The following is a 56,473-nucleotide window of genomic DNA, read 5'->3' on the forward strand; positions in this document are numbered from 1 at the left end:
TAATTATTTCCACGTAACGGCTAATGCAATGAACATGGATATTAAGGAACGCTCCAAGGCAATTGCGTATGAGACGATTGTCGGTTTAAGTGCAACAATTGTTGCGACTGTTCTGTATGGCTTTATCCACTTAATGTAGTTTTCAGAAAGGAATCTGATTGTGAAAATTGTAATTGCACCAGACTCATTTAAAGGGAGCTTAACGGCTAAAGAAGCGGCTCTTGCAATTAAGCAGGGGATGCAGCCGATTTTACCGCAAGCTGAATATGCGATTGTACCAATGGCTGATGGCGGCGAAGGAACAGTTAGTGCCCTGACAGCTGCGACTAACGGCAAGTTCATTCAAGAAAAAGTTACTGGACCACTGGGACAAAAGGTAACGGCTACCTATGGTATTTTAGGTACATCTAACACCGCCGTGATTGAAATGGCGGCAGCCAGTGGGATGCAATATGTGACGCAGCAAACACATAATCCCCTGATTGCAACAACCTATGGCACGGGAGAATTAATTACTAGTGCCCTTAATCAAGGAGTTAGCCAGATTATTCTCGGTATTGGCGGCTCGGCAACTAATGATGGTGGTGCAGGGATGGCCCAAGCACTTGGCTACCAATTACTTGATAACGAGGGGCATGAGCTTGCTTTTGGTGGTGGTGAGCTCGCTAAGTTAGCTAAGATTGATACTAGCAAGGTTGATCCCAGACTCAAACAGGTGAAAATTTTGATTGCTTCTGATGTGACTAATCCGTTGGTTGGTCCAGATGGTGCCAGTTATATTTTTGGCCCGCAGAAGGGTGCAACTGCAGAAATGGTGGTTAAGTTAGACCACAATCTTGCTCACTACGCTGACGTAATTCGTCAGGAATTGAAGGTTGACGTTAAGAATCTAGCTGGTGCTGGTGCTGCTGGCGGATTAGGTGCTGGACTGATTGCTTTTACCAATTCAACAATGGCTAAGGGCAGCGACATTGTTATTCGCTTTAGCGGATTTAAGGAAAAGCTGAAGCAGGCAGATATCGTAATTACCGGTGAAGGTGGAATTGACTACCAAACACAGTTTGGTAAAACGCCGTATGGTGTCGCGCTTGCTGCTAAAGAGGTTGCACCTGATGCACTTGTGCTGGCACTTGCCGGTAATATTGGTCAAGATGTTAGTGCATTATATGAAAATGGCGTAATTGATGCGATTTTTGCCACTCCAGTTGGCGCTGAAGCATTGCCTGAGGCAATTGCCAATGCCGTACACGATGTGGCTGTGACAGCCGAAAATGTGGCACGTTTAATCAAAAATTTAAGTAAATAAAAAGCAGGTGTCCCTTGAGACACCTGCTTTTTTGATGAGGTAATTAGTCTTCGTAAGTACCAACTTGGTTTAACTTAGCCAAAACGCTCTTGCCGTGAGGTGATTGTGCAATCCCTTCGTCTAAAGCTTGACCAGCTGAAAAGCCGTGGTGTTCACCATCTGTCCAGTGTGAATTACCGGATACATCGTAAACCTTACCGTCAATAGCAACGTAAGCTGGGTTGCCGTTTTTACCATCGTATTTTGCCAAAGATTCTTTTGTGAACTTCTCCATTGAAGAACACTCCTTCCATAATCAACATTTATGTTTGTAACTACTATTAGAATAATCCCCTAAAATAAATAAGTCTATTTATATGCTTGCATATTTTTTCACTTGTTGCATTAACCAATAGTGTCTTAAGGGATAAAAGTACAATTTTTCCTATACTAATAAGCGCTTTCTTAAGTAGCAGAAGTTTGTCCGTAATTCAGTTTTAGTATGTGTTGTTGGTCGATAATGACTTCGAGACTGAAATTGAGATAAACATCTTCTGTTTGCCAGGGGAAAGGTTGGTTATTGTTCAACTTGAGTAGGATTTGAAGCGTAATAAAGGTTCAAAAAAGGTAATATTTACGTTGATCTGAATCAATTAAAAAAAGCCCAGGCTAACCTGGGCTTTTTACAGCTGAACTACTTACGCAGTTTGTCAATGATATCTTTGATATCGTCAAGCACATCTTGAGCTTTTGCAAACACAAGATACAGCAGAATCAGAACAACTATATGCTGCACGCTTTTCACCTCCTCACTGGAAGCTGGTCAACTTCCTCAGATGTGCACATTACGTGCTTTTTCATTTTACCAAACTTTATAGTTGTGGTACACTACGTATGAATCAGAATGATGTGTTTCTACACGTTCACATTATGTGCAACGCAAGTTTGGTCACTTGCAACGCGCGGTGACGACCTCAATTGGTCGTCTTTTTTTATGCAGAAAAGTTAGATATTTTTAAATTTAGGTCGTTGCTAATACACGATTCCGGTATTTTACTGGGTCGTGTATTTTAATTGATATACTCCTTGATTAGTGTACGAAATTAACAGCTGAGCCTGAGTTTATTAGGTAAATTATTCCAAATTTAAAGCATCAATTATATCTTTAATTCTGAGTAGAAGAAATGCTCCACAATTGTGGAGCACTTCTACGTTTTTAATAAATAATAATATCGCCATCAGTTGAAGCCAGCTGCAAAGTGTCATTTGAGGCAATTGTACTGGAAAACTTGTTGCCGATGCTGGACTTGTGATAAATAATTGTCCCGTGCTTGGAAGTAAGATGGTAATTCATATCATGAGCTAATTGCTTTAGGTACAAGTCGCCCGCAGTTGAACTAACAATATTGTCATTAGTCAATTGGCTGCGACTGATCCTGACATCGCCATTTTTGGAATTAAGTTTTAAAGTTAAATTACACTGGGCAATATCAGAATTACCATTTAATGTTTGCAGGATAAATTGTCCGCACGCGCTGCGCTTGACGGTAATGTTGCCGTTGCGTGATTGTAATGAAATAGTGGCAACTTTTGCCTGCGTCATTCTGACATCACCATTTTTGGAATTAAGGGTCAAGTCTTTAGCCAGAGTGACATTATTAAATAAAGTATCACCATTATCTTGTTGCAAGGTCATTGTCTGTAAATTAATGTCTTGCAGGATAACATTGCCGTTAGTGCTATATCCGCTGATGGTTGTAAGCACTAAGCTACTGGGAACAATAATTTCAACGTGGCTGGTAGCTGTCCGCCAATTAATAACAATTAAGCCCTTGTTTTTGAGTGGTTGCTGTTCATCGACGACCAAGGTTTGCCCCTCAGTTTTAACCTCAATTGGTCTACTATTATAATCTGTGATTAAAACTTTGAAGCTATTGCCGGAATGGATATATAAATCCGCATTATTAAGTGTTACTTTAATGCTGATAAAATTATCGGGAATAATTGTTCGTTTTCGCGAAGGATTTTTTTCCACGTGAAACCCCCGCACGTAATTGTCACTAGCAGACTTGGGTGATGTCAGATGAGCAACCTTAGTAATTTCTTGATAATCACTGCAGACATCGCGGGCTAATTCTGTTGGCTGACCAAGTTCCTTTTCAATTTCTTCTTTTGTTTGAAAGTCGCCACTTATTAAAAAGTCACGGTAAAACGCAAGAATAGCCTGTCGCTGTTTAGGAGATAGGTCCAGTAATTTACGCGCTAAAATTTTAATATAATCATCAATTATTCGAGCCATGACTATTCTTCCACATTAAGTAAGTTTAAATTATTTCTAAATCTATTATATGCTTTTAATTATTAAATAATTGCTTAAACGGCTTTAATTAAAATTTTTGCCGCCAAAAATCTTGCACTTAATTTTTAACGTGGTACTATTTAGATAAGCATCTAATTAGACATTTATCTAAATAGTTAGGAGAAAATGATCAATGAGTTTTGAAGGTAGCTTTAAGGCACTCTCTGATCCAGTTCGTCGTAAAATCTTGCAGTTGTTAAAGAATGGCCGGTTATCAGCCGGAGAAATTGCCCAGCATTTTAACATGACCAAGGCAACGATCTCATATCATCTCAATATTTTGAAAAAGGCGGATTTGGTTTTTGAAGAACGAGAGAAAAATTTTATTTATTATTCACTAAATACAACAATTTTAGAAGAAATTATGACGTGGTTAATTGATTTAAAAGGGGGTCATAATGATGAAAAATAATTTGCGTAGAACGTGGCTAATCACTAGTTTAGTAATCTTAGTTTCGCTATTGATCGGGCTACTACTTTGGTCTAAATTGCCTAATGTAATGGCAACACATTTTGGTAATAACAATGAACCTAATGGCTGGATGCCTAAGTGGGTTGCGGTTTTTGGTCTGCCATTAATAATGCTGGGGCTGCAGTGGTTTGTTTATTTTCGGACTGCTAAGCAAAATATTAATCCCAAACTCGCCAATGTGGGCCTATGGCTAGTGCCACTAATTTCAGTTATTGTTTGCCTTTGCATGTACACTTTTAATTTAGGCTATCACGTCAAGGTAGGGATGATTGTTACTCTGCTTGTAGGATTTGTTTTTGTGCTAATCGGCAACTTTTTACCTAAAGCGCAACCTAACAGGGCGATAGGTGTGCGGCTGCCACGGACGTTAACTAACAGTGAAAATTGGCGCAAAACTAACCGCTTTACTGGTTGGCTCCTTGTCTTGTGTGGCTTAGTCCTGATGGCTCTGTCATGTTATCAAATTTGGTGGTTGATTATCCCAGTTGCAGCTGCGGTAGTCATCTTGCCGGTAATTTACTCTTATTTATTGGCAAAATAAAAGAGTATTAGGGAAATATTCATGGAAAAACCGATTTTTATTTTAATTAGGGGCAATTCAGGCAGCGGAAAAACTGCATTAGCAGACAGCTTGCAAGAACGGCTTGGTTATCACAGGTGCCTAGTGCTGCATGAGGATGTGTTGCGCAGAGATATTTTACATGTGAAAGAAGGAAGCCCATTAACTGCAGAATTAATTAAACTATTAGTCGACTTTGGCAAACAAAAGTATGCCGTGGTAATTCTAGAAGGAATTTTACCGCGGAAGATTTATGGTGAGCTGCTTAAGAAAATTATTACTGAATTTGGCTCACAAGCATATAGCTATTACCTGGATGTTTCTTTTGCGGAAACATTGAAGCATAACCAATTAAAGCCGGAGCCGTTTGCACGAGAAACTTTGCAAAAATGGTGGCTAACAGATGATTATTTGGCTAAGGCAGAAACCCGCTTGGGTGAAGGCCCAACTGCCGTCTTAGCAGACAGAATTTTAGCAGAAGTCAATTTGTAAAAATATTCGATAAAACAAAACAAGTTCCTCAGATATTACTCCGAGGAACTTGTTTTTGGTATAAAAAAAGCACCGCCTACTTGCAGTGCCAATTCTATTATGGTGGGTGGCCAGGGGTTCGAACCCTGGACCCACGGATTAAGAGTCCGTTGCTCTGCCAGCTGAGCTAGCCACCCAAGTCATATTTATCTGTTGACAATTAAATATATTAGCAATTATTTTTGGTTTTGACAAGAGTTTTGAGCAAAAAAATTTCAAAAAAGATAAAAAAACAGCGATTAAGTTAATAATCGCTGTTTTATAGGTTATGGGTGGCCAGGGGTTCGAACCCTGGACCCACGGATTAAGAGTCCGTTGCTCTGCCAGCTGAGCTAGCCACCCAAATCGTTATTACATATAACCGACAAAAACTATTATGCTATTATTTTTAGTGAATTGCAAGTTTTTTTATTAAATTTCGGTGACTTTTTTGGCTAATAGGGTAAAAACCAGTATAATAAAAGAAAAGGGGGACTTTCGATGCCAAAGAAGATTCTCGTTGTCGATGACGAAAAACCGATTTCTGATATTATCAAGTTTAATTTAACTAAGGAAGGGTTCGATGTCGACACCGCTTATGATGGCGAAGAAGCCGTCAAGAAAGTTGATGAATACAATCCAGATTTAATGATTTTGGATCTGATGCTGCCTAAGAAGGATGGCTTGGAGGTTGCGCGTGAGGTCAGACAAACGCATGACATGCCAATTATCATGGTGACAGCTAAGGATACCGAGATTGACAAGGTGTTGGGCCTAGAAATGGGTGCTGATGACTATGTTACTAAGCCTTTTTCCAATCGAGAACTAGTTGCTCGGGTTAAGGCTAATTTGCGGCGCCGTGATATTGTCAAAAAGGTTGAGAGCGCAAATCAAGAGAGTGCGACTAAGAATATCACGATTGGCAACTTGGTAATCATGCCGGATGCCTACATCGTTGAAAAAGACGGTAAAAAGATCGAACTAACCCACCGCGAGTTTGAGCTGCTCTATTATTTAGCCCAGCACATGGGACAAGTGATGACTAGAGAGCATTTGCTACAAACCGTTTGGGGTTATGATTACTTCGGGGATGTGCGGACCGTCGACGTTACGGTTCACCGTTTGCGTGAAAAAATCGAGGATAACCCCGTACAAGCGCAAATTCTGCTGACACGGCGTGGTGTTGGCTATTACGTCAAACAAGCAAATGAAGATTAAACAAGAAAAAGCCTGCCGGACTATTTTTAGTGCGCGGCTTTTTTACTATCTAATAATGAAAAATAATGAAAAAAATCAAGAGTAAGTTAAAACATCTATTTATTTCGATTAATACGACTTTGGCAATTGTCTTTATGGCAATGATTATTGCCATGATTGAAGTTATTGGGGCGTATTTTACTAGGCAATTGGAACAAAACAGCATTGAGAGTTTCCAGTCGTCAATTCAGGTACCGCCGATTGTTACCAATCAGCTGTCATTGCAATTGCTGCGCGATAATAAACGACCAAGTACCAGCTTGAACCGCATCGTTAATGATTACAGCAATGGTACTAACACGATTAGTGAGATTATCGTGGTTGATAACAAGGATATTATTCGGGCGGTATCAAACCTAAATGACAAAAGCCGAATTGGCCAGCGGGTCAACAATCTGCTGGTTAAGCAAGTTACGTCGACGGGACGTCAGGCAACCAAAGTAATCACTGATAAAGATAATTATATGGTGCAGGTGACGCCGCTGAATGCGGGCAATGGGTCGACCAACACAGTTGGGGCGATTTATGTGCGAGCGTCAATGCAGGGGGTATTTAATAATTTGCGTAATATCTCCTTTATGTTCTTGGTGACATCGTTAATTGCCGCGGTGATGGGCGCGATCTTGTCATTAGTTGTTTCGCATGCGATTACCAAGCCAATTGAGGAAATGCAGGGGCAGGCGTTAAATATTGCCGATGGTGATTATTCCAGTCAGGTAAAGATTTATTCTAATGATGAATTGGGACAATTAGGCCAAGCCTTTAATACTCTGTCCGTGCGCATTGAGCGGTCGCAGGAAGAGTCTGAGAGTGAGCAGCGCCGGCTGGATAGCGTGTTGTCACACATGAGTGATGGGGTGCTAGCGACCGATCGGCACGGCAACGTTAGCGTTGTTAACCAGATGGCGCTCAATTTTTTAAATAAAACCAAGAAAGACATTATTAACAAGCCAATTGCGGAAGTTTTGGGACTAAAAGAAATCTCACAAGATTTAATGTCCAATCAAAAAGGAATTGTCATTACGCTTAACGAGGGCACGCGTGATGAAGTGATTTTGCATGCCAGCTTTTCACTGATTAAGCGGGTAACGGGCTTTGTGTCCGGGAGTGTTTGTGTGCTGCATGATATTACCGAGCAGCAGAAGAATGAAAACTCACAAAAGCAATTTGTATCTAACGTGTCGCATGAACTGCGGACGCCGCTGACAAGTCTGCACGCCTATATTGAAACTCTGAATGAGGGTGCGTGGAAGGATCCGAATGTGGCCCCGCAATTTTTGCAAGTAACGCAAGAAGAAACTGAACGCATGATCCGTATGATTAACGAGCTGCTCAGTCTGTCGCGGATGGACCGCGGGGTGTCCAAGGTTGACGTTGAGTGGGTCAACTTTAACGATTTTGTGGCACACATTTTGGACAGGTTTGACATAATTGTTAAAACTGATGCCAAAGAGGGCAAGAAGAAGTACACCATCAGGCGCAAATTGGGCACGCAGGCCTTGTGGGTTGAAATTGACACCGATAAGATGGCGCAAGTAATCGATAATATTATGAATAATGCGATTAAGTATTCGCCAGATGGTGGGACAATCACGGTTAAATTGCAGCAGGAACAAAATCGCTTGCTTTTAAGCATAGCTGACCAAGGACTCGGGATTCCGCGTGAAGACCTTAACAAAATTTTTGATCGGTTTTATCGGGTTGATAAGGCACGCTCGCGGGCGCAAGGTGGTACCGGCTTAGGTTTAGCAATTGCTAAGGAAATTGTGACAGCCCATCATGGTCAAATTTGGGCTAACAGCAGTGAGGGCAAGGGCTCCACCTTCTACATTGCCTTGCCGTACGAGCCGATGAGCGAGGAGGACGATTGGGATGAAATTTAAGTTTAAATTTGGCGATTTCTTCTTGCTGGTCGGCACACTGCTTGTCTTTAGCTTGTCGATTGTGTTGTGGATTTTTATCATGACCAACGACCAGTATTTTAGCCATATTAACCAGACTAGCAGCGTAACGCAGCAGTCGCGTAATCGGCTCAATAATTCGATTTATGACCTGTATATCCCGACTTGCTCTTATGGTTTTAAAAATGGGCAGCTCTACCGGTTGTACGATGCCAAGAAAAATTTACCGCTTGAGTTTACCAAGGAATTAAAAGGGATTAAGTTTAAAAATCTAAATGTTGTGAGCACCAGTCGTACTAAATACGAGCACATGCTCAACAATCCTGATTATATTCAGCTGACTTTTCCCGATGAGGTTAGCATCAAGCTGTTTACTAAGCAAAATACGCTCGAAAGTGGGAAAAAATTCCGCCGAGTTTTTATTTCTAATAATGATAATCGGCTTTATCTGGGCAATGATGAGACAACGACTGTGTACCGGATTGATTTGGCTCGGGCAAATTTTGCTAAACTGCGCAGCTATGCTAGTCATGCACACAGCAGAACGCCGGTTAAGTTAGTGCGACTGAAGAACTATTACGAGGTCTTTTATACTAATGCGGAACGCTGGCGGGTATATAGCTACCTAACTAATAATCAGACAGACTCGTACTTTGTCTCGCGGCTGCTGGGGACAACTAATGTGACGGCTCATTCAAGTAAAAAGGGCTGGATTACATATTCGCTTAATTATTACACTAAATTGCGAATTCCTAAGAGTGGCACGAAAAAGCATGACTTACTTTATACCAAATATGAAAAAAGTAAGAATCTAGCGGTGCACGAGCGATTACTAGACAGCGTTGATTATGTGCACAAGCTAGGGTTAAGTGAGCAAGATTTGCGTTTCTTTGATACCAATGGCATGTCGATCAGTTATACCAATTATATTGAAGGGCTGCCCGTTTTTGCGGAACAACATACACCGCAGATTAAGACGAGTTTTACACCAGAATCAATGCAGGTGGCGTTTAATAATATTGATTTGCAAATTCCAATCCCATTTGACGGGCAGACACGTAATCTGCCGAGCACAGACACGGTGCTGCAGGAGTTAATTAATCAGGGGCTTAAAAGAGACCAGATTCAGCGAATTATTGTTGGCTTTAGGATGGTTAAGGACAACAGCCACGACCACCTAGCTAATCTAATTCCAACTTATTACGTTAAGGCTTATAATCGTTGGCAAAGCTTAAGTGAATGGCAAAAGCAAGATTTGACGGCTTTAAACAAGGACAATAAGGAAGGAGCACAATAAGATGGACCGTAAGCGAATTGAATGGCTATTTTTTGTTGTTTTCTTATTGATTGACCTTTATCTTGGCATTGAAATCTGGCGCTCACCCATTAATTTAAGCAATACTGGCGGCACGCAGTCGACCAGTATTCGCGCTGAGATGCGCGCTGATGGCATTGACCTGCCGCTGCATATTTCACACAAACAGCGGTCTGGTTACTATCTTGCCGCAAAAAAGCGTAATTACTTGTCTGGTAAACTTTCTAGTTTAACGGAAGTTAATACTCATTTTTCAAAAAGTGACAACATCTTAACTGGAACACCCAAAACGCAGGTGACCTTAAGCGGCAATCATCGTCAAATCTTGACGCAGCTGAATAATTTTAAGAATGATTCGGAAAATGTCCCGTTTGGTGCCAAGTTTAAGTATGAGCCCAGCATGTCGGGGTCGAATACCTACTGCTACGTTCAGAGTACTGACTATGGTCAAGTTTATGCTAGTGATGCCCAATTGATGATTAATGTGCGTAATAATGCAATAACCAATTACACGATTTCTTATATGGGACCAATTAGCGCGGTTCGTGAGCCGCAACTGATTATCAGTGCTTGGCACGCAGTTAAGGCGATGTATACTGACCGCGAGATTGTTAATAATTCGCGTGTTATGCAGATTAAGCTGGGTTATTCCAAGTTGACAGAGGTTCGCGGCAGCACGATTTTATTGCCAACATGGTTAATCTGGGTCGAAAATAAAACAACTAAAAATATTACGGTTAAACGAGTAAATGCCTTTACTGCCCAAATTCTGCAGTCCGGCAACTCTTACAGTGTACAGAAGAATTAGAAAGGAAAAAGTTAGGTGCGGGTTTCGATTTTAGCTAGCGGGTCAACAGGCAATACCAGTCTGATTGAGACCGGGCAGCATAAGATTTTGATGGACGCGGGTTTATCGGGTGTCAAAATTAAGCAGCTGCTTAGTCAGGTTGGCGTTGATATTGCGGATATTGATATGGCCTTTTTAAGTCATGACCACTCTGATCACAGCAAAGGACTAGGGGTATTGATGCGGCGCTATCCTCGGATTGCGGCGTTTAGCAATAGCGGCACGTGGCAATATTTATGTGAAACAAATAAAATTGGCAAGCTGCCGGTGGAACAAATTAACACGATTGAGCCGGAACAAACGCAAACATTTGGCGATTTGGATGTGACCGCATTTGCGACTAGTCATGATGCTGCTGAGCCACAATATTATGTTTTTACAAGTGGCGGCAAGAGAATGGCCTTTTTGACAGATACAGGATATGTGTCGCAGAAAGTTGAGAGCGTGATTGCGGATGCCGATGCTTACTTGATGGAATTTAATTATGACGACATGATGTTGCGCAACGGTCCTTATTCTTGGGGACTAAAGCAGCGGATCTTATCAGATGAGGGTCATTTGTCTAATGAAGAAGCTGGTCAAGCCTTGCTGGATGTAGTGACGCCGCGGACGAAGCACATCTTTTTAGCTCACCGCAGTCAGCACAATAATACGGCTAAGTTAGCTTATGATACTGCCCAAAAAATGTTGCTTGCTGGGGATGCTAATCTCCCTAGTGATGTTAAAATTCAGTTGACTTCGCCAGAGCAGCCGACGAATTTAGTACAAATTTAATAATTTAGACGATAATTTTTCAAAAATTATTAGTATATTAGGCGATATATGTAAAGGAGATAATGATATGGAAAACCCAAATACTAACCATGGTAAAAATAAGTTTCTTGTTAAGACAGCTGTTGTTGGTGTCGTTGCGGGACTTATTGGGGGCGGTGCTTCTTATGTTGCCTTAGACCAAATTAATAATGCTAATGTGAACAATAATCAGGCACAAACAACAATTAGCTCTGATAGTGCTAAAACTTCTAAAAATAGTGCCAAAACTAGTGGGGCAATGACTCCTGCATATAATGATGTTAAAGGTGCTGTTGTATCCGTAATTAACATGAAGCGGCAGTCAAATAGCAGCAGTAATTCTTTGTTTGATATTTTTGGCGATAACGACGATGATAGCAGCAGTAAAAAGGGCAAGCTGCAAACTTACAGTGAGGGCTCCGGTGTTATTTACATGAAGTCCGGCAATAAGGGCTATATTGTGACGAATAATCACGTAGTTTCAGGTAGTGACAAGGTGCAGGTCATGTTGTCAAACGGTAAGACGGTTAATGCGCGGATTGTAGGAACAGATGCAACTACTGACTTGGCGGTTTTAGCAATTGACTCTGGATATGTTACCCAGACGGCTGAATTTGGCGATTCTAAGACCTTACAGGCTGGTCAGACAGTGATTGCTGTTGGTTCCCCACTGGGCAGTGAATACGCGTCAACGGTAACTCAGGGGATTATTTCAGCTCCTGCTAGAAGTATTACAACTTCTTCTGCTAACCAGCAAACAGTTATTCAGACTGATGCAGCGATTAATCCTGGTAACTCAGGTGGTGCCTTAGTCAATTCTGCCGGTCAAGTTATCGGGATTAACTCAATGAAGCTGGCTCAATCAAGTGATGGAACGTCAGTTGAAGGCATGGGCTTTGCTATTCCGTCTAATGAGGTTGTTACGATTGTTAACCAACTGGTAAAGAAGGGGAAAATTACCCGGCCGCAGCTTGGCGTGAAGGTTATCGCACTGCAAGGCATTCCAGCTAGTTATCGAAAGCATTTGAATATTAAATCCAACTTGAAGAGCGGGATTTATATTGCTTCAGTAACTAAGAACGGTTCGGCAGCTGCAGCGGGAATGAAGACGGGGGATGTTATCGTTAAAGTTGATGGTAAAACGGTAACAGATGTTGCTTCGTTACACAGCATTTTGTATGATCATAAAGTCGGTGATACCGTTAATTTAACCGTTGATCGCAATGGTAAAACACTCAATTTACGGGTTAAACTACAAGCTGATTAAGAAGGATAATATTCTGTAATTGAACAAGAAAAAGGCTATACTAAGCGGTTTGTGCCGGCAGTATAGCCTTTTTATTAATATTAATTGCGCGAAACATTTTTTTATTCGGTAATTGAGCTTGTCAAGAAAAAAATCAGTTGAGAATTCTTGTTGATAACTGTGGAAAAATCTGTGGATTGTGCATAAAAGATGTGAGAATGCTTTAAAAAGCCTGTGGATAATCTGTTAATTGTGTTTAAATATTAGTGAAAATAGATTTACACAAACAATTGTTCAGCCCGTTATCATAGTATTCTAGGCCGATTAGTTTGTGAAATTAGGCTGTTAAAAGTATGTGTGTGGGTAAAATTTAGTAAAATAGAGAAAAAAGTTTGCCGACCACAATTTAGCTGAAAATAAATGACAGCGACCACAAAATGTAGATTTCGATTTTGCACAGGTGTGGAAAAAGCAAGTGGAAAGATTGGGAGTTAGGGGATAAACTAGTAATTATGAATATCAAGATTGTCTGTGTGGGAAAACTAAAAGAAAAATATTTTAAGGATGCAATTGCTGAGTACCAGAAGCGCTTGAGCCGATTTGCCAAAGTCCAGCTGGTTCAAGTTGCCGATGAAAAGGCGCCGGAAAAGTTCAGTCAGGCGGAGCAGGAGCAGGTTAAGGAAATTGAGGGACAACGGATTTTAAGTAAAATCAAGGACAAGGAATACGTTTATGTGACGGCGATTAAGGGTAAGGAACGCACAAGTGAAGAGTTTGCCAGTGAATTGGAAAATTTGGCAACCTATGGTCATTCCGATATTACCTTTGTCATTGGTGGGAGTTTGGGCACCAGCCCTGCTGTCAACCGGCGCGCAGATGATTTGCTTAGCTTTGGTAAACTGACGATGCCGCACCAATTGATGCGCGTTGTCCTGATCGAGCAAATTTACCGTGGCTTTATGATTAATAGTGGTAGTCCATATCACAAGTAGAATGGGGATAAAAATGAAATTAGCTGTTTTCGATATTGGCGGGACCACTGTTAAGACCGGAATTTATGAGAATGAACACATTACTGAGCAGGCAAGCTTTAAGACGCCAAAGACGTTCACCGCTTTAAAAGAAAAAATGCACGAATTTATTGACCAGGGCCATTTCACCGGACTAGCAATCAGTGCGCCAGGCGATGTCAATGTTCAGGCTGGTACTATTGAGGGTATCAGTCAGGTACCGTACTTACATAAGCGGCCGATTTTTGCGGAATTGAAAGCAGAATTTGGCTTGCCACTAACAATTGAAAATGATGCTAATTGTGCAGGTATCTGTGAAACCAAAATTGGTAATGGCCGTCAGTTTAAGAACGTTGCGTTTATTGTTATCGGAACGGGAATTGGCGGCGCCGTTTTTATTAATCATGAGTTGCATCGTGGTTCGCATTTAGTTGGCGGCGAATTCGGCTTTATGAGAGGCAGAACGGACCGCATGTTGAGCATGGATGCGCCAATAGTCAAGGCTGCCAAAATTTATTCGAGAAAAACTAAAACGGAAGTTGACGGGAAAAAGTTATTTGCGTTGGCCAGTCAAGGCGATGAACTAGCTCAAAGTCTGGTTAATCGCTTTTATGACCTCTTGGCAAGCAGTATGTATGACCTGCAGGTTTCTTTTGACTTTGACGCGTTTCTTTTGGGTGGCGGTGTGTCCGCTCGTTCAGAAATCAGCGCCGAAATCGCTCAAAGGCTTAAGCAGAAATTGACGGAGTTTGGCATGGCGCGGATTATGCCGCAGGTGATGACATGTCAGTATCATAATTCGGCCAATCTTTATGGCGCTGCCTTGAATTTTATAGCTCAAATGTAAAAAAATGTAGTCGAATTACGACTACATTTTTTATTTTAAGATGAATAATGCTAGGTTAAGTGCAATTAGAATAATGACGCTCCAAATCCAATCTTGTGCTCGCACTGGGACAGCAACGATTACGGAACGTCGGGCATCTTCTTGATAGCCGTGGGATTCCATTCCTTGTGCCAAATTCTCAGCAGAATTGAGTGCGACCAAAATAGCTTTGAAATATAATACTGGCGACCAAAAGCTAAGATAAACGCCGCGCATCATGCCAGCCGTTCGGATTTGCTTAACGGCCTGCTTCATGCGAGGAACAATATTAAGCGCGGCTAGAACGCCATAAGCAAATTTACTCGGTAAATGGAAATTCTGCTCAAATGAACGCGCTAATTCTTCGGCACTGGTATTAATCGTGACGCAGCTGATAGTTAAGATATAAACGTAAATCCGGCTGGACAAGCCCAGGGCATTAAATAGATTGGAGGTTGGTGTGAACCATTCAAGTGTTGCAAAAATCGTAAATGCGGCAATGAATGGCACTAAAAGCAGGATTAGCAAATTCTTTAATTTGATTCGGTTAATTAGTAAATAGATAATTGCCAAGATGATGATTGCAAAATTAGTCGCCAAGCTAATTTTCAATGATATTTCAAGCGAAATAATTAGGGCTAAAATAAATTTAAAACTAGGATTCATGAAAATACCTCACTTAGTCACGTAATGCAGCTGCTTATCAGCAAAAACGAGGTGGTAGTCACACCAATCAGCTAGGCCGTCAAGTTCATGACTGATAATTAGCAAAGTTTGGCCGCGCTTTTTTTGACTTTGCCTAAGTAATTGCATGACTTTTTGGCTTGATACGTGGTCCAAGCCACTTAGTGGCTCGTCAATCAGCAATACATCTTGGTCCGCGATTAACATTAGTAAAATTTGCAGCTTCTTTTGTTGGCCGCCGGACAGAGAAAACACAACTTGGTCTAAATGTTGGTCTAAATCAAGGTCAATTAAAACTTCGTTGATTTTTTCGTCAGTAAAAAAGTTGTTAGTCCGTTGTTTTTTACTCAAGTTAATTTCGTCTTGAACGGTAACACTCAAAAATTGGTCGGTTGCATTCTGAAAAATCTGAGCAACATGTAATAAATACTTGCGCGTTGCCTGTTGGCGGACTTCACGATTGTGGTAAGTTAAACTGCCGCTATAAGGCAGCATTTTGGTCAATGCGTTAAATAGTGAGGTCTTACCAACGCCGTTAGCACCCGTAATTAACGTGGTCTTACCCGCAATAATCTTGAGCTGATCTTGGCTTAATAAAAGTCTATTTTGCGTTAGTTGCGTTTTATTTAAGGTAAAACAAGCAGCTTCATTTTGGGGTACGGCAAAGGAATAATTATTCTTGTGCGTGCTTGTTTGGAGTAGTTTGTCTTTAGCTAAATAGTCTAATTGTTGGACATGGTGGCCTGCAAACTGAAACAGGCAATCACAGACATTTTGGTAACCATTTAGAACGTGGTCACTCAAAATAATCGTTTTGCCTTGATCGCGCAAGTGCGCTAATTTGGTAATTAAAAACTGCCGTGCCTGCGGATCACAACTAGCAAAAGGCTCATCTAGCAAGAATAAATCAATGTCCATTGCAACGAGAACGGCAAGGGCCACGCGTTGTTGCTCACCGCCGGACAATGTATTAATTTTTTGGTCCAGCAAGTTTTCAATTTGCGCAAATTGGACACCGGCAGTTAGGCGCTTGAGATAATCTTCTTGGTTAACTTGTAAGTTCTCAAGCGCAAAAATGATTTCTTCTCGTGGGGTCGCCATTGTGAACTGTTCGCCAGCATTTTGAAACATGATGGCCGACTTTAGGCCGTTAAGATCAAGATCGCCGCTGACTTTACCGGCATATTTAGGATATAGACCAGCCAGTACTTTAAGTAAAGTTGACTTGCCACAACCAGTGGGCCCAATTAACAGTGAAAATTGCCCCGTGGGAATTTCAAGATTAAGGTTGTCAAGAATTTTAATATTTTGATCGTATGAAAAAGTTAAATTTTTGCTTGTAATCATTATTTTTACCAACTAAAAAAGTCGCTAGGACGAGATGCACTAACGACGTAAAAATTCATTCATTTTCCCTTCGCTGGCATTGTCCATAGCAGGTTCAACGGGTATTATCTCAGCCTTGCAGCACCCCAAAGTTATCAAACTGATTTTACATGAAAGCCGCTTTGCTGTCTAGTCATGACAGCTTGATGAAAATAAAGTACCAGTGAATATGATTTTTGCTATATAATAAAAGTATTAAATTAATAATAAGAAGGTGAAACTATGGCAGCAGTCAAATTGGCGCAATATTTAGCTAGTATTTTAAGTTCAACTAATAGCGATACAAATGAATTGCGCTTAAAAGCAGTGGGCAGCAACTTTGACCTGTTTACTGTTTATCTTGAAAATCACAACACTGGTGTCCATCGTTATCAAACAACAAATGCGATGATTTTTTATGAAGCTGGTGGCAAATCAAATATTAAAATTCACGGCCAAGACTTCGAGCTAGGAGTAGGGAACATTGTCTTTTTACCAGCTAAAAGTGATTATGAAGTCCAAAAGCAAACTAAAAATGATGTTTTGGTAAAGTTGGATTTAAATTCCAAGTATAATTTACAATATTTCCTGGGAAATATTACCAATAAGGAGTCACGCGAGGAGCAAGCAATTGAGCAGGTAATTAGCAATTTGCGGGTTAATCGTCTGTTATATTTAAAGTCAACGCCAATTTCTAAGTCCGCACAACTGATGAACAGGATAATTGATGAATATTTAAACCAGAATTTGTTTGCCGAGAGTGTAGTCAAAGCAGAACTAAATTTATTGCTAGTTGCGGCAGTACGTAATCAAAACTTCGCTTCGGTGCCAGCAGAAAAGCAAGGCTTTGCCAATGCAACACTTGAAAGCTATATCGATGCCAATTTTGCCGATATTACTTTAGATGCAGCTGCTAAGTATTTCGGTTTTAATCCAAATTATTTTTCTAGTTTAGTTAAGCAAAAGACTGGCAAAAGCTTTGTAGAGCATGTTGATGAGCGGCGAATGCAGGAAGCACGCAATTTACTTGCACGTCCTGATATTTCGGTTAAGGAAATTATTGCCAGGGTCGGTTACAATGGCAAGTCATTTTTCTATAAAAAGTTTAATGAATATTATCATCAGACGCCGGTTCAAATGCGTGCAGAGCTATTTCGCCAGGCTAACATTAATTTGAAATAAAAAAATGATTGACAGCGCAACCAAAAGTTGTTATACCTAAACTATAATTTAATAAAAAAGTTCGTCTGGGGTGTCGCTTAAGCGACTGAGATTATACTCATCGAACCTGATGTAGTTTATACTACCGAAGGAAGAGCGGCTTGTTGATCAATTTTTTGAGCCATTCTTATTTAAGAATGGCTAATTTTTATTAAAAGTCCTTTCCTTTGATAGCCGAAGGAAGGGATTTTTTGGTTACTGTTAATGGTGAAGAAGTGGCAGCTATAGGTATCTCAATTGCAACACTTTTAACCCAAAGGAATGCGCCAGTCAGCAATTTAGCAGTTGAACTGAATGGCAAGATTGTGCCTCGCAGTGATTTCGCCAATGTTCTGCTAAAAGAAAATGACAAGGTGGAAATAATTTCATTTGTTGGGGGTGGATAAATGCTAGATAGGTTACAGAATTCGGCAATTGTCGCTGAAATGCAAAAACGTAACGTCTCGGGCTCTAGCTCTAAACTAGCTGCTGCCAAGGTAACTATTGCTGGTTGTGGCGGTTTAGGAACAAATATCTCTCTTGCTTTAGCTCGCATTGGTGTCGGTCAAATAACTTTGATTGACTTTGATCAAGTTGAATTAAGCAACCTTAATCGTCAGCAATTTAAATTTAGTCAAGTTGGAATGGCGAAGGTAGTTGCGATGAAGGAGAACTTACAGGAAGTTAATCCATTTGTAACGATTAACGCGATAAAAGAGCGGGTAACACCGCAAAATATCACACAGTTATTTCAAGATGCGGATATTATTTGTGAGGCCTTTGATGACCCGGCGGCTAAAGCAATGCTACTGGAAAATGTCACGACGATTTTTCCTGATAAACCGCTAGTCATGGCGTCAGGAATGGCGGGAATTCATAGTGCCAATGCAATTAAAACGCGCAAAATATTGCCTAACGCGTATTTAGCAGGCGATGGCAAGTCTAAAGGGACAGAAGGTCTTATGGCTCCGCGTGTGACAATCTGCGCTGGCCATGAGGCAAACATGATTGTTCAGTTAATATTAGGAATTGAAGATTTAAATTAAAAGAGGAAAACATAATGACAAATACTGAAGAAACAGATTTATTAACAATTGGCGGGCATACATTTACTTCACGGTTTATTTTGGGCTCAGGAAAGTATTCTTATGATCTGATTGATGCGGCAGTAAAGCATGCTAAGGCACAAATTATTACGATGGCTTTGCGCCGGACAACGTCTGACCAAGAAAATATTCTTAATTACATTCCTGAAGGTGTGACGATTTTGCCAAATACGTCAGGGTCAACAACGGCTGAAGAGGCAATTAGAACCGCGCACTTAGCTCGTGAATTGAGTGGCAGTGACTTCATCAAGTTAGAGGTAGTGCCTGATAAAAAGTACTTGTTGCCAGATAATGCGGCAACCGTTAAGGCAACCGAGGTTCTGGCAAAAGAAGGCTTTATTGTTATGCCGTATATTTTGCCTGACTTAAATACTGCTCGGGAACTGGTTGATGCGGGTGCAGCTACTGTCATGCCGCTAGCAGCACCGATTGGTACTAATAAAGGTTTGGCAACCAAGGAGTTAATTCAGATTTTGATTGATGAAATCGATGTCCCAGTAATTGTTGACGCGGGAATTGGTCGCCCGAGCCAAGCTGCCGAAGCAATGGAAATGGGTGCCGATGCGATTATGGCTAATACCTCGATGGCGACAGCTAAGAATATTCCGTTAATGGCTGAAGCGTTTAAATTGGGAATTGAGGCTGGGCGTAAGGCTTATTTGGCTGGCCCTGGCCGGGTAATTGAACACGGTGCAGTTGCGTCATCACCATTAACTGGTGTAAGTAAGTAACATCATGCAGCAGAGTGAGAAAATAACGGTTAATCAGCTTTTTAAGCAGATTACAACTCTGCCTAATTCGGGATTAGGACAGAACCGCTTGGTCTATTCTTCTGATTGGCTTCAAGGGCAGAAATTATTAATCCAGTTTGCGTTAAAAGCGGGTTTTCAAGTTACAGTTGATGACTATGGTAATACCTATTTGGACTTACTTGGAAATGACCAAGAACAAGTAATTGCGACGGGCTCGCATATGGATACTGTAAAAAATGGCGGCCGTTTTGATGGCCTGTATGGTGTTCTGGGCGGCTTACAAGCAGCCCTAAATTTGCGCGAGCGATTTGGTATTTCACAAAAAACAATTCGGGTAATTTCTTTTTGCGAAGAAGAAGGCAGCCGCTTTGACGCCACCTTCAGTGGTTCAAAGCACTATGCACGCGTGGCTGAGACTAATGGTTTAGTTGATGAAAATGGCATCAAAATCGAAAATGCTCGCAGTAATGCAGTTAATCAATTGAAGCAAATTAGCGGCGTCAATTATGATCTTCCCCAGCTGCCACAATCTTTTACTGAATTGCACGTTGAACAGGGAAATCGTCTTGCTCGCAATAATATTTCACTTGGGTTAGTTACAGCGATTGTCGGTCAGCGGCGTTATCGCATTACGGTTAACGGCATTACAAATCATGCGGGCACGACCTTAATGACTGAGCGCCACGATGCCTTGCAGGCGACAATTAAGTTAATTAACCAGTTTGAAGTGTTTGCGAGTGCAGTGGATCCGCTTTTGACTTTTACAGTTGGCGAACTTGCTGTTTGGCCGAATACTTCTAACGTAATTCCTGGCAAAGTGACGTTTTTTATCGATTGTCGTCATCAAAATAATGAGCTTTTAGATGAATTTGAAAAAATGATGAAAAACACCATTGCCAATCTTCCTGACCCGCTGATTAACGTTGAATTTAAACGCTGGGTTCATGATCAACCTGTGATTTTAAGTTCGGAAATGCTGGCGAAAAATGAAAAATTGGCGCACAAAATGGGTTATTCAATCATGAAATTGGCATCAGGCGCAGGACACGATAGTGAAATTATGAATCGCGTCGTACCAACGACGATGATTTTTGTGCCCAGCATTAATGGCGTTAGCCATGCACCAGAAGAAAATACTAAGCCTGAGGATTTGCAGCGGGGAGTTGAATTTTTGACCGCATCGCTTTATCAGGAGGCATATTAATAATGCATAAAATTAGCCTGACTGGCCAGATCACAATTGGCGTCTTAATTGGGGCGCTAGTTGGCTGGCTACTACCTAAGTGGGCGGAAAATTTAACAATTATTGGCGATATCTTTTTACGGCTGCTGCAAATGGTAATTGTTTGGCTAATTTTGGGTGCAGTCATCGAAGCCTTAGGTAGTTTGAAGTTTGAGGAATTGGGCAAACTGGGGTTAAAAACCTGTCTTTGGTTTACCATTACAACAATTTTGGCGGCGGTTGAAGGTGTGCTTTTGGGCTTAGTCTTTAAGCCGGGAACAATGTTGCGGCTGCCGAATTTAGTAAAAACAAAAGCAGTGCTGCATTCTAGCGTTAATTTACGTGCAGCAATCTTGCAGCTGTTTCCTGATAATATTTTTGCATCTCTTACTAAAGGAAACGTGATCCAAGTAATTGTTTTTGCTGTTTTATTCGGTCTAGTCTTAAGTCGCGCCAATGAAAATAATGAATATCACCTAGTGCTGAAGCTGATTAAACAATTTAATCAGTTAATCGTTAAGTTGGTAATGCTAATCATCAAGCTTGCACCGATTGGTATCGCCTGTATGTTTGCCAGTACAATTGCGAAAAACGGCGGTAAAGTGTTTCTGCCTTTGCTATACTTTTTAGTGCTTTATGCAGTCGCGGTAATTGTATTTTTACTTGCCTTGTTTATCTTTGTTAGTTTAGTTGCTCATGTATCTTTTTGGGGCCTGATTAGAGGTCTGACTAGAATCATCGTTGTCGCATTTACGACAACTTCGTCTGCCGCAACTCTGCCAATCGAAATGATTGATGCTCAAGAAAAGCTGGGGGTCAGTAAATCCGTTACCCAGCTTGTCTTACCGCTGGGAATGGCACTAAACAGTAATGGTTTAGCTCTGTACCTATCGTTAGTTTGTATCACCTTGATGCAGCTTTATGGTGCTAGTTTAGCGCCAGTACTGCTGTTAAAAATAATTTTACTGGCCGTCTTGTCTTGCATAGGGACTGTAGTGGTTCCAGGTGGCGGCATTGTTGCGTTAACAATTGCACTTCCCGTACTTGGCTTTCCTAATACATGTATTGCTTTATTTGCTGGGATTGATTGGTTCGTCGGGATGTTCCGTGCAGTTGCTAATGTTGTCGGCGATACAATTACGGCGGTAGGTGTGGCGGCTTCAACGAACCAGTTGAATAGGGATGTCTATTAGGGAGAAATGATTATGAAAATAAAAAACCGACCATTATACTTAGTTACCGATCGGACTAATTTAACTGATCGCCAATTTTTAACTACAATTGAGCAAGCTTGTAAAAGTGGCGTTGATCTGGTGCAGTTACGTGAAAAACAGCTGTCTGGGCGTGAATATTACGAATTGGCGCAGGCAGTTAAGCAAATAACCGACCGTTATCAGTTGCCGTTAATTATTGACGATCGTCTTGATATTGCGCAAGCGGTTAATGCTGCGGGAGTCCATTTAGGCCAAAACGATTTGCCTGTCAAAGTTGCCCGGCAAATTTTAGGGGCAGATAAGATTATTGGCGCGACAACTAAGACTTTGCCGCAGGCTCTTGAAGCAGAAAAAGAGAGTGCTGACTACTTGGGCGTAGGGGCAATCTTCCCGACGCAAACTCACGTTAAGACAGTGCATACAAGTGTGGCAACGTTAAGCCAAATTAGGCAAAATGTCTCAATTCCTGTTTATGCAATCGGCGGCTTAAAGGCGCATAATGTTGCGGCAGTTAAGCCTGCTCATGTTGCAGGAGTTGCTGTCGTATCGGCGATTATGCAGGCTGCTGACCCAATCAAGGCAACGCAAGAGCTAAGACAAGCAGTTTTAGCAGCTTTATAAAAGTTAATTAAAGTAAAAAACGACATCTGTTTTTTGAACAGGTGTCGTTTTGTGATGTTACATTTTTTCTAACCGCTTAATCCGGTCTTCTGTTGGTGGATGACTATCAAACAGGTGCGTAAAACTGTGCTTTTTGCGCAGTGGGTCTTCAATATACATGCCCGCGCTGCTCGGATCAGCCTTTTTCATTGGCTTACTACCCGCGATTTTTTCAAGAGCAGAAATCAATCCCTGCGGATTGCGAGTAAGGTCAACTGATGAAGCATCGGCTAAGTATTCGCGGTTACGCGATAAGGCCATTTGCGCAAGACTGGCACATAGTGGTCCCAGGATAAGCACGAAAATAATCGCAACAACTTTAAAAATAATGACAAGGTTATTATCATCATCCTTATCGCTGCCACGGTCATCGTCAAACCACCAGATATACCGGCTAGCGATTCCAGATAAATAAGAAATCACACCGACAAGAACAGCCGCAACCGTTGATAACCTAATATCATAATTGCGAATGTGAGAAATCTCGTGGCCTAGGACGCCTTCCAGCTCCTCGCGGTTCATCATGTCGAGTAATCCTTGAGTTACAGCGACAGCACTGTGGTCGGGATCACGCCCTGTCGCAAAAGCGTTGGGGCTGGGGTCATTAATGATAAAAACACGGGGCATTGGTACACGGCCAACCATGGCCATGTCTTGGACAACGTGCCACAATTCGGGGTTATCTTGTTCGTGAATTTCGCTGGCATGATTTAAGCTCATTACCATATTTGCGGGATCACGCATGACCAAAAATAGGTAAAGGACGCTGATAATTAGCGCAATAATCATTCCGCTCCATGGGCTATCACTGAAAATGTAGCCTAATCCAGCACCAACAAGAGCTAAAATCACGGCGAATAAGACCATGATAATGCCGGTTTTGCGCTTATTGCGAGCAATTTGTTGAAATAACATAATAATTTTGCCCTAGTATTTAGAATTTAACCTTAGGTGCTTCTTTTTCGGCTTCGCTAGCTTGTAAGTAGTCAACCTTCTTAAAGCCATGAATGCTGGCAATAATATTTGATGGGAAGGTCAGTAGCTTTTGATCATAAAGGGCTGCCGATGAATTGTAAAGTTGACGTGAGTAAGCAATCTTGTTCTCAGTATTAGTCAATTCTTCTTGCAATTTCAGGAAGTTTTGGTTGGCCTTTAAGTCAGGGTAGTTTTCCTGTAAAGCAAAAATTGACTTCAAGGCATCAGAAATTTGGTTAGAAACCTTTAAAGTTTGGGTCCGGTCATCTTGAGGGATGTTAGTTAATTGGTTGCGCAATTCCACAACGTTTTCTAAAGTTTCCTTTTCATGTTTAGCGTAGCCTTTGGTGGTTTCAACTAAGTTAGGAATTAGGTCGTTACGCCGCTTCAATTGCACATCGATTTGGCTCCAAGATTCGTCAGTGTATACCTTGGCTTTTTGTAGGCCGTTATAAATAGCAATATAAATTCCGATTAATAAGACAACGATAATTAAAATTATCCAAGTTAATGATGACATAGGTTGAACCTCCTTATATATACTGTTTAATTATAACTGATTATTTATTTTTTGGATACAAAAAAAGGATGCTGCACGACATCCTGATTCAGATAAGTAAAGTATGTTAAACGAGCAATAGCAGCCAGCCAATGATTGTTAGAATTAGCAAGCCGATAAATTGCATAACTGTCCATTTTTTGAAGAATTCGTTTCTTGAGACAGTTCCATTTTGAATGAAAGTCTTAAGCACCAACATATTGGCCATTGAGCCGATAGGTGAGCCAAAACCACCGATATTTGTGCCTAAGAACAGTGCCTTGGCGTATGGCGTAAACTTACCAACAAGGATTGTGGCCGGCACGTTGCTAATGATTTGGCTGGATAAAATCGATGTAAAGTAAGTTGAGCTTTCTGAATTAATCATTGTGTGAATAATCGTAACAATGATTGGAATCTGCTGAATATCGCTGATAAAGATAAAGAAGCAGGTAAAAGTCAGCAGCAGTGCGAAATCAACCTTAAGTAAAATTCGTGGATTGATTAAAAAGGCAAGAATGATTGCAGCTAGCATTGGCCACGCAACGTTGACCACTTTGAAGACACCCAAAAAGAAGAAGGCGAACACAACGGTCGTAATTACAGTTGGTCGAACGCTGATATTGATTTGTTTTGTTTCTTGAACTGGAATTTGCTTGCGTGGAATAAAGTGAAAAATGATAAATGTAATCACTAATGAGCTGAGCAAGTATGGCAATGACCATGAGAAGAAGGTCAGAGCGTTAACCGAATATTTGCTAACAAGAAAGATATTGTGCGGATTGCCCCAAGGCGTAAATGCGGCCCCGATGTTGGCGCCCATTCCAATCAACGTCACCGGCAGAATCTGCGGTAAGTTGTATCTTTTAGCAATGTTTAAGTAAAGCGGAATTAGTGTTAATGCTGTTATATCATTGCCCAGAAACATTCCGGCAATAATTGCTAAAAGAGTGAACAAAATATTCAGTTTGCGCGTGTTGTCGGCGATACTGGTTAATTTGTACGCGAGTACGTCAAGGACGTGCAAGTACGCGTAGATTTGGATGATAATTAGCATCGCGGCGACTGAAAATATTGTATGTAAATTAATATCCCCAAGCCGCGGTCTAGCAAAAAAAAGACTTACAATGGTGACTACAGCAGTAATCTGCAAGATTCTATCACTAAAAATTTTTCTTAAGACGGTCATAAAATGTCCCCTTTCGCAAGTTATAATCATCTATAGTTGTTACTTCTATTTTGAGCTTTTTTTTCGTTGTGTGCAATGATAAATTTTTGACTATGAAAATGTCAATTTACTAGGCAGGAATTTTGCTTTCTTTTATGCACACAAGCTATACTTTAGTAAGTAGGATAAATAAGGGGGATTTACAATGAATAATGCCGAAACAATTGAAATGAATATCAAGCCTGAAGCTGCTGCAAGAATTAAGAGTCATGTTAAGGAAGGCCAAGTTGTCTTATTGGCGCTAAATGATGGTTCTAATCAGTATTCTAAAGTCGGTGGTACCTGTACTATTGGGGCTAATTTTCAATTTGTAATTTTGGATCAAAAAGACCCTGAATTTTCAATTATCATCAATAATAATGTTGGATTAAATTTGTTTACGAGTCCTGCAGAAATGCAATATTTGGATAACAGTTTAGTTGTATCTGAGAAGAATGCCACATTGAGCTTGGCTGATGATAGCGGCGTGATTGATGGTGCGGTTTCAATTAATGAATTTCAACCTTCCGATATAACGGCTAAAGATTTGCAGGAAGGCAAAACTTGCTAGTAAATTTGAATAATTAAGTAAGGTGTCCTTGAAATATGGGGCGCTTTTTTGATTTAAGCAGGACTAAAACTTGTGTTTTAAAGCAAAAATATAATTTGATCAAGGCAAAAGGATTTTAAATTCTTTTGCCTTTTTTATTATTTGACCGCTTGGTAACAATCATTCACCATTTTCTTAATTTAGCTTTTAAATTTTATAATTATATTTTAATATTAAATAAGTAAGTTTATTTGAAAGTGCAGGTCTAATAATGAATCCAGAGCCGACAATTACTAATTATGAATCTAATCTCCAGATTGTTAAAGACTTTAGCAGTAACTTAATTGGTACCTTGAGTGGTGACATGTTTTCTTTTGGCATGGGACTGATGCTGTTAAACCAAACAGGTTCAGCAGTTAGCTTTGGTGTGTCTACTATTGTTGGGCCGATAGTTAGTCTGCTCCTATTTGTGCCCTTAGGTAATGTGGTTGATCGGTATCCACATAAATAAATTCTTGTTATTAGTGATCTAATAAGAATTATGGGTTTAATAATATTTGCGTGGTTACTGCCTAATTTTGCAGGACTGAATAAATTAATTCCGGTGGTTTTATTTACGATTATTGATTGCGTCTGTAGTGATTTTAGTTCAACTGCTTATTCGGCTTCAATTCACGAACTAGTTAATGAAGCCAAAATTCAAAAATTGAGCTCGTTAACTTCGACGGCAAGTGCGATTTCATCAATCTTTTCACCATTATTAGGCGTTGGCTTGTATGCAGCGGCAGGTTTTGAAGTTTTTATCTTTTTTGAAATTGCATCATCGATTATTTCGTTTTTAATCATGTTAAGCATGAAATTTCACTATCAAGAGCCGCAAAGAGAAGTGGCTAATCTTAGTTATAGCGGGCAGCTAGAACTATTTAAAGAAGGAATAGCCTACATTAAGAAGCAGCCAATTGTTAAAGGCTCGATCTTAGTTGGCACTGTCTTGAATGCCGCGTTTGCTAGTCTCGCAATTGGGATGCCCTATGTTATCAATACCACGCTTCATTTGGGCAATACTCCTGTTGGCTATTTGGAAATGGGCTCATCAATCGGCGTTTTAGTGGGCAGTGTGCTAATGAGCCTGACAAATAGCGAAAAGAATGCCAGATTAAAATTGATGGGGCCAATACTGATTGAATGTTTGCTGTTATCTGGACTGGGACTAGTTTTCGCCGTTTGTCATCAGGCACAAACATTGACCGTGTATGGCACAATTATCATGGCACTTTTAGGCTGCTTAATTATTATTCCTGAAATTGTTATGCAAGTGGAAATTCAAAAACGGATTCCTACAGAATATTTGGGTCGTGTAAGTACAACGATGAGCACAATTAATAACTCGGTATCGCCTATTGCCACGCTATTTTTTACGGCGCTATTTCAGAATATTCGGCAAAGCTATTTGATTTTTATTGTTACGGGAATAGTTACCTTAATTTATATGCTGGCGATTTTACCTAAAATTATGCAGTACTTTAAAGAAGAAGGAATTGAATAAGGCGGCGTTAGTCAATTGCTAGTCTTGAATCTTGGGGCTTTTCATGGTAAACTAAATAAGATTTTCGAAAATCTGAAAGGAAGTATAGTACTATGCGTAAAGGTGAAAATTACAACACTGGTTGTGAACCAAACCAAAGACCTAAGAACAAGAAGAACGGCAAGAAGCGTGTTGCTCACGTTGCAGCAGTTGTTGCTTTCTTGAACAAGGCCAAAGCAGACGAAAACAAATAGTCTGATAATAACAAAATAAAAAGGTAGATTACGACTTGTAATCTACCTTTTTTTCTTACTGTAAATTGAGTAAAATTGGAGTAGTAACATTAAATTAAAGGAGAATGGCAACGTGAAATTTCAGTGCAGTAGCTGCGGCTTACGCATCAATTCGGTACATTTTAAAAAGCAGGGGTTGATGAATCCTAAATTAACGAGTATCTGTGATATTTGTCTGCAAAGAGGGCAAGACGCCAATGACTTTGCTAATTCGGCAGTGCAGATTTTTGCTCAAGGGCTGCTCTACACGTTTGAGGGGCGAGATACTGAAACTGCTGTTGATTTTTTAGTTGCTAAAAAGGAAAACCGCAAGCGTTATGAAGCCTTTATTCAGGATTATGACGGCAATAGCTTGGCCCAGCAACAATTGTCCCGTCATGATTTTAATGCCGCCATTATTGCCAGTGAAACTGGTGAAAATAGCTTTGTGCCGCGGATGGATTTAACTTTTGCAGAGAACCTAGAAGAATTGGGCTTGAAGGTTGATTTTCAATTAAATGAAGTTGACTACATTGACCGCGAACGGATTCGGGCCAAGTATCACTACCGCTGTCAGTATTGTGGTCGGCGCGGGCGCAGTGTTGACCACAAAAATCCGGTGTCACTCTCACATAATAATGACTTGGATAATTTGATATTGTCGTGTAAAGAGTGTAATCGCATCAAGTCTAACATGCCGTTTGAATTGTTTATGCAGCTAAACAAGCAAATTCCTCATGTTAATCAAAAACTAGTTAAGTACGAAGACGCACTAGCAACCTTGAAGGGTGAATTTGAAGAACGAAGACGTAAATTGGCGGCAACAATGCATCTTAAGGGTGTCGTTAATGACCCAGAACTCAATGAAATGCGCAAGCAAAATAAGAAGCTACAAGATGCCATTGATAGTTTAGAGAGTGATTATCATGACTTGCGTAATTTACGCGAGCAGCATTTTGTTACTGGGTGGAAACTAGTTGAGGAACAGAAAAAAGCAGATATTATTTAGTAAAGTTACGCCTGTTAACTGGTAGAATATTTGTAATTGTAGGTAAAAGAGGCAATGATAATGAAGCTAAAAAATAAAAAATTAGGACTTTGTTTGGTAGCAATATTAGGTCTGTTGGGGTTAGAAAATAATTCGCATGTTTATGCAGCTGAAACTACCCCAGCACCTGCTAATTCATGGGCCTGGGATAATGCCATGTGGACAGGCACGGATGGTGATTGCACTTGGAGTTATGATATTGTTTCTAAAACTTTAACAATTAGAGCGGGGCAAAATGGCGCCCAGCTTTCAAGTGCACCTCTTGCACAAAAGATATCAGGAATCAGAGATGTGAAGCATCTTGTATTTGCAGGGCCAGTTAAGTTGGCGATTAATTCGGGAAATAAATTTAGCGGCTTAGCTATGCTGCAAACAATTACGGGTCTGAATCAGGTTGATACCAGTCAAGTAGTTAATATGTCCGGAATGTTTGCCAAAGATCAGAATTTGCAAAGTCTAGATTTAAGTAGTTGGGATACAGGGCATGCAGTTAACATGTCCGAAATGTTTGCTCAAGATTCAAGTCTGGCTAATCTGAACTTGGCAAATATTAAGACAGATCAGGTAACAAACATGTCTAGTATGTTTAGTGGCGATAGCAAATTAGCGCGACTAGATCTAAGTCATTTTGATACCAAGCGTGTAACTAATATGCAGATGATGTTCGCGGGAATAGGCGTGGCAGATCTGAATTTTAGTAATCTAGATACCAGTAATGTTACTAGCATGGCCGGAATGTTTGAGAATGCTAAGGTAACGACGATCAATCTGTCTGGCCTTAATACCAGTCACGTGACAGATATGTCTAACATGTTTAGTGGCGATCATAATTTGGCTAGACTTAATGTGTCTAATTTGGACACCAGTCACGTGACGAATATGGCTAATATGTTTAATGGTGATGGTCAATTGGCACAAATTGATTTGGCGCAATTCAATACCAGTAATGTTACAAACATGTCCAGCATGTTTGCGGGAGTTAAGCCTTCAGAAATAAATTTGAGTAATTTAAATACTAGTCACGTTGTTAATATGAGTAATATGTTCAATAAAGCAACAATTACTAAGCTAGACCTAACACCTTTGAACACCAATAACGTTACTAACATGTCAGGAATGTTTGAGAATGCGAATATTGCCCAGTTAAATTTAGCACACTCTGATATTGGTCACGTTCTTGATATGTCGAGAATGTTTGAAAGCGCAAAGATTGCCAATTTAGACTTAACACAATTAAATACCAGCCATGTTACAAATATGTCTGGCATGTTTGCTAATTTTGCCAATTTGGATCAGTTAGATTTTAGTCAATTAGATACTAGTAATGTCACTAGCATGGCAGGGATGTTTGCTGAAAATAAAAATATTACAAGTTTGGACTTAAGTCATTTAAACACCAGTCATGTGGTTGGAATGAATAGCATGTTTAATAATGACGTTAAGTTAAAGCGACTTAATTTACATCATTGGAATACTAAAAACGTTACGTCCACTGAAAACATGTTCACTAATTGTGGCAGTTTAACTAAGCTAGATCTTAGTGATTTTCGTTTACCTAAAGTGAACGTCACTGCGGGGATGTTTCAATATGATTATAAATTGAAGCAGGTAGATTTAAGCCATTTTAATCGGAATAATAATAGTATATTGACTAATGCGGGTTCTACTGCTAGATTTGCAGTAAAGCTGGGAAATTATCAGCTGCAAAAATATTCGGGATTTGGTCAAGGATACAAGACTATCCAAGCTGTTGGTAAGGGGACAATAGCTCATCCCCGGGGTAAAAAATACACAGTTAAACAGATATTGCGATTATATCGTAAGTCTAACAAGCATCGACCAGTAGAAACATATGTGATGAAAAAGGGGCCTAAACACAAAGCACCTAAAAATATTTCACTGGTTGCAAGTCATAATTAAGATAGATAAAAAACACTAGTAATCTCGATGATTACTAGTGTTTTGTTTTTTAACTCCATGGTTCAAAGTATAATTCACTTAATTGGTCTTCGGTTGTTTTAAGCAGCCAAGTTGCTTCTTTGACTTCACCAAGGCTAGCTGTAGTTGATCTAATAACACTTGCGGCAATTGTTAGAGCATTATCGTAATTTTGCCTTAAAATCGCATCAGTATACGTGTCTGCTAAATTTTGCTGGCCCTTTGCAAATAGTTGCCGGAGCTCTTGTTTATTTGCATCTGTGGCAACGACATTATCAGCCTGAGCATCCTTAGCACTATTGAGGCTTGTTAGCTTAACACCACCAGTAATTTTGATGTCGCTTGCTTTGACAAAACTATTACTGTAATCAGGAACTGTGTCATCTGCAGTTTGCTCTGAATCTGAGTCTGAGTGCAGTATGTGGTAGAACAATTCGGCTTGATGATCGCGTTCTACCCAAAGATAAAGTTTAGCGTCAACTGTGGGCTCATTATTATCTTTAATTGTCAGAGTTTGAGCTGTCGACCCATCTACTTTGTAAGTTGTGATTTGATTACCATTGACCGGCTTGAAATAAGTATAGGCCATGTCATTGTAATCAGTGATCGGCAGGTCGTTTCTAATTTTGATGTATCCTTCGTCAATATATTCCTTAGGATAGTTGTGCAAATGATAAATATAGCCATCAAAATCTTCTGACCAAGGGGCGACTGCCATGTCAATTTTGACTTTCTGGCCCTTAACTAATTTATGATCTGTTAGGCCGTTAGAAATGGTTTGGGTACGGCTGCTTTTGGTGACAGTGGCATAGGTTACACCATTAAGGCGGGCAATTTCACCATTAATAGTACCAATGTTTTGTGCATTGATGTAAAGGTGATTCTTTAGAGCGTAATAGTCATGACCTTTAATTCTTTTGGTTGGCAGATAAGCATATTTATTAGTGCTAGTATAATAAAAATATTTAGGACAAGTATTCTTCTTTTTCACCTTGCCAGCATAACTGACAATTGAGTCAGCAGCTAATTCCTTTTTAGTTTTATGACCATTTTTAGTGTAGAGCCTTGATTTATGATTCAGAGTTAGCTTACCTTTTTTAATGTTTTTACCGTTCAGGGTAAGAACATTAGCTGCCTTAATATAGGCGTTCTTGGCAATCTCGTAATATTTTTGGCCCTTAATGGTAATCGTTTTGCCAGTAAAAGAAGTTATTGGCGTAGTATCGTTGCCGTCGATATAGTTATAGCCATTCACGTCAGTATCGGTAAACAGATGCTGGGCGATTTGGTTATAGTAACGGTAGCGTTTGCCGCTCTTTTTATAAATGTAGGGACTACCAATAAAACCCAATTTGTTTTTTTCTGTATGTGCGGCACTAGTGACTTGTGTTGGCACGATCGTAATTATTGGACTAATGCAAAGTAAAGCGGTCAGTACTATGGTTAATTTTTTGATTAATTTCATTATTATGCCTCAAGGATTATCTTTGGATAGAGTTTTTAATTAGTTTTCCTTTGCCGACGATGTAATAAGACTTACCTCTGACTTGAATGGAATCACCGTATGTGTGGTAGGGCGTGTGTGCCTTAATCTGGCCCACTCGTTTACCATGATAATTATAAACGGGAATGGCCTTATCTTGCCATTCGGTTTCTAAACCAGTAACGTTGCGAACAGGAACGTAGAGTTTTTTTCCAATTAAATAAAAGAAGCGGCCTGCTGCAATGTGAATGTTGTTGTCTTCAGCGATTTTGTGAATTTTAACGCGGGAACCGGCTTTTAAAATTAACCCGTTTGTGCGATGCCCCTTTTCATCGTAGAGATATGTGCTGTGCATCACGCGCTTGTAAGATTTAGTAATTTTAATTTGCTTAGTAACCTTTTTAAGAGGAGTAACAGGCAAAAAGTGGTTATCATCAAGCTCATAGTAATTATGGCCATTGATCTTTTTCGTCTGAAGTACATTAGCAATCGAGCCCTTTTTAAGCTGCAAATCGTTAATTTGTCTGCCTTTTTTATCGTAAAGGTAGCTGTCGCGATGCAGCTTAACTTGTTTTGTGCCGGCAATGTTAACAGTAACGCTAACAGACTTGGTTGTCCCATCTGGCAAAGTTACTGTTATGGTGCCTTGACTTAAGCCGTTATATAAAGTGGAGGGCTTTCGAGACCATGATAATTCTGTACCGTTCGGCATTGATTGCCAGTTAGCGATGCTTAATTTGGCATATGTGGTGTCGCCAGTTAAGTTTGTATTTGTAGGAATAGTAACTTCCTGACCTGGCTTTTGCGCCACGGGATTGGCAGCACTGATTTCGTCAGCAATACTTAATTCATCAGCAGCCGTGATTTGTTGAGTAGATTGATAGCCAATGATTATTAAGGCTAGTCCAGCAATAATTTTTGCTGAAAAATGATAATTTCTCTTTTTCATAATTTATCCTCATATTTTAATTTTGATTATAGTTAGCATAATTCTTTGATGAGGCATTGTAAAGAAGCTAAATAGGGCGATAATTATTGCAGTTAAAAAGAACCGACTTGTTAGTAAGTTGGTTCTTTTGATGATTATTTTTAATTATTTTGGAAGTTACGTAAGAACTTCACTGTTTTTTCGTTTTGTGGATGGTTTAGTAATTGGTCAGGGCTGCCTTGCTCGGTAATTACGCCATCACTGATGAAGAAGACTTGATCGGAAACGTCGCGGGCAAATGCCATTTCGTGAGTAACAATAATCATTGTTAATCCGGTAGTGGCTAAGTCCTTCATAACGCTAAGTACTTCGCCGACCATTTCTGGATCAAGGGCACTAGTTGGCTCATCGAATAATAAAATCTCTGGGTCCATTGAAATCGCACGGGCGATTGCGACCCGTTGTTGCTGCCCACCAGATAATTGCTTAGGACGAGCGTTGATGTATTCTGCCATGCCGACTTTTTTAAGGTTGCTGATGGCAACTTTGCGCGCTTCTTCTTTGGAACGCTTCAAGACCAGCTCTTGACCAACCATACAGTTGGCTAGGACGTCTTTGTTTTCAAATAAGTCAAATTGTTGGAAAACCATGCCGACTTTAGCCCGGTAGATATTCCGGTTGTAGCCGGGTGCTAGAACATTTTTGCCGTGGAAGTCAATCTCACCAGCTGAAGGTTCTTCCAGCATGTTGATGCAGCGCAAGGTGGTTGATTTACCACCACCAGAGGGACCAATAATTGTAGCGATTTCACCTTTATTGATATTAAAAGAAATATCCTTTAATACTTGGTGATTACCAAAAGACTTTTGAATGTGCTTTAAACTTAAAATCGTATCGCTTGTTTGCGTCATTATTTGTTAACCTCCGTCTTTTCAGTTGGGCCGACTTGAACTTGATTGGCCATCAAATTATAGTTTTTACTACCTTCCAGGTGCTTTTCAATTAAGTTGAAAATTCTAGTAATTGTAAAGGTCAGAACTAGGTAGATTACAGAAATTGTTAGGTAAGTTGGGAAGAACTTAAACGTTTGACTAGCAATCGTGGTCCCAACGAAGAACAATTCAGAAACAGAAATGATACTTAAAACTGAAGTATCCTTGATGTTAACGATAAATTCGTTAGTGATTGATGGCAGACAGTTTCTAATAGCTTGCGGCAAGATAATGTGCCACATTCTTTGATTATGGGTCATCCCCAGTGCACTTGCAGCTTCAAATTGTCCTTCTGGCGTTGAGATAATCCCGCCGCGGATGATTTCGGCTAAGTATGCACCAGTATTAATGGAAACAATGACTAATGCGGCTGCAGTTCTGTCGATGTTAAGGTGCCAGAATTGCGCGATACCGTAGTAGATTACGGCTGCTTGAACCATCATTGGTGTGCCCCGGAAGATTTCGATATAAACCGATAACAGCCAGTCGATGAACTTCAAGCCCCAACGCTTACCGCGAGTAGTTGGGGTAGGGATTGTCCGAATGATACCAACAACTAAACCGATGAAGAATCCGGCAATGGTACCAACTGATGCTAATAACAGCGTCATCCCGATACCACTAATAATCATGCCGCCGTATTGCTTCCACATGGAAACAAACCAGTTCTCTGGTTTTCCTGTTTTACTCTTAGAATTATCGGTCTTTGGTTGTTGCTTAACAGCAGTGTTCATTAACTTAACTCGTTGAGCATTAGAAATTGTTGCTAAAACTTGGTTAACTTGCTTGAGCAGCTGCTTGTTAGGCTTAGCAATCCCAATTGAAGTAACCGATTCTTCCTTAGTGGCGTGAAAGCCGGCCATTTTGCTGACGGGAATAGCTTTAATATCTGGGTCAACCAACTTAAATGAAGTTGCTTCAGTATCTTCGGCTACGTAACCGTCAATTGTGCCTGAAATTAAACTTTGCCGCATGGCTGCGAAGTCACGCATGGCAGGTTGACGTTTAGCGCCAGTTAATTGCTTAATTAATTGGTAGTGGAAAGTTCCTTGTTGAGCAGTTAATTTAGCGCCCTTAAAGTCAGACAGCTTTTTGGCAGTAGCGTACTTGCTGCCAACCTTAGTGATGACAACGAATGTGCTTCGACGATAAGGATTAGAAAAGTTGATTGCTTTTTCACGTTCGGCAGTTGGGCTCATTCCGGCGATGATTAAATCAGCCTTGCCACTAGTTAAAGCGGGTAATAGCCCATCCCATTCCGTCTTAACTACAACTACCTTGCGGTGCAATTTTTGCCCGATGATTTTAGCGATTTTGACATCGTAACCATTGGCAAAAGTGTGCGAGCCATCAATTGGAACAGCGCCATTAGCGTTGTTAGTTTGAGTCCAGTTGTATGGCTGGTAGTTAGCTTCCATTGCGACTTTTAGAACATCGTTGTCTTTGGCTGCAGCTTGACGATAATTGAAACTAAATCCAATTGTTAAACTGAGCAAGACGGCAATGAATGCAGATAACCATTTGTTTTTTGACTTCATTTTAAAACCTCCAAAAATGTTTCAAATAAAGCCAACACAATAAAAAGCGTAAATAAAAACCTCATCGTCTTTCAAGACAACGAGGTTATAATTGATCATATTTAGACAAATCATATAGCGCTCCCCGGGGAAACCGGGACAGTCCGCAGAATCTGCTTCTGCGTCCCAACAAAAATAATCGGACAAGTATTATCTTCGTTTCGGCGGTAATCCTTACATCAGCCATCTTAGCTCTTTGCCAGCTCCGACTGAATTCGTGGTTATCGCGACCTCTATTGCATTGGAAATTATTTAACTTGACTAAAAGCATAGGCTAAAAAGATTGCTTTGTCAACTATTTATTTATAGATAATGGGAAAAGTTGAATGCGTAAGTACAATTTTGTAATATTTATATATAAACTAAGACGATTAAAGAAAGGACACTGGGCTAGATAATATGACTTATGAAATTATGCAGTTAACGCAAAAAAATGCAGTGGAAATCGCTGATCAATGGCACTATGACGGGCAGTATGCTTTTTATGATATGACTGCTGATCCAGAAGATTATGAGGAATTGGTCACGCCAAAACTGCGGCAAAATAATTATTATCAGGTACTTAATGATAATAAGCTAATTGGCTTTTTTGTGATTGAATCAGCAGATAAAAATCAGGGTGTCTATGAATTAGGGCTGGGAATGAAGCCAAATTTAACTGGACAAGGAAAAGGGCAGGAATTTCTACGACAAATATTAGCTTTTGTAACAAGTAAGTTTGCAATAACAGAGCTTATTTTAGATGTTGCCGAATTTAACGTGCGTGCGCAAAAAGTCTACCAGCACTTAGGCTTTATCCCAGTTAAAAAGCACCAGCAGGAAACAAATAACTCCGTTTATCCTTTTATTGAGATGAGACGGAAGTTTAATTAAGTAGCTATTAAAAAACACCATTCTCCTTAATCGAGAACGGTGCTTTTTTATGTTTAAAATTATTCTGTTAAATATTTTTGGGCAAATTTCAGATAAAACTTGCATGCTGCTAAGTAATCAGGAATGTCAACGTACTCGTCAATTTGGTGGCAGCTGTCATTGCCCGGCCCAATGCTAAACATCGTTGGCGGTGTTGGGCTATTGACAAACTTAGAAGCATCAGTGGTACCTGATTCGGTTACCAAATTAACTGGTCGCTCTAAAACGGCGGCGAGTAATTCCTGAGCCGCTTGCACGTACTCATTGTTTTCATCACCAGAAACGGCTTCGCCTAAATAATCATATTGCAATTCAAAATGGTGCTGCGGCATCTGATTAACTTCATTGATTACATCTTCCAGAATCGTTTGAATGTCTTTGACTGTGTAGAACGGGTTAATGCGAATATTGCCGCGGGCAACAATTTTGTCAGGCATACTGTTAACTTGGTCACCGCCGGAGATCATCGTGATGTTGTGCAGAACAGGACCTAGCTTTTCATGGACTAGTGGCAAGTGCCGTAATTTTTGGTTGGCTAATTGGATAAAATCGGTCATGTTATCAATAGCGTTGAGAACATTTAATTGCGCAGAGTGGGCGACTTTGCCGTAAGAGGTGACGGTGTAATCAATGTCGCCATTATTGGAATAAGAAATATCAAGGTTGGAGTCCTCACCAATGACAATAACGTCTAAATCATCAATAAAACCTTCCTTGGTTAATTCTTCAGCGCCCCATTGTCCAGTTTCTTCGCCGACAGACATTAATAAACGCAATTCCCCTGTTAAAGGCACATTATCTTCAAGTAAGGTGATCAGCGTGCCAATCATCCCCGCTAAGCCGCTTTTCATATCTGTCGTGCCGCGGCCGTACATTTTGGTGTCATGGTCGTACAATTTACCAGAAAACGGATCATCGCGCCAAGCTGCACGATTACCAAGGTTAACCACGTCCATGTGACCGGAAAAGCCGAGCTTAAAATTGCCGTCAGTGGGGCCAATTGAGATAACCGCACTTTCGCGATCACCCTGGTAGGGAACACGTGTAATGCGAACGCGATCACCAAAGGGCGCGAATAACTGTGCAACGTAGTCAACAACCTTTTTTTCGTGGTCGTCAATGGTTTCTATTTGGATTAAATCCTGTAATAACTTAATTTGTCTTTGTCTATCCATAGTAATTCCTATCAATTAAATAATTATTTGTCTTGTGTACCAACTTGAATCTGGTTGGCCATTAAATTGTAATTTTGATTGCCATCGAGGTGTTTTTCAATCAAGTTGAAAATCCGTGTGATAGTAAAGGTTAAAATCAGGTAAATTGCGGAAATTGTCAGGTAGGTTGGGAAGAACTTGAAACTTTGACTGGCAATTGTGGAACCAACGAAGAATAATTCGGAAACAGAAATAATGCTCAAAACTGAAGTATCCTTGATGTTTACAATGAACTCGTTGGTAATTGAAGGGAGGCAATTTCTGATTGCCTGCGGCAGAATAATGTGCCACATTCTTTGGCTGTGAGTCATTCCCAGTGCACTGGCTGCCTCGAATTGACCATCGGGAGTGGAAATAATCCCGCCGCGGATGATTTCGGCCAAATATGCACCGGTATTAATCGAAACAATGATTAAAGCAGCGGCAGTTCTGTCAATGTTAAGATGCCAGAATTGCGCAATCCCATAGTAAATTACGGCCGCCTGAACCATCATTGGCGTGCCCCGAAAGACTTCGATATAAACTGACAGGAGCCAATTAATAAATTTCAAGCCCCAACGCTTGCCGCGAGTAGTGGGCTCAGGAATTGTGCGGATAATTCCGACGACTAAGCCGATTAGAAAACCTGCAACTGTTCCGACAGCAGCTAGTAATAAGGTCATGCCAATCCCGCTCATAATCATGCCGCCGTACTGCTTGAGCATGGAGATGAGCCACGGCTCTGGCTTACCATTTTTACCCTTCTTCGAAGTGGTCTTAGGTTGTTCTTTAATAGCTGCTGTCATTAATTCTTGGCGCTTTTTAGTAGAAATCCCTGCTAAGATTTGGTTGACATCTTTAAGCAGCTGGGGATTAGACTTGGCAACACCAATTGAAGAAACCATTTGTTCCTTGGTCACATGGAAGCCATGCATTGGATTAAGTTTTACTGCCTTAATGTCTGGATCAACCATTTTGAACGAAATGGCTTCAGTTGAGTCGGCGATATAGCCGTCGATTGTCCCAGAAACTAGACTTTGCCGCATTGCAGAGAAGTCACTCATAGCTGGTTCCTTCTTAACTCCAGGCAATTGGTTAATTAATTTATAGTGAAATGTACCTTGTTGTGAGGTTAATTTAGCACCCTTAAAGTCCGTCAGCTTCTTGGCATTGGCGAATCTGCTGGTCTTCTTAGTAATTACGACAAAAATGCCGCTCCAATAAGCATTGGTGAAGTTAATCGCCTTAGCTCGTTCAGGTGTTGGGCTCATTCCGGCAATAATTAAGTCGGCCTTGCCGCTAGTTAATGAGGGGAGTAGTCCATCCCATTCAGTCTTAAGTACGACTACTTTACGGTGCAACTTTTTACCAATGATCTTGGCAATCTTGACATCATAGCCGTTAGCATAGGTATGTGAGCCGTCAATTGGGACGGCACCATTAGCCGATGTGGTTTGGGTCCAATTGTTGGGCGAATAGTTAGCTTCCATTGCGACCTTTAATACCCCATCGTCTTTTTTAGCAGCTTGGACTGAGGGAATATTAAAAAATCCACTGATAGTAAAACTGATTAGGACTGCAAAAATTGCGGTTAACCACTTGTATCTTGACTTCATTTTGAAAACCTCCAAATATTTTTCAAATAAAGCCAATACAATAAAAAGCGTAAATAAAAACCCTCGTCATCTTTCAAGACAACGAGGTTTATAATCAATCATATTTAGACAAATCATATAGCGCTCCCCAAGATTGACTTGGGACAGTCTGCAGGATCTGTTCCTGCAGCCCAACCAAAATCTTACGGCGGATAAAATTTTGGTTTCGGCGGCAATTCTTGACACTAATCATCTTTGCATCACGCGTGCTTAGACTAGGTTCGTAATTGTCGCGACCTCTATTGCATTGGAAATTATTTAACTTGATGAAAATACTAAATTAAATTTTGATGATTGTCAACTGCATTATTAAAAAATAATTTAATAATATTTAATTTTAGACTTAAAAACAAATAGTAAGCATCTTACTTGTATTTTGTAAGTGACTACCTTATAGTGTATATATAAGCAAAGTTATATAAGACTTTCAGGAGGTCATATAGATGGCAAAATTAACACAAGAAATGCAAGATTTAGTAACAAGCGAATTTCCTTTCTTAGCAACAGCTGACAAAGATGGTAATCCTCAAGTAGGTCCTAAGGGTTCATTAAAGGTTTACGATGATGAACACTTAGCTTACGTTGAATGGACAAGTAAGACAGCTTACGAAAACTTAAAGGCTACTGGTAAGGCAGCCGTTGCTGTATCAAACAAGGCAGCTGGAACTGGCTACCGCTTTGAAGGTACAGCTCATGTTTACCAACCTGGTTCAGAAGAATATAAAGCTGCTAAGGAAAAGGGCGATCTTGGAGATGGTACTGCCATTGTTGTAATTGATGTTGAAAGAATTTATCAATTAGGACATGTTCCAGAAGCTGGTGACTTATTGGTTGAAGGTGCACCAGAACGCCGCGGTTACTAATAAACTGAATAATTAATCTTAAACACGCTAGACAGAATTGCCTAGCGTGTTTTTTGTGTGCTGATTTTTAATTTTTAACAACAGGCGTCTTTTCGTATGCCGTCATGTCTTTACCAAGAATTAGGAAGACAATGACAGTAATAATCGCAATAAATGCTGGCAGTAAAAGTGGCTTTTTAAGTAAGTCAAAAATGCCGGCAACAATTGTTCCAAAGAAGACGTCAAGAATTGAAGAACCAAAGGTGATAAAGCTTGCTTGGCCAGACTGAATTGTAACTTCAGTCCGTCTAATTCGAATTCGTGAAATCCATGTGCTGACAGGAATGCAGCTAAGCATGACGGCAATAATACAAATGCTTAAAGTATAAACACTGGGACTAACGGCAAAAACGATTAAGCAGAGTGCGGGTAAAGTGATGAGCACCATGCTTTTCTTGAAGTTTAATTTGGTCCGTAAAACGAGGTTGCCTAAGATGGTGCCGATCGCATAATCGACAACGAGATAGGCAATATTGGCAAATTGGGGATCAACACTACTCCACAGGTAGACCATTAGACTATTAAAATACCCCATCAGTAAGCTAATGAAAATTGCCAGGATAATTGAGCTGCGTAAGCCGGTATTGGTCTTAATCAGGTGATAAATCTTTTTAATTTGCGCTAAGGTCGAATTAGTGGCTAGGTCATGACCAACCAGATTAGGATCGTAGTTTTCATCTAATAAACTAGTTGGAATCGCAAATAATAGGTAGGCAATACTACCAACAAGTAATAAAAATTTGTAAATAATTGAGCCATCGTTAAGCTCGCTAGCCAGAACGTAGGCGCAGCCAATTGCTAAGTAACTTAAAATTAAGCCAATATTGCCAAAAGTTGTGTTCTTGCCAATTACCATGTCAACTTGTTCATCAGGAATAAAGCGCTTGGTGGCACCGTTATATGCAGACTGAGCAAAAAGTGCAATAAAAGTCATGATGATGTCACAGACAATGTAGGCATAAATGAAATAAACGCCATTAAAGAAAAAGGGAATTAGTAAGATTAAGCCCAGCATTGGATAGGTGATTTGCAAGGCCTTCTTCTTACTAATGCGATCCATTGTGGAACCAACAAAAAGCGTCAGAATAATGATGCCAAATGATTCTAAGCTAGAAAAAATACTGTTGACAGTTACCGACCGTGAAAAAGAAGCGATTAAGATTGAACCGCCAATACCAACAGATAAGTCACCCAGGTTAGAGATTAATGCCATGATTGGTAAGAGGGAAGAGTTACGTACTTTTTTCATATTTAGCTCCTGTAAAAATATTATGTAATTATTATGAGCTAAATATGAATAAATTTCAATAACGCTAAATATATTTTAATGTAGATAGAGCTGTATTAGTTTGAACTATTTGAATTTTTAATTAACTGCCTAAAAATACCTGATAAAGATTGCATTTGAGCGGCTAATTGCTCTGTGGTTGACGGTAACGTATATTTAGTAGATCGTGATTTTCCATGTATTTCAATTATTTTTTTGCTTAAAAGTGAAGAAAGTGTGCTATCAGCAATATATCTAGAAAAGCCGGTTTGACTTTCTATTTCTTTATGTGAAAGTGAACCAGAAGGACTACTAATAATTGCTTTTAGAACTTTTCGTTCACGATTAGAGATTTCTTTTCCGGAAAAAGAATTTGCATAATCTACTTTCCAGATTTTTAATTGGGTGCCTTTTTCAATACTTGTTTCTATTTCGGGGTGTCTGAAATTATTTTCTATGGAAGAGTTAAAAATTTTTTCACCGCCAACACCTTCACGCTCACCATAATGCGCTTGAGTAAATAGCTTTGAAATAATAGCATTTCTACTTTTAGAATTATGAGTAGTAAAAAAGTCTTCTTTAGGAATTTTCATTTTTCCGGGATTTTCAAATTTATAGAACTTTGGATATTCGGTTAAGATAATACGGCTACCTTCAAAATAATCTGCGTGCATCAGCATGTTTACAGTTGCTTCACGTAATGCCACAAACATGGAACCAAATGTGTCTCTTCTTTGACCGTTTTTGTCTAAACTAAATGGATTGGGAACAGTTGCTTTAAAATGCTCAATTACTTTAATAAAGAAAGTAAATATATTTAAATCAGATTCTACAGAGGATATTCTGGACGTCCATCTCTCTTGTTCAGGATGGCTTTTATCATAATATTCCAAAGAAAAGTAAGGGAATTTCTGAATTATTGCATTATTCTTACCAAAAAATAACAGACCTGCATAGGATATACCTTCTTTACCATCATTATCACGATCTTTGATTAAAACGCCTATTCTACGTAAAAAATCTTTTAATTCGTAATCTTTATACCTTTTATATGTCTCTATTTTGGTAAGGACTTTTTTATACAGTTCAATAGAATCTAGATCTAAATCATCAATGTCATAATTCTTAGCAACTTTAGTATCTAAGCTGCTTTCGGATAATCTTGATAATCGTTTGATGTAATCTTCAGTACATTTACGATCGGTGCTACCTTGTCTTATAAAAGCTTGAGCAAAATTACCATTTATATATATTGGCTTATATGTATCATCAGCTTGCCTAATAGTTATTTCTATAATTTTTTTATTTGCTATAGGTATAATTTTTATATCATTATTCTTGATTGTGGAATAATTTATTTTGTTTTTATTAGTAATATTTGACCAAAAATCGTCTAATACTTTCGTTGTGTCATTGACGCCTGATATTTTAAACTCATGATTAGCCAATTCTTCAACACCTAGAACTAAAAATCCACCATCAGTATTTTCAAAAGCAGAAATAGTTTCCCAAGCATCTTTTGGAAAAGCATTTTTGCTTTTTTTATATTCTAAATGTTCATCTTCTTGAGGGAGTGAATGATTGTAATCTATTTTGTTCATAAATAAATTCCTTTTTTGAAACCAGCAGAAAACCAGCAGAAAACCAGCAGAAAAAAAGTACGTAAAACGTTGAGTTAATGGCTTTTTTTCATAATTGGTAAAATTTAATTATTAAAAACCAGCAGAAAAGATTCTGTGCATGCAATTAATTTTATCATTAAATTAATGAATAAATTTATTTCCAACCATGATTTTCTCTATAATCACGTTTTTTCATTCTTGAAACGTAGGGATTGCCAGCGACATAATAACGTAAAGGCTTTTGTGCCCACTCAGGTTCAGATTGATTAATGCCAACTCGCGGCCCAGCAATGATTTCGGCTGCGTGCTTTTTGTGAGCATTGTTTAAGTCGATTTTAAATGGTGAATCATCTAAAAAGTGCAGGTTCCAATGTTTATCATGAATGCCAAAGGCCTGCATCATTTTAGCGGGGCCATTGGTTAGTAAAACCCCACTTTTGCCGCCGCGATTGGTAATCATCTGCTCAATGCCCCATGTAGGTTCGATTGCCCTAATCAAAATTCCTTGCGGCTCATCTAGTTCTTGTGTAGCCACATCAAAGAAAAAATATTGCCGTTGGCTATAAATATAAATGGTGCCGCCGGTGCGGTACAAGCCTTCATTAGCTGGACTGCGGCGATTGCCATAAGAATGCGCGGCGCGATCACGGGCACCCAAATAGGCTTCGGCCTCAACGATATAGCCACCCATTAAGTGCTGGCCATCGTTGTAAGTTAACGGCCGTCCAATTAGGTCAGCGGTGATTTTGGCGGTAGAATTGTTAGTAAAATATGTGGAATAATTCATTTTTCTTCCTAGTAAGATATTGAAAATAAAAGGGAAATAGTAATGACAGAAATTAAATTAGTGCGAATTTATGATCATGAACAGCCTGCTGGTTACCGAATTTTAGTTGATCGGTTATGGCCACGTGGAATGAGTAAGGTTAAGGCTGATTTGGATGAATGGGCAAAAGAAGTGGGTCCAAGTAGTGACTTGCGCAAATGGTTTAATCATGAAGATGCGAAGTTTGCCTCTTTTAAGCAAAAATATTTTGCAGAATTACAGGAAAATCCGACGCTGCCGCAATTTTTAGAGTTGGTAAAAACGCAGCTAACTAAGCAAGATGTCTTGTTTTTATATGGTGCGAAAAATAAAGAGCACAACCAAGCGGTTGTACTCAAAGAATATGTGCTGCAGGCCTTATAATTTATGGCCGTGGCGTTTAATTCGCCAGAAGTGAAAGGCGATTGTTAGTAAAAGAATGCCAAAGACAATCATTGCGAACAGTGTGTTTGGTAGTTCGTAATTAAATGGCGGCAGCGACAGTAGCAGTTTAAGTGCAATAATCCCGATTAAGACGTAGGCCATTGGTTGTAATTCCGGAATAATATCCATCAATCTGATAATGACTTCGGCTACGCCCCGCATGCACAAAATTCCAATCATTCCGCCGATTAGAACAACTACTGGATTGCTGGAAACAGCCAGTGCCGCTAAAACTGAGTCAATCGAAAAGACAATATCCATTGCTTCAATCGAAATAACTGTGCGCCAAAAGAGGGACAAGACATGTTTGCCCTTCTTTTTTTGATGAGCCAAAATCTTTTCTTCTTCGGCTTTTTCTTTTGCGGCTGCTTTTTGCGGGTGGCGCTGATCATAGAAAAACTTGATGGCGAGGTAAAACAGGTAGAAGCTGCCGGCCAGTTTAATCTCCCAAAAATTAATCAGGTAAGTTCCGATCCCAATAACGATAAAACGGAAAATATATGCGCCCCAAAGACCATAGAACAAGGACTTTTCTTGTTGCTTTTTATCAGGTAAGACTTTTGTCTGCGCGGCTAAAACGACCGCATTGTCAACGGACAATAGACATTCCATCAAAATCAGGGTAAGGATGACCATCCAATCCTTGCCGCTGGTTAAGACGTGCAGCCAATTGCTAGCACTGAAAAAGGGGGCATACATTTTAATAATTGACATCTAAAAACTCTTTTCTAAATTAATGAGGTGTTTCTTGTAGTTATTGCCAAGGCGGTACTGACCATAAGTGCCATCAGCGCGAATTACCCGATGACACGGAATGAAAAACAAAACGGGATTCAGAGCCACAGCGTGAGCCACTGCTCGAACAGCTTGCGGCTGCCCAATTGCCTGGGCTAGTTCTTGATAACTGATTGTTTGACCATAAGGGATTTGCCTTACTTGCTCGAGGACTTTTCGCTGCCAAGGTGTGACTATCCGGCTAATACTTAGTGGCACGTCGAACTCTTCCCTAGTTCCAGTTAAAAATTCCCGTAATTCTTGGACATAAGGCGTGAGTCTTGCCGGATCAGGCGGATCAGGCAGTAACTTTTCATTGGGATAAAAGTGACTTAGTGGCAAAGTTGCTGCGTTTGTTTGCCCAACATAAGTAAGGCCACTTTCGTCTGCGACTAATTGAAAAGTCACATGGTCAATGGCTAAATCTGCATAATAAAGCATTAAATCTGGTCAAAAACGTCCAGCGCGTCCGCAATAATTGAAGAAATTCCGGCAGCAGGGATTTCGGTCTTGTTGATTGCCCAAACTTTGGCACCATTTTGGCGGTAAGACAGCAATTGAGCAAACGGATAAACGACAAAACTGGTACCAGAAATAATTACTAAATCAGAATTTTGCATGGCATTAACGGACTTAGATAGGTTATCGCCATTGATAGCTTCGCCGTAAAGCACGATACCAGGACGAATGATGCCGCCGCAATTCTCGTGCCGGTAGCTTTTGGCGTATTCCGTGTAAGCAACAGGTTGGTGACACTTGGTGCAGTAGATATTATACAGGCTGCCGTGAAATTCGGTCACGTGCTGGTTGCCAGCTTTGGTATCAAGATGGTCAACGTTTTGGGTAATTAAATCGCCCTTGTTGTTACAAAGCTCGGCAATCTTTTGGTGGATTGCATTCGGCTTGGCATCGGGGAAGTACATGTTATCCATGACAAATTTGTAGAAAAAGTCGGGCCGATTATAAAGCGTTTCTTCACTTAAAATAGTCTCGGGACTTTCAGAGACACCATCGTAAATCCCGTTTTTGGAACGGTAATCAGGGATGCCGGAATGAGTAGAAACACCGGCGCCAGTTAGAAATGAAATGTGCTGGGCTTGGTCAATGTCATGTTTTAATTCAGCTATTTGTTTTGGGTCAATCATCAGTTATGCACCTTTCTTAAAATTAATTTACTATCTGTAGTTTACTACAAGTTGCGGTTGCGATGAATGAGTTTAGTGTGACAGACTAGAGGTTTTGCAATTTCAGAGGTTAATAAAAAGCAGTTCTTGCGAGCTTACGCTGTCAATTTAATGAAACTCTTTTTTAATAAAAATGCGGGTACGTAAATAGTGTTTGAATATTTAATAAGGAGGAAAACTTAGAATAGCGTAGATTTTTGTTGTAGCTTTGTACGACAATGATGGTACAATTTAATTGGGGTGATTATAATGGCACAAACAGCAAGAATTGAAGCAAGAATGGACCCGAATATTAAAGCCAAGGCTAGTAAAGAACTAGAAAAACATGGCTTGAGTATTTCTGATTTTGTTAGAATGAGTTTAACTGAAGTTGCGACTGAGGGCTTGCCAAAACAGTATGTTATTCCCAAGCTTAGTGCGACTGTTCAAGCATCGTTGGCAGAGATAAAGGCAGATATGGATGGTACTAAGAACTTGCCAAAAGCACATAGTTATGAAGAATTAATGGAATTGTTAAATGACTAAAAGAAAAATTGGCTTTTCTAGTCAATTTAAGAAACAATTTGCTATGAGACAGGTTGATCCAAATTGGAACGATGTTTTTAAAGAGCAATTGCCAGAAGAAATTGATTCTGAAAGACGCACGGCTTGGAAATATATTGTGAACCAGTTAATAGAGGGCAAACGTATTCCAAGTCACTTTAAGCCTCACCCGATTCATGCTAAACGAAAATTGATTAAACAAATTAAAATGGGTTTAGGCAATCCGGCAGGAATAACCATTAAGATAATTGATATTCATCTTAATGGCCAAGCAGGCGATCATTTATTAATTTATTCGCAGTCTAAAACGATAGTGTATTTAGTTGCTATTGGAACTCATAGTGAATTATTTTAATTAATTAGTTAGAACCAAAATGGAACCAACTAAGTGACTTGAGGTCGTATAAGCATTGAAGTCGATAATCTTTCGTCTTTTAGTCAGTATTTTTTATAAATAACCTTGACTTATCAACGTTTAGCACAGGTGATTCAAGGCTATTTTTTGTTAGTAAAAGTAATTTTGACACAAAAATGGCACATAATTTAAAACTATGTGTCAAAGAAATCTTTGGTAGCAGAAGGAAAGTGTATAAAACGGGCTTTAGGCCCGCTTTTTTATATTCCAATAAAAAAGCGATCCATTGGGATCGCCACCGCGCGTTGTAAGTAGTCAACTTACAGGTACGTCTTTTTACACTGAAAACGTGTAAACTCTTCATAGCTTACATTTTTCTTAGACAAGCAACAAAATTGTTAACTGCATTGCAGGGTGTGTTAGCTGAATTAGTTAAACTATTTAAGTAGTGTATTCATTAAGTAGTGTATTCAGCAGCTTAGATTTTCTAAGCTGCTTTTTGTATTTTATAATAGCGGAATGCCGTGCTTGGCGCATGTCGTAACCATTTCTTTAGGCCAAATGCTGGCTTGCACTTCGCCAATATGAGCTTTGCCTAGTAGTAACATGCACAGGCGCGATTGGCCAATGCCGCCACCGATTGAGTAAGGCAATTCGCCCTTTAGCAGCAATTGGTGGAACGGTAATTGTTCACGGTCAAGGCAGCCGGCCTTTGTTAGTTGCTCGTGTAGACTTTCGGGACTAACGCGAATTCCCATTGAAGAAATTTCCAGCTTTTGTTTGAGTGGCTCATACCAGAAGATCAGGTCGCCGTTTAATTGCCAGTCATCGTAGTCTGGTGCACGACCGTCGTGTGGCTTACCACTATGGTTTAATTTGTCGCCAATCTTCATTAAAAAGACGGCCTTTTCTTCCTTGGCAATCTTGTTTTCACGTTCCTCTGGGCTGATGTCTGGCCAGCGGTCTTCCAACTCTTGCGTGGTAACGAAGTGGACCTCATCAGGCAGGCGGTAAGTAGAAGCTGGGTAACGCGAGGCGCATTCAGCTTCAATCTGTTTAATCGCTGCGAAAATCTTGTTGACGGTGATTTCTAGAGTTTCGCTAGTACGGTCTTCCTTGCTGATGACCTTTTCCCAGTCCCACTGGTCAACATAGATGGAATGGAAATTATCCATTTCTTCATCGCGGCGGATGGCGTTCATGTTAGTGTAGAGCCCTTCGTGCATTCCAAAGCCGTACTTCTTAAGCGCCATGCGCTTCCATTTGGCAAGTGAGTGGACAATCTCAATTGTATCGTCCTTGGGCATGTCTTTGGCATCAAAGGCAACGGGGCGCTCCACGCCGTTTAGATTGTCGTTTAAGCCCGTGTCTTTTTCGACAAACATTGGCGCCGACATCCGTTGTAAGTTAAGCTTTTGCGCTAAAATGGTTTGGAATCGTTCCCGAATAAAGACGATTGCTGCTTCGGTATCGCGAATTGTTAAAGTTGGCTGATATTTTTCTGGTAAAATCAAAGTCATGGTTAGTTACCTCCAAAATTGGGTCAAAGAAAAAAGCCCTTTGTCCGATTGATAATTCAATAGGACGAAAGGCTTTTTCCGCGGTACCACCTAAATTGCTCAAAACTTGAGCCAACTCATGAAGCACTAACATGCTTCACCAGCGTGGTAACGTACTGGGGACGACGCAACTTACTCTTCGAAAATTTCGGTGCGTTGCTAAAAGGGTTTTTCGATAATTCAGGGTCTGGCGCATTCACACTAGCTGCACCTCACTGAGTAGAGATAAATTATTTACTCGTCTTTGTCATTGCATTTATATTAAATGATATTTAACACTCTTTTTAATAAAATTGCAAGCAAAAATTAATTATATTCACAATGACTATCGAAATTAAGCCACTCTGTTATAATAATAAAGAATAATAGCGAGGAGAATTTTTATGGCAAATTCGACATTTTTTTATTTTCTTTTGGATGCAGTACTGCTTGGTTACAGCTGCTACAGTTGGTTTTGGCAAGCTAGTATTGATTTGAAGGGACATTATCGGACTTCATCAATTGTTTGGACTGTGCTAATTATTTGGGCTGGTTTTGCATGGGAGTTCTTGGAAAAGAGTGACCCGGGCTTGAGTATGTTCCTCGCCATCTTTTTATTAATGGGAATTATTGATGGTTTCTCCGGTTTAGCGCCGAAAAGAGCGGTGGTGTCGGGTTATTTTAGGCGGACAATTGCTTATAAAGATATTGTGATGGTGACCTTGATTAAGGTGCCGAAGCTCAAGAAGAAAATGGTAATTTGTATTTTGACAACGAAAAGGCACCAACAATATTACCTGCGTTTTTCTAAAGAAGTGACGCAGATTATTGCTGCTCTGAAAAAGCGCATTGGCCACAACGTTCAGATTGAAGTGCAAGATATTTTATAAAAAAAGCCACGCACGAAGGCATGACTTTTAAGGTTAAGCTTTTACAGATAAATGTGAAAGCTTATTTTTTTAATTATAAAATCGGGGACAACATCCGCGAAAAACTCTGCAAGGTGCGCAGCCAGCGACCTTGCTTTGCAATCATCTCTGGCGAAAGCAAGGTTGACTGCTTCATATCTTCTTCAAAGGCATGGGCCACTTCACTAGTAAAGTTTTTATCATAAAAAATCGCGATGTCCTCAAAGTTAAGGTCGTAGGAACGGTAATCTTGGTTCATCGAGCCGACAGTTGCAATATCATCATCAACCACAATTGTCTTGGCGTGAATGAAGCCGTGATTGTAGATGTAAATTTTGACGCCGTAACGCGATAGTTCATTGGCGTACCATTGCGTTGCCCGATAAATGAAGGGGTGGTCTGGCTTGCACGGAATCATAATCCGCAAATCAACGCCCGACATGGCGACTGTCTGCAGGGTCGCGAACATGGCATCATCGGGGATAAGGTAAGGCGTTTGCAGCCACAGCCGTGTTTTAGCTTGCGACATTAATTTCATGACGCCGTTACGCATGTTGGCGTTGTAATGGTCCGGGCCATCGGAGACAATCTGCGTGGCAACATCGCCGGGGTGGATTTCGTTCTCATCTAAGTCGGGAAAGAGTAGGTGGTTAAAGGTAATTAATTGGCTATCTTTTTGAATTGAAGCATTCCAATCCATGACGAAACGTTCCTGAAGTAAGAGTGAAGCCGAACCAACAATGCGAACCTGACTGTCGCGCCAATAGCCGAATTTCTTTTTTCGGCCTAAATATTGGTCGCCGATGTTAAACCCGCCGGTCCACGAGATTTTACCATCAATAACTACAATCTTGCGGTGCAAGTGGTAATTAATCCGGTACCGTGTAATCATGTTGCGTGATGTGACGAAGGGCAAGACTTCTCCGCCGACTTGGCACAATTGGTTGAACCATGACTTGGTTGCCCCCATTGACCCCCAAGCATCATAAAGGACGCGGACGCGGACGCCCTCGCAAGCCTTTCTAATTAATAAGTTCAAAATTTCATTGCCAATATCATCGTTATAAAAGGTATAAAATTCTACGTTAATGGTTTCGCGAGCGTTTTTAATATCCTTAATCATGTCGGCAAACATTGGCTGACCGTCAGTATAGAGCTTGACCTGGTTGTTCTTACTTAGTGGCGACTCACCTTGGCGGTCGAAGAAGTGAACGACCATTTTGGCCTTGTTAGACGTATCGGATGAGCTAATCTTCTTTGGCGCCTTAGTAATTGACTTTTGCACATTGCGCAGCCCGATGTGGTGCTGTTTATTAATGGCAAAAATATTTTCTTGTGAAATTCCTCGGCCAAAAAAGCCGTACAGTGTCATCCCGATTACGGGAAAAACAAGCAGGATAATTAGCCATGCCCAGGTTGTCGAAACCGACCGCCGTCTGTGAAAGACGATGTAGAAGGCAAGAATAGTGTTGGTAATAATGATGATACGCGCAATGTCACGAAGTAGACTCACGGAAATCCTCCAGAATAATAGAAAGTTACTGTGTTAAGCCGATAAATTTATCGACGATCTTGATAACGAACGGATTATCATGCATCCAGCTGTGCTCGGCGTATTTTTGCCCACGGATTTCAACTTCGTGGTATGAATGGGCACCGGGTGCCAGAATGTAGCGAATGCTTTTAGCGGAAATAACGGAAATAAACTTGTCGCTATTGGTGTTGTCAAGGACGTTACCATAAATGTTTAAAACGGAAATGTCGGGGTTGAACCGCTTGCGCCTGAGCAGCAGGTAGATGTAATGTGGGTTAATCACGTTGGGGCGGCCGTTGGCATTAAGGCCGTTAACGTTCGGGATGTCGCCCATATAAGTCACACCGTCAAAGGGCCCGGCAATAAAGGCGCACTTGGTCAGCCGCGGGAAGTTCTTCTTGCGGTAGGTGCGCATCTCAGTGCGGACAACGCACGGGCAAGCGAGTGAATGAGCGACGGCCATATAATTTTTAAAGTGAAATTTTTGTGCTAAAAAGGGCAGCAGCATCCGCAAATAATAGTCAATCGCGTACACGCCGATTAGCCGCTGCCGAAAGACCACTTGGACGATGGGGTTTAAGTCGCCGGTCCAGGTGCCCTCGAGTTTAAAATTACCTAGTAAATCAATTGTCACCTTGAGATACTTAGGGTTATCCTTATCTTTTAGAGCCTGCTTAATCATAACGTTGGTTGTGTAGTCGCCGCCGCGAAAACCGTGAAAGTAAAGCACGGGAACTTGCTTAAAGTCGCCGAGCTTTTCTTCAATCACGGCATGATCATCGACGTGCTTTTTGTGCAGATGCAGCAGAGGCCTAGTTGGTGCAATGCTGGCCAAAATCGCCAAAGCGAGCATATTAAACCTACTGGGTTCTTCAGATAGATTATGTTTGCGGTTCTTTTCCGCTTCTTCCTTATATTTTTTGGTATTGAAGAACATTACGCTCACCTTTAAAATAATAATTAATTATATTCTAACATTGCGAACAACTTTTTAGTAAATAATGAGGTACATATGAAATTTTATGCAGTAAAAAAGGGCCGTGTTCCCGGAATTTATCGTACGTGGGATGCAACCAAAAAGCAAGTTGATGGGTTTTCTGGGGCTAGATTTAAGTCTTTCAATGAGGAAGCTGATGCAATTGAATTTATTGGTGGAGATCCTAAAACAATCTATCGGCAAGGTAAAAATCATAAGGCTAAGCCTAAACCTAAACGCAAACCGGTTAAGCACGTAACTAATGTAAAGAAGCCTGCAGCCCCCTCAATTACTGCTAAGCATGTACTGCCCAAGAGTGAGGACACCTTGCAAAATGCAATCGCTAAGATTCAACGCTTTAGTGAACAGACCAAGATGCAGTCACCAAAGTCTGAGCCGCAAGTTAAGCAAGCAATTAAAAAAGCACCCGAGAAAAAAACTCAGGTGCAGAGGGATCAAACTTATTTTGCGACAATCTATACCGATGGCGGTACCCGCAATACCGGTAATTATAAGGGCGGTCACGTTAAGCCAACGGATAAGGCTGCGTGGGCTTACCTGATTGAATGGCAGGAAGCTGGAGAGCCTAAGTCAACTTATGGCACAAACGGCGAGTTTGGTGCCACCAATAATAAGATGGAATTGACCGCATTAATCGAGGCTCTTAAAAAACTGCTGGAACTCAACTTTAATACCAAGCCGCTCTTGTTTGTGCTTGATTCACAATATGTTTTGAACCCAATTACAAAGGGCTGGCTTAAAAGTTGGAAAAAGCGGGGCTGGAAGAAGAGTTCCAAGGGTGAAATTGCTAATTTAGCTGGTTGGCAAGAGCTAGATCGCCTGCTTGCCCAGTTTAGCAATCCCGAATTTGAGTGGACCAAAGGTCACGCCAATAATCGCGGTAATGAGTTTGTTGACCATACCTTGAACAAGTTTATGGATCAGATGTAATTATTTAATAGTAACGATGGTGCCGCCAAATAAATGACCGAAAAAGCTGGCAATATTATCCCAAAGCTGCTCAAACCAGTTGCGGTTTTCTTGTGTGTTAAGTTTATTAAAGATGTTTTTGGCATTCTTTTCGATTCCTTTAGAAAGGGTCGCTGCCTGTTCTTTAAAATTATGGTTCTTCAGAGCACCCGAATCGCGTACCTCGATTAGCACGTTAATAATTTGCTGCTTTTGGTTGTTATTAATTGTGTTGCCAAGATGATTAATATTAATTTGGTTATTAACAATATCATGGATTTGACTATCAGAAATGTTGTTGCCGATTTTGCCCATTTCTTGTTTGGCACCAGCAATTGCATTGTTTAATTGGGCATCGGTGTAGCCATCTTTGTTCTTGTTTTCCTTAGTGATTTTGCTTAAAGTGCCCATCTCATCTTGAGCGGCATTTACTTGGCTTTGGTTTAAATGGTCGCCGGTCTTGGCATAAGCGGCATAAACGCCGGCCAAAGCACCGGAACCATCGATTGGGGTGGCGCTGGTGACATAAATGTTGGCGTCAGCGATCCCCGCGGTTAAAGCGGCATTCTTGTATTGGTTAGCGGTAATGGTTGTAATGTTGTTACTGCCTTTATAATTTAAAATCTGCACGTTGATACCACTTCCACTGGCTGTCTTCTGGATCATGGCACTAGACCAGACGCCTGAACCGGTCGTGAAGTTATCGCCTGAAGGATTAAGGTACTTGACGAGGTCCTCACCGTTAATTGTAATTGTTTGGTAACTAGAACCATTAAGCGGCGCGGTTAAGGTCTTCAATGTCCCATCACGCTGTGGGTCGGTTAATGATGTTCCTAAACAAACTATTGGTAAATCGTCAGCCTTTACGACTTGCGGCTTTTGGGTAAATCCGCAGGCCGCGGCAAGTGTTACTAGCAATACTGTTATTATCGAAAATATTTTTTTCATAAGAATATTAACTCCTTTTTGATGTCTTAATTATAATAGGCGCTCATAGGAAAAGGTCAAGTTACGATTTCGTGTCGTTTATTTTACGTTTTTTTTAATTTCTTAGATGGTATAATGAACAATAATATTGAGGAGGACCTATGCTCGAGCAACCTGAATTAACTATCATCATGCCAGTGTATAATGTTGCTAAGTATCTAGCGCGGGCGCTAGATCACCTAGCCGTGCAAAATGACATGAACTTTAAGCTGCTGGTTGTCAATGATGGCTCAACAGATAATACACGTAAAATAGCGGAGAGTTACCAAGATAAGTTTCGCTATTTTAAAATCATTAATAAACCCAACGGTGGTCTGTCTGATGCCCGTAATGTCGGCTTAAAGAATGTCGATACGCCGTATTTTACTTTTCATGATGGTGATGATTGGGTTGATCCCGGATACACGGCCTTTTTTGTGCATGCTTTCCATGCTCATCCAGATGCGGCGATGGTTTCGTGTGGCTTTTGGCTGGATTATGAAAACAAGTCGGGGTCAATTGCGGCAACTAAAAAGGTTGTCCACGGGATGAAGAAAAAGTTCAGAACGTATCAACTGGTTAGTAACCCCCTTGGCTCGCTATTTAACAATCATATTTTGGCAACGCCAGTTAAGGGCTATACGTGGAATAAAGGTTATCGCATTGCCGTCGTGCGCCAGCATCATTTACGGTTTGTGGAAGACTTGGCGTTTATGGAAGACCAGATTTTCAATGTCCAGTACTTGGCATTGACCGAGGGTTTTTATTGCGATAGTCAGCCGCTCTATCATTATTGGCAGCGCAAGGATAGTATGGTGCACAATTTTAACCTCAAAATGATCCCAGATGACTTTAAGGCTAATTACATTGTAGCTAAAATTGTGGCTCGCAGTCTGTGGCATGAACATCATCAAAAACAGCAAGGCCAGCACTTAATTGAAGCAAGTGAGAGGGATCAACAATGAGAGAAAAGGTTAATGGCAACGAACTTTACTATAATAAACTAGGTCAGGGTGCACCGCTCTTGTTACTTCATGGTCACCACTTAGATGGTGGGATGTTTGACCAAGTTGTGGCACCACTATCGCTTTATTACACAGTCTATGTGCTAGATATGCGCGGTCATGGTCTAAGTAAGGGCGAGATTGCCGAGCATTACCAAACAGAAGTTGAGGATGTGGCGGCTTTTATTAAGCAGGTTAATATTCGCGGCTGTTATTGCTTTGGCTTTGATGCCGGTGGTCTTGTTGCCATGATGCTAGCTAGTCAGGATCAACATATTTTCAAAAAATTGATGGTTGCCAGTGTTTTTGTCAATGGCAATGGCATTCGGCCTTACCACTACTTAACAGAGGGCGTTTTACGGTATTTGCATTTTGACCGTGATAGTCAGGTAGAATTGACCGAAAGTTTTATGTCTGTTGATAGTCTGAAGGCAATAAAAATCCCAACTTACTGCGTTGTCGGTGAAAAGGATTGGGTCAAGGTTGAGCATGTGCGCTGGTACAGCCAGATAATTCCGCAAGGACAACTGCTCATCATGCCGCGGCAAAAGCACAATAGCTATGCAATAAATAGTTTTAAATTGTTAAATTTAATGGAAGACTTTTTCAAGTAAAGCGGGGATAAAACTCGGCTTTTTTTGTTAGAAATTACCCCTTTCCTAGTCAGGAAGAGTGTTTTTTGGTTATAATAGATGAAAAGATAGTATTTTTGATGAAGAGGTAGTTATGAACAAGGAAGAAATCTTGGAATTAATGCATCCAATGAAGCTAATTGGATTAGGCGGAAATCCAGCTTTAAATGAAAAAATCGCGGCAATTTTGAAAAAGCCGTTGATTGAAACAGCAGTCCAACACTTTAGTGATGGTGAAATTCAAGTAAATATCGGCGAAAGTGTCAGAGGCTGTGATGTCTTTGTTATCCAGTCAATTCAAGACCCAGTTAACGAAAACTTTATGGAATTGGAAATCACGCTGGATGCTTTGCACCGAGCTTCAGCCCACCGGGTTAATGTTGTGGTGCCATACTTGGCATACTCACGCTCGGACACTAAAACGCGGTCACGGGAACCAATTACTGCTAAATTAGTTGCTAACTTATTGCAATTAACGGGGATGGACCACTTAATTGCACTTGACCTTCATGCTTCGCAAATTCAGGGCTTTTATAATGTACCAGTTGACCATTTGCACGCACTGCCGCTTTTGGGGCAATACTTCTTGGACAATGGGATTGCAACTAAGGATGACGACGACTTAGTAATCGTATC

59 protein-coding genes, 2 tRNA genes, 4 riboswitches and 1 other annotated feature (2 of these 66 only partly in view) are annotated in these 56,473 nt (G+C 40.4%); of the genes, 36 read left to right on the forward strand and 25 right to left on the reverse strand.

Going from position 1 to position 56,473, the window contains the following annotated elements:
- Both OZX63_RS00280 and OZX63_RS00285 read left to right on the forward strand, forming a co-directional pair.
- A protein-coding gene (locus tag OZX63_RS00280) for an SLC13 family permease (protein WP_277143601.1) crosses the window boundary here: on the forward strand, positions 1-139 show its end. 1,160 nt of this gene lie to the left of the window's left edge; only the last 139 of its 1,299 coding nucleotides appear in the window; its start codon lies beyond the left edge, outside the window; its stop codon occupies positions 137-139.
- A 21-nt stretch (positions 140-160) separates the two neighbouring features.
- Positions 161-1,306 (forward strand): glycerate kinase, encoded by a 1,146-nt coding sequence (locus tag OZX63_RS00285; RefSeq protein WP_277143603.1) that lies wholly within the window; start codon positions 161-163, stop codon positions 1,304-1,306.
- Positions 1,307-1,349: 43 nt separating this feature from the next.
- Here OZX63_RS00285 and OZX63_RS00290 read toward each other — a convergent pair whose 3' ends face one another.
- Both OZX63_RS00290 and OZX63_RS00295 read right to left on the reverse strand, forming a co-directional pair.
- Positions 1,350-1,580 (reverse strand): cytochrome b5 domain-containing protein, encoded by a 231-nt coding sequence (locus tag OZX63_RS00290; RefSeq protein WP_277143604.1) that lies wholly within the window; start codon positions 1,578-1,580, stop codon positions 1,350-1,352.
- Between the two features lie 921 nt (positions 1,581-2,501).
- Entirely contained in the window at positions 2,502-3,584 is a 1,083-nt protein-coding gene (locus OZX63_RS00295) for a DUF4097 family beta strand repeat-containing protein (RefSeq protein ID WP_277143606.1), read from the reverse strand.
- Between the two features lie 193 nt (positions 3,585-3,777).
- On the opposite strand from OZX63_RS00295, the gene OZX63_RS00300 reads away from it, so the two are divergent.
- The 3 genes from OZX63_RS00300 to OZX63_RS00310 are packed head-to-tail and all read left to right on the forward strand — an operon-like array spanning position 3,778 to position 5,167.
- Positions 3,778-4,056 carry an autorepressor SdpR family transcription factor gene (locus OZX63_RS00300; protein ID WP_277143608.1) on the forward strand — a complete coding sequence of 93 codons (279 nt, stop codon included), beginning with the start codon at positions 3,778-3,780 and terminating at the stop codon, positions 4,054-4,056.
- Positions 4,043-4,657 carry an SdpI family protein gene (locus OZX63_RS00305; RefSeq protein WP_277143610.1) on the forward strand — a complete coding sequence of 205 codons (615 nt, stop codon included), beginning with the start codon at positions 4,043-4,045 and terminating at the stop codon, positions 4,655-4,657. Before OZX63_RS00300 ends, OZX63_RS00305 begins: the two co-directional genes overlap by 14 nt.
- A 21-nt stretch (positions 4,658-4,678) precedes the next feature.
- On the forward strand, positions 4,679-5,167 hold the full coding sequence (locus OZX63_RS00310; RefSeq protein ID WP_277143612.1) for a zeta toxin family protein: 489 nt from the start codon (positions 4,679-4,681) through the stop codon (positions 5,165-5,167).
- 100 nt (positions 5,168-5,267) lie between these two features.
- Here the strand turns inward: OZX63_RS00310 and OZX63_RS00315 are convergent.
- Positions 5,268-5,343: transfer RNA gene (locus OZX63_RS00315), tRNA-Lys, on the reverse strand.
- Between the two features lie 132 nt (positions 5,344-5,475).
- Positions 5,476-5,548: transfer RNA gene (locus OZX63_RS00320), tRNA-Lys, on the reverse strand.
- A gap of 138 nt (positions 5,549-5,686) precedes the next feature.
- Here OZX63_RS00320 and yycF point away from each other — a divergent pair.
- The 8 genes from yycF (at position 5,687) to OZX63_RS00360 (ending at position 14,400) form a co-directional block, all read left to right on the forward strand.
- The gene (gene yycF, locus OZX63_RS00325; RefSeq protein ID WP_277143614.1) at positions 5,687-6,403 is read left to right on the forward strand and encodes a response regulator YycF; all 717 of its coding nucleotides are present in this window, start codon (positions 5,687-5,689) and stop codon (positions 6,401-6,403) included.
- Positions 6,404-6,468: 65 nt separating this feature from the next.
- Entirely contained in the window at positions 6,469-8,325 is a 1,857-nt protein-coding gene (walK, locus tag OZX63_RS00330; RefSeq protein ID WP_277143615.1) for a cell wall metabolism sensor histidine kinase WalK, read from the forward strand.
- A complete protein-coding gene (locus tag OZX63_RS00335) occupies positions 8,315-9,640 on the forward strand; it encodes a hypothetical protein (protein ID WP_277143617.1) in 1,326 nt (441 codons plus the stop codon). Before walK ends, OZX63_RS00335 begins: the two co-directional genes overlap by 11 nt.
- Position 9,641: 1 nt before the next feature.
- Positions 9,642-10,466 carry a two-component system regulatory protein YycI gene (locus OZX63_RS00340; RefSeq protein WP_277143619.1) on the forward strand — a complete coding sequence of 275 codons (825 nt, stop codon included), beginning with the start codon at positions 9,642-9,644 and terminating at the stop codon, positions 10,464-10,466.
- 15 nt (positions 10,467-10,481) lie between these two features.
- Complete coding sequence (locus tag OZX63_RS00345; protein ID WP_277143621.1) at positions 10,482-11,279, forward strand: MBL fold metallo-hydrolase; 798 nt, start codon at positions 10,482-10,484, stop codon at positions 11,277-11,279.
- Between the two features lie 67 nt (positions 11,280-11,346).
- A complete protein-coding gene (locus tag OZX63_RS00350; protein WP_277143623.1) occupies positions 11,347-12,564 on the forward strand; it encodes a trypsin-like peptidase domain-containing protein in 1,218 nt (405 codons plus the stop codon).
- 491 nt (positions 12,565-13,055) lie between these two features.
- Positions 13,056-13,535, forward strand: coding sequence for a 23S rRNA (pseudouridine(1915)-N(3))-methyltransferase RlmH (gene rlmH, locus OZX63_RS00355; protein ID WP_277143625.1), 480 nt, complete (start codon positions 13,056-13,058; stop codon positions 13,533-13,535).
- A 13-nt stretch (positions 13,536-13,548) separates the two neighbouring features.
- Positions 13,549-14,400 carry an ROK family protein gene (locus OZX63_RS00360; RefSeq protein WP_277143627.1) on the forward strand — a complete coding sequence of 284 codons (852 nt, stop codon included), beginning with the start codon at positions 13,549-13,551 and terminating at the stop codon, positions 14,398-14,400.
- Positions 14,401-14,430: 30 nt separating this feature from the next.
- Here the strand turns inward: OZX63_RS00360 and OZX63_RS00365 are convergent, their stop codons facing one another.
- Positions 14,431-15,084 carry an energy-coupling factor transporter transmembrane component T gene (locus OZX63_RS00365; protein WP_277143629.1) on the reverse strand — a complete coding sequence of 218 codons (654 nt, stop codon included), beginning with the start codon at positions 15,082-15,084 and terminating at the stop codon, positions 14,431-14,433.
- Positions 15,085-15,093: 9 nt separating this feature from the next.
- Complete coding sequence (locus OZX63_RS00370; RefSeq protein WP_277145067.1) at positions 15,094-16,452, reverse strand: ABC transporter ATP-binding protein; 1,359 nt, start codon at positions 16,450-16,452, stop codon at positions 15,094-15,096.
- A gap of 45 nt (positions 16,453-16,497) precedes the next feature.
- Positions 16,498-16,587: riboswitch (TPP riboswitch) on the reverse strand.
- Between the two features lie 123 nt (positions 16,588-16,710).
- On the opposite strand from OZX63_RS00370, the gene OZX63_RS00375 reads away from it, so the two are divergent.
- The 7 genes from OZX63_RS00375 to thiE all read left to right on the forward strand — a co-directional run bounded on the left by OZX63_RS00375 (position 16,711) and on the right by thiE (position 22,582).
- Complete coding sequence (locus OZX63_RS00375; RefSeq protein WP_277143631.1) at positions 16,711-17,649, forward strand: AraC family transcriptional regulator; 939 nt, start codon at positions 16,711-16,713, stop codon at positions 17,647-17,649.
- A 56-nt stretch (positions 17,650-17,705) separates the two neighbouring features.
- A riboswitch (TPP riboswitch) is annotated at positions 17,706-17,800 on the forward strand.
- A gap of 79 nt (positions 17,801-17,879) precedes the next feature.
- On the forward strand, positions 17,880-18,074 hold the full coding sequence (gene thiS / locus OZX63_RS00380) for a sulfur carrier protein ThiS (RefSeq protein ID WP_277143633.1): 195 nt from the start codon (positions 17,880-17,882) through the stop codon (positions 18,072-18,074).
- The gene (gene thiF, locus OZX63_RS00385) at positions 18,075-18,713 is read left to right on the forward strand and encodes a sulfur carrier protein ThiS adenylyltransferase ThiF (protein WP_277143634.1); all 639 of its coding nucleotides are present in this window, start codon (positions 18,075-18,077) and stop codon (positions 18,711-18,713) included.
- 14 nt (positions 18,714-18,727) lie between these two features.
- Positions 18,728-19,504: a thiazole synthase gene (locus OZX63_RS00390; RefSeq protein ID WP_277143636.1), complete on the forward strand. Its 777-nt coding sequence runs from the start codon at positions 18,728-18,730 to the stop codon at positions 19,502-19,504.
- A gap of 4 nt (positions 19,505-19,508) precedes the next feature.
- The gene (locus OZX63_RS00395; protein ID WP_277143638.1) at positions 19,509-20,729 is read left to right on the forward strand and encodes a M20 family metallo-hydrolase; all 1,221 of its coding nucleotides are present in this window, start codon (positions 19,509-19,511) and stop codon (positions 20,727-20,729) included.
- Between the two features lie 2 nt (positions 20,730-20,731).
- Positions 20,732-21,940 carry a dicarboxylate/amino acid:cation symporter gene (locus OZX63_RS00400; RefSeq protein ID WP_277143640.1) on the forward strand — a complete coding sequence of 403 codons (1,209 nt, stop codon included), beginning with the start codon at positions 20,732-20,734 and terminating at the stop codon, positions 21,938-21,940.
- Positions 21,941-21,952: 12 nt separating this feature from the next.
- Entirely contained in the window at positions 21,953-22,582 is a 630-nt protein-coding gene (gene thiE, locus OZX63_RS00405) for a thiamine phosphate synthase (RefSeq protein ID WP_277143642.1), read from the forward strand.
- Positions 22,583-22,639: 57 nt separating this feature from the next.
- Here the strand turns inward: thiE and htpX are convergent, their stop codons facing one another.
- The 3 genes from htpX to OZX63_RS00420 form a co-directional block, all read right to left on the reverse strand.
- On the reverse strand, positions 22,640-23,536 hold the full coding sequence (htpX, locus tag OZX63_RS00410; protein ID WP_277143644.1) for a zinc metalloprotease HtpX: 897 nt from the start codon (positions 23,534-23,536) through the stop codon (positions 22,640-22,642).
- Between the two features lie 19 nt (positions 23,537-23,555).
- Entirely contained in the window at positions 23,556-24,116 is a 561-nt protein-coding gene (locus OZX63_RS00415; protein ID WP_277143646.1) for a LemA family protein, read from the reverse strand.
- Between the two features lie 106 nt (positions 24,117-24,222).
- Entirely contained in the window at positions 24,223-25,323 is a 1,101-nt protein-coding gene (locus OZX63_RS00420; protein ID WP_277143648.1) for an SLC13 family permease, read from the reverse strand.
- A 184-nt stretch (positions 25,324-25,507) separates the two neighbouring features.
- On the opposite strand from OZX63_RS00420, the gene OZX63_RS00425 reads away from it, so the two are divergent.
- The 6 genes from OZX63_RS00425 to OZX63_RS00450 all read left to right on the forward strand — a co-directional run bounded on the left by OZX63_RS00425 (position 25,508) and on the right by OZX63_RS00450 (position 30,656).
- Positions 25,508-25,912, forward strand: a complete 405-nt coding sequence (locus tag OZX63_RS00425) for an iron-sulfur cluster biosynthesis family protein (RefSeq protein WP_277143650.1) — start codon at positions 25,508-25,510, stop codon at positions 25,910-25,912.
- A 250-nt stretch (positions 25,913-26,162) separates the two neighbouring features.
- Complete coding sequence (locus tag OZX63_RS00430) at positions 26,163-26,402, forward strand: hypothetical protein (protein ID WP_277143652.1); 240 nt, start codon at positions 26,163-26,165, stop codon at positions 26,400-26,402.
- A gap of 30 nt (positions 26,403-26,432) precedes the next feature.
- A complete protein-coding gene (locus OZX63_RS00435) occupies positions 26,433-27,437 on the forward strand; it encodes an MFS transporter (RefSeq protein ID WP_277143654.1) in 1,005 nt (334 codons plus the stop codon).
- A 92-nt stretch (positions 27,438-27,529) separates the two neighbouring features.
- Complete coding sequence (locus OZX63_RS00440) at positions 27,530-27,670, forward strand: hypothetical protein (RefSeq protein ID WP_090094091.1); 141 nt, start codon at positions 27,530-27,532, stop codon at positions 27,668-27,670.
- 112 nt (positions 27,671-27,782) lie between these two features.
- Positions 27,783-28,697 carry an HNH endonuclease signature motif containing protein gene (locus OZX63_RS00445; protein ID WP_277143656.1) on the forward strand — a complete coding sequence of 305 codons (915 nt, stop codon included), beginning with the start codon at positions 27,783-27,785 and terminating at the stop codon, positions 28,695-28,697.
- Between the two features lie 60 nt (positions 28,698-28,757).
- A complete protein-coding gene (locus tag OZX63_RS00450; protein WP_277143657.1) occupies positions 28,758-30,656 on the forward strand; it encodes a BspA family leucine-rich repeat surface protein in 1,899 nt (632 codons plus the stop codon).
- 49 nt (positions 30,657-30,705) lie between these two features.
- On the opposite strand, the gene OZX63_RS00455 is transcribed toward OZX63_RS00450, so the two are convergent.
- The 4 genes from OZX63_RS00455 to OZX63_RS00470 form a co-directional block, all read right to left on the reverse strand.
- The gene (locus OZX63_RS00455; RefSeq protein ID WP_277143659.1) at positions 30,706-32,139 is read right to left on the reverse strand and encodes an SLAP domain-containing protein; all 1,434 of its coding nucleotides are present in this window, start codon (positions 32,137-32,139) and stop codon (positions 30,706-30,708) included.
- Between the two features lie 16 nt (positions 32,140-32,155).
- The gene (locus OZX63_RS00460) at positions 32,156-33,106 is read right to left on the reverse strand and encodes an SLAP domain-containing protein (RefSeq protein WP_277143661.1); all 951 of its coding nucleotides are present in this window, start codon (positions 33,104-33,106) and stop codon (positions 32,156-32,158) included.
- 140 nt (positions 33,107-33,246) lie between these two features.
- A complete protein-coding gene (locus OZX63_RS00465; RefSeq protein ID WP_277143662.1) occupies positions 33,247-33,996 on the reverse strand; it encodes an amino acid ABC transporter ATP-binding protein in 750 nt (249 codons plus the stop codon).
- Positions 33,996-35,615: an ABC transporter substrate-binding protein/permease gene (locus OZX63_RS00470; protein WP_277143664.1), complete on the reverse strand. Its 1,620-nt coding sequence runs from the start codon at positions 35,613-35,615 to the stop codon at positions 33,996-33,998. The genes OZX63_RS00465 and OZX63_RS00470 overlap by 1 nt, the downstream gene beginning before the upstream one ends.
- 107 nt (positions 35,616-35,722) lie before the next feature.
- Positions 35,723-35,898: riboswitch (Lysine riboswitch) on the reverse strand.
- Between the two features lie 155 nt (positions 35,899-36,053).
- Here OZX63_RS00470 and OZX63_RS00475 point away from each other — a divergent pair.
- The gene (locus tag OZX63_RS00475; RefSeq protein ID WP_277143666.1) at positions 36,054-36,527 is read left to right on the forward strand and encodes a GNAT family N-acetyltransferase; all 474 of its coding nucleotides are present in this window, start codon (positions 36,054-36,056) and stop codon (positions 36,525-36,527) included.
- A 59-nt stretch (positions 36,528-36,586) separates the two neighbouring features.
- Here the strand turns inward: OZX63_RS00475 and OZX63_RS00480 are convergent, their stop codons facing one another.
- Positions 36,587-37,741 (reverse strand): ArgE/DapE family deacylase, encoded by a 1,155-nt coding sequence (locus OZX63_RS00480; RefSeq protein ID WP_277143668.1) that lies wholly within the window; start codon positions 37,739-37,741, stop codon positions 36,587-36,589.
- A 23-nt stretch (positions 37,742-37,764) separates the two neighbouring features.
- Positions 37,765-39,375: an ABC transporter substrate-binding protein/permease gene (locus tag OZX63_RS00485; RefSeq protein WP_277143670.1), complete on the reverse strand. Its 1,611-nt coding sequence runs from the start codon at positions 39,373-39,375 to the stop codon at positions 37,765-37,767.
- 110 nt (positions 39,376-39,485) lie between these two features.
- Positions 39,486-39,664: riboswitch (Lysine riboswitch) on the reverse strand.
- A gap of 193 nt (positions 39,665-39,857) precedes the next feature.
- Here OZX63_RS00485 and OZX63_RS00490 point away from each other — a divergent pair.
- Positions 39,858-40,277, forward strand: coding sequence for a pyridoxamine 5'-phosphate oxidase family protein (locus tag OZX63_RS00490; RefSeq protein ID WP_277143672.1), 420 nt, complete (start codon positions 39,858-39,860; stop codon positions 40,275-40,277).
- A 67-nt stretch (positions 40,278-40,344) separates the two neighbouring features.
- Here OZX63_RS00490 and OZX63_RS00495 read toward each other — a convergent pair whose 3' ends face one another.
- The 3 genes from OZX63_RS00495 to OZX63_RS00505 form a co-directional block, all read right to left on the reverse strand.
- Entirely contained in the window at positions 40,345-41,565 is a 1,221-nt protein-coding gene (locus OZX63_RS00495) for an MFS transporter (RefSeq protein ID WP_277143674.1), read from the reverse strand.
- Between the two features lie 95 nt (positions 41,566-41,660).
- A complete protein-coding gene (locus OZX63_RS00500) occupies positions 41,661-43,184 on the reverse strand; it encodes an RNA-binding domain-containing protein (RefSeq protein ID WP_277143676.1) in 1,524 nt (507 codons plus the stop codon).
- 175 nt (positions 43,185-43,359) lie between these two features.
- Complete coding sequence (locus OZX63_RS00505; RefSeq protein ID WP_277143678.1) at positions 43,360-43,992, reverse strand: DNA-3-methyladenine glycosylase; 633 nt, start codon at positions 43,990-43,992, stop codon at positions 43,360-43,362.
- Positions 43,993-44,034: 42 nt separating this feature from the next.
- On the opposite strand from OZX63_RS00505, the gene OZX63_RS00510 reads away from it, so the two are divergent.
- Complete coding sequence (locus OZX63_RS00510; protein WP_277143679.1) at positions 44,035-44,394, forward strand: DUF488 family protein; 360 nt, start codon at positions 44,035-44,037, stop codon at positions 44,392-44,394.
- On the opposite strand, the gene OZX63_RS00515 is transcribed toward OZX63_RS00510, so the two are convergent.
- The 3 genes from OZX63_RS00515 to OZX63_RS00525 are packed head-to-tail and all read right to left on the reverse strand — an operon-like array spanning position 44,389 to position 46,373.
- Positions 44,389-45,168, reverse strand: a complete 780-nt coding sequence (locus tag OZX63_RS00515; protein WP_277143681.1) for a TerC family protein — start codon at positions 45,166-45,168, stop codon at positions 44,389-44,391. The genes OZX63_RS00510 and OZX63_RS00515 overlap by 6 nt on opposite strands.
- Complete coding sequence (locus OZX63_RS00520; RefSeq protein WP_277143683.1) at positions 45,169-45,669, reverse strand: methylated-DNA--[protein]-cysteine S-methyltransferase; 501 nt, start codon at positions 45,667-45,669, stop codon at positions 45,169-45,171.
- Positions 45,669-46,373, reverse strand: a complete 705-nt coding sequence (locus OZX63_RS00525) for an NAD-dependent protein deacylase (protein ID WP_277143685.1) — start codon at positions 46,371-46,373, stop codon at positions 45,669-45,671. The genes OZX63_RS00520 and OZX63_RS00525 overlap by 1 nt, the downstream gene beginning before the upstream one ends.
- Positions 46,374-46,661: 288 nt before the next feature.
- Here OZX63_RS00525 and OZX63_RS00530 point away from each other — a divergent pair, with 288 nt between their 5' ends.
- The gene (locus tag OZX63_RS00530) at positions 46,662-46,937 is read left to right on the forward strand and encodes a type II toxin-antitoxin system RelB/DinJ family antitoxin (RefSeq protein ID WP_277143687.1); all 276 of its coding nucleotides are present in this window, start codon (positions 46,662-46,664) and stop codon (positions 46,935-46,937) included.
- On the forward strand, positions 46,930-47,310 hold the full coding sequence (locus OZX63_RS00535) for a type II toxin-antitoxin system YafQ family toxin (RefSeq protein ID WP_277143688.1): 381 nt from the start codon (positions 46,930-46,932) through the stop codon (positions 47,308-47,310). The genes OZX63_RS00530 and OZX63_RS00535 overlap by 8 nt, the downstream gene beginning before the upstream one ends.
- Before the next feature lie 506 nt (positions 47,311-47,816).
- On the opposite strand, the gene asnA is transcribed toward OZX63_RS00535, so the two are convergent.
- Positions 47,817-48,830 carry an aspartate--ammonia ligase gene (gene asnA / locus OZX63_RS00540; protein ID WP_277143690.1) on the reverse strand — a complete coding sequence of 338 codons (1,014 nt, stop codon included), beginning with the start codon at positions 48,828-48,830 and terminating at the stop codon, positions 47,817-47,819.
- 57 nt (positions 48,831-48,887) lie between these two features.
- Positions 48,888-49,129 (reverse strand) — a binding site (T-box leader).
- Between the two features lie 123 nt (positions 49,130-49,252).
- Here asnA and OZX63_RS00545 point away from each other — a divergent pair.
- Positions 49,253-49,738, forward strand: a complete 486-nt coding sequence (locus OZX63_RS00545) for a hypothetical protein (protein ID WP_277143691.1) — start codon at positions 49,253-49,255, stop codon at positions 49,736-49,738.
- 73 nt (positions 49,739-49,811) lie between these two features.
- On the opposite strand, the gene cls is transcribed toward OZX63_RS00545, so the two are convergent.
- Positions 49,812-51,269, reverse strand: a complete 1,458-nt coding sequence (gene cls, locus OZX63_RS00550; protein WP_277143692.1) for a cardiolipin synthase — start codon at positions 51,267-51,269, stop codon at positions 49,812-49,814.
- Positions 51,270-51,294: 25 nt separating this feature from the next.
- A complete protein-coding gene (locus tag OZX63_RS00555) occupies positions 51,295-52,227 on the reverse strand; it encodes an alpha/beta hydrolase (protein WP_277143694.1) in 933 nt (310 codons plus the stop codon).
- A gap of 75 nt (positions 52,228-52,302) precedes the next feature.
- Between OZX63_RS00555 and OZX63_RS00560 the strand changes: the two genes are divergently transcribed.
- Entirely contained in the window at positions 52,303-53,217 is a 915-nt protein-coding gene (locus OZX63_RS00560) for a ribonuclease H family protein (RefSeq protein WP_277143696.1), read from the forward strand.
- Here OZX63_RS00560 and OZX63_RS00565 read toward each other — a convergent pair whose 3' ends face one another.
- Entirely contained in the window at positions 53,218-54,183 is a 966-nt protein-coding gene (locus OZX63_RS00565; RefSeq protein WP_277143698.1) for a DUF1002 domain-containing protein, read from the reverse strand.
- Between the two features lie 140 nt (positions 54,184-54,323).
- Between OZX63_RS00565 and OZX63_RS00570 the strand changes: the two genes are divergently transcribed.
- The 3 genes from OZX63_RS00570 to OZX63_RS00580 all read left to right on the forward strand — a co-directional run.
- Positions 54,324-55,166 carry a glycosyltransferase family 2 protein gene (locus OZX63_RS00570; protein ID WP_277143700.1) on the forward strand — a complete coding sequence of 281 codons (843 nt, stop codon included), beginning with the start codon at positions 54,324-54,326 and terminating at the stop codon, positions 55,164-55,166.
- On the forward strand, positions 55,163-55,819 hold the full coding sequence (locus tag OZX63_RS00575; protein WP_277143702.1) for an alpha/beta hydrolase: 657 nt from the start codon (positions 55,163-55,165) through the stop codon (positions 55,817-55,819). Before OZX63_RS00570 ends, OZX63_RS00575 begins: the two co-directional genes overlap by 4 nt.
- 112 nt (positions 55,820-55,931) lie before the next feature.
- Positions 55,932-56,473 carry the 5' portion of a ribose-phosphate diphosphokinase gene (locus OZX63_RS00580; protein ID WP_277133087.1) on the forward strand. It continues 439 nt past the right edge of the window, so only the first 542 of its 981 coding nucleotides appear in the window; the start codon lies at positions 55,932-55,934; its stop codon lies off the right edge, out of view.

This window comes from Lactobacillus sp. ESL0700 (assembly GCF_029392095.1).
GTDB lineage: Bacteria > Bacillota > Bacilli > Lactobacillales > Lactobacillaceae > Lactobacillus.

Excerpts from the sequence above, each read along its gene's own strand:
- OZX63_RS00290 (WP_277143604.1), bottom strand. The coding sequence starts at position 1,580 with ATGGAGAAGTTCACAAAAGAATCTTTGGCAAAATACGATGGTAAAAAC.
- OZX63_RS00295 (WP_277143606.1), bottom strand. The coding sequence starts at position 3,584 with ATGGCTCGAATAATTGATGATTATATTAAAATTTTAGCGCGTAAATTA.
- OZX63_RS00300 (WP_277143608.1), top strand. The coding sequence starts at position 3,778 with ATGAGTTTTGAAGGTAGCTTTAAGGCACTCTCTGATCCAGTTCGTCGT.
- OZX63_RS00305 (WP_277143610.1), top strand. The coding sequence starts at position 4,043 with ATGATGAAAAATAATTTGCGTAGAACGTGGCTAATCACTAGTTTAGTA.
- OZX63_RS00310 (WP_277143612.1), top strand. The coding sequence starts at position 4,679 with ATGGAAAAACCGATTTTTATTTTAATTAGGGGCAATTCAGGCAGCGGA.
- yycF (WP_277143614.1), top strand. The coding sequence starts at position 5,687 with ATGCCAAAGAAGATTCTCGTTGTCGATGACGAAAAACCGATTTCTGAT.
- walK (WP_277143615.1), top strand. The coding sequence starts at position 6,469 with ATGAAAAAAATCAAGAGTAAGTTAAAACATCTATTTATTTCGATTAAT.
- OZX63_RS00335 (WP_277143617.1), top strand. The coding sequence starts at position 8,315 with ATGAAATTTAAGTTTAAATTTGGCGATTTCTTCTTGCTGGTCGGCACA.
- OZX63_RS00340 (WP_277143619.1), top strand. The coding sequence starts at position 9,642 with ATGGACCGTAAGCGAATTGAATGGCTATTTTTTGTTGTTTTCTTATTG.
- OZX63_RS00350 (WP_277143623.1), top strand. The coding sequence starts at position 11,347 with ATGGAAAACCCAAATACTAACCATGGTAAAAATAAGTTTCTTGTTAAG.
- rlmH (WP_277143625.1), top strand. The coding sequence starts at position 13,056 with ATGAATATCAAGATTGTCTGTGTGGGAAAACTAAAAGAAAAATATTTT.
- OZX63_RS00360 (WP_277143627.1), top strand. The coding sequence starts at position 13,549 with ATGAAATTAGCTGTTTTCGATATTGGCGGGACCACTGTTAAGACCGGA.
- OZX63_RS00365 (WP_277143629.1), bottom strand. The coding sequence starts at position 15,084 with ATGAATCCTAGTTTTAAATTTATTTTAGCCCTAATTATTTCGCTTGAA.
- OZX63_RS00375 (WP_277143631.1), top strand. The coding sequence starts at position 16,711 with ATGGCAGCAGTCAAATTGGCGCAATATTTAGCTAGTATTTTAAGTTCA.
- thiF (WP_277143634.1), top strand. The coding sequence starts at position 18,075 with ATGCTAGATAGGTTACAGAATTCGGCAATTGTCGCTGAAATGCAAAAA.
- OZX63_RS00390 (WP_277143636.1), top strand. The coding sequence starts at position 18,728 with ATGACAAATACTGAAGAAACAGATTTATTAACAATTGGCGGGCATACA.
- OZX63_RS00395 (WP_277143638.1), top strand. The coding sequence starts at position 19,509 with ATGCAGCAGAGTGAGAAAATAACGGTTAATCAGCTTTTTAAGCAGATT.
- OZX63_RS00400 (WP_277143640.1), top strand. The coding sequence starts at position 20,732 with ATGCATAAAATTAGCCTGACTGGCCAGATCACAATTGGCGTCTTAATT.
- thiE (WP_277143642.1), top strand. The coding sequence starts at position 21,953 with ATGAAAATAAAAAACCGACCATTATACTTAGTTACCGATCGGACTAAT.
- htpX (WP_277143644.1), bottom strand. The coding sequence starts at position 23,536 with ATGTTATTTCAACAAATTGCTCGCAATAAGCGCAAAACCGGCATTATC.
- OZX63_RS00415 (WP_277143646.1), bottom strand. The coding sequence starts at position 24,116 with ATGTCATCATTAACTTGGATAATTTTAATTATCGTTGTCTTATTAATC.
- OZX63_RS00420 (WP_277143648.1), bottom strand. The coding sequence starts at position 25,323 with ATGACCGTCTTAAGAAAAATTTTTAGTGATAGAATCTTGCAGATTACT.
- OZX63_RS00425 (WP_277143650.1), top strand. The coding sequence starts at position 25,508 with ATGAATAATGCCGAAACAATTGAAATGAATATCAAGCCTGAAGCTGCT.
- OZX63_RS00430 (WP_277143652.1), top strand. The coding sequence starts at position 26,163 with ATGAATCCAGAGCCGACAATTACTAATTATGAATCTAATCTCCAGATT.
- OZX63_RS00435 (WP_277143654.1), top strand. The coding sequence starts at position 26,433 with ATGGGTTTAATAATATTTGCGTGGTTACTGCCTAATTTTGCAGGACTG.
- OZX63_RS00440 (WP_090094091.1), top strand. The coding sequence starts at position 27,530 with ATGCGTAAAGGTGAAAATTACAACACTGGTTGTGAACCAAACCAAAGA.
- OZX63_RS00450 (WP_277143657.1), top strand. The coding sequence starts at position 28,758 with ATGAAGCTAAAAAATAAAAAATTAGGACTTTGTTTGGTAGCAATATTA.
- OZX63_RS00455 (WP_277143659.1), bottom strand. The coding sequence starts at position 32,139 with ATGAAATTAATCAAAAAATTAACCATAGTACTGACCGCTTTACTTTGC.
- OZX63_RS00460 (WP_277143661.1), bottom strand. The coding sequence starts at position 33,106 with ATGAAAAAGAGAAATTATCATTTTTCAGCAAAAATTATTGCTGGACTA.
- OZX63_RS00465 (WP_277143662.1), bottom strand. The coding sequence starts at position 33,996 with ATGACGCAAACAAGCGATACGATTTTAAGTTTAAAGCACATTCAAAAG.
- OZX63_RS00470 (WP_277143664.1), bottom strand. The coding sequence starts at position 35,615 with ATGAAGTCAAAAAACAAATGGTTATCTGCATTCATTGCCGTCTTGCTC.
- OZX63_RS00475 (WP_277143666.1), top strand. The coding sequence starts at position 36,054 with ATGACTTATGAAATTATGCAGTTAACGCAAAAAAATGCAGTGGAAATC.
- OZX63_RS00480 (WP_277143668.1), bottom strand. The coding sequence starts at position 37,741 with ATGGATAGACAAAGACAAATTAAGTTATTACAGGATTTAATCCAAATA.
- OZX63_RS00485 (WP_277143670.1), bottom strand. The coding sequence starts at position 39,375 with ATGAAGTCAAGATACAAGTGGTTAACCGCAATTTTTGCAGTCCTAATC.
- OZX63_RS00490 (WP_277143672.1), top strand. The coding sequence starts at position 39,858 with ATGGCAAAATTAACACAAGAAATGCAAGATTTAGTAACAAGCGAATTT.
- OZX63_RS00495 (WP_277143674.1), bottom strand. The coding sequence starts at position 41,565 with ATGAAAAAAGTACGTAACTCTTCCCTCTTACCAATCATGGCATTAATC.
- OZX63_RS00500 (WP_277143676.1), bottom strand. The coding sequence starts at position 43,184 with ATGAACAAAATAGATTACAATCATTCACTCCCTCAAGAAGATGAACAT.
- OZX63_RS00505 (WP_277143678.1), bottom strand. The coding sequence starts at position 43,992 with ATGAATTATTCCACATATTTTACTAACAATTCTACCGCCAAAATCACC.
- OZX63_RS00510 (WP_277143679.1), top strand. The coding sequence starts at position 44,035 with ATGACAGAAATTAAATTAGTGCGAATTTATGATCATGAACAGCCTGCT.
- OZX63_RS00515 (WP_277143681.1), bottom strand. The coding sequence starts at position 45,168 with ATGTCAATTATTAAAATGTATGCCCCCTTTTTCAGTGCTAGCAATTGG.
- OZX63_RS00520 (WP_277143683.1), bottom strand. The coding sequence starts at position 45,669 with ATGCTTTATTATGCAGATTTAGCCATTGACCATGTGACTTTTCAATTA.
- OZX63_RS00525 (WP_277143685.1), bottom strand. The coding sequence starts at position 46,373 with ATGATTGACCCAAAACAAATAGCTGAATTAAAACATGACATTGACCAA.
- OZX63_RS00530 (WP_277143687.1), top strand. The coding sequence starts at position 46,662 with ATGGCACAAACAGCAAGAATTGAAGCAAGAATGGACCCGAATATTAAA.
- OZX63_RS00535 (WP_277143688.1), top strand. The coding sequence starts at position 46,930 with ATGACTAAAAGAAAAATTGGCTTTTCTAGTCAATTTAAGAAACAATTT.
- asnA (WP_277143690.1), bottom strand. The coding sequence starts at position 48,830 with ATGACTTTGATTTTACCAGAAAAATATCAGCCAACTTTAACAATTCGC.
- OZX63_RS00545 (WP_277143691.1), top strand. The coding sequence starts at position 49,253 with ATGGCAAATTCGACATTTTTTTATTTTCTTTTGGATGCAGTACTGCTT.
- OZX63_RS00555 (WP_277143694.1), bottom strand. The coding sequence starts at position 52,227 with ATGTTCTTCAATACCAAAAAATATAAGGAAGAAGCGGAAAAGAACCGC.
- OZX63_RS00560 (WP_277143696.1), top strand. The coding sequence starts at position 52,303 with ATGAAATTTTATGCAGTAAAAAAGGGCCGTGTTCCCGGAATTTATCGT.
- OZX63_RS00565 (WP_277143698.1), bottom strand. The coding sequence starts at position 54,183 with ATGAAAAAAATATTTTCGATAATAACAGTATTGCTAGTAACACTTGCC.
- OZX63_RS00570 (WP_277143700.1), top strand. The coding sequence starts at position 54,324 with ATGCTCGAGCAACCTGAATTAACTATCATCATGCCAGTGTATAATGTT.
- OZX63_RS00575 (WP_277143702.1), top strand. The coding sequence starts at position 55,163 with ATGAGAGAAAAGGTTAATGGCAACGAACTTTACTATAATAAACTAGGT.